This window comes from Anaerocolumna sp. MB42-C2 (assembly GCF_030913705.1).
In the GTDB taxonomy this organism is placed as follows: Bacteria; Bacillota; Clostridia; order Lachnospirales; family Lachnospiraceae; genus Anaerocolumna.
Window position 1 is genome coordinate 3,307,227 of sequence record NZ_CP133190.1, and the last position, 57,671, is coordinate 3,364,897.

Annotated in this window: 47 protein-coding genes, 1 other RNA gene, 1 riboswitch and 1 other annotated feature (2 of these 50 cut by a window edge); of the genes, 19 read left to right on the forward strand and 29 right to left on the reverse strand. The window is 37.2% G+C overall.

The window, feature by feature from the left end; genetic code table 11:
• From RBU59_RS14600 to ffs, 4 genes are all read right to left on the reverse strand, one after another.
• Positions 1 to 584 carry the beginning of a hypothetical protein gene (locus RBU59_RS14600; RefSeq protein ID WP_308143255.1) on the reverse strand. Its footprint begins 1,552 nt before the window's first position, so the window shows 584 of its 2,136 coding nt (coding positions 1–584); its start codon is at positions 582 to 584; its stop codon lies off the left edge, out of view.
• A 59-nt stretch (positions 585 to 643) separates the two neighbouring features.
• Positions 644 to 1,378, reverse strand: a complete 735-nt coding sequence (locus RBU59_RS14605; RefSeq protein WP_308143256.1) for an ABC transporter ATP-binding protein — start codon at positions 1,376 to 1,378, stop codon at positions 644 to 646.
• A 696-nt stretch (positions 1,379 to 2,074) separates the two neighbouring features.
• The gene (locus tag RBU59_RS14610; protein WP_308143257.1) at positions 2,075 to 4,417 is read right to left on the reverse strand and encodes a cyclic nucleotide-binding domain-containing protein; all 2,343 of its coding nucleotides are present in this window, start codon (positions 4,415 to 4,417) and stop codon (positions 2,075 to 2,077) included.
• A gap of 516 nt (positions 4,418 to 4,933) precedes the next feature.
• Positions 4,934 to 5,195: signal recognition particle sRNA large type (gene ffs / locus RBU59_RS14615), an RNA gene on the reverse strand.
• A gap of 302 nt (positions 5,196 to 5,497) precedes the next feature.
• Here ffs and RBU59_RS14620 point away from each other — a divergent pair.
• The gene (locus RBU59_RS14620; protein WP_308143258.1) at positions 5,498 to 6,160 is read left to right on the forward strand and encodes a response regulator transcription factor; all 663 of its coding nucleotides are present in this window, start codon (positions 5,498 to 5,500) and stop codon (positions 6,158 to 6,160) included.
• On the opposite strand, the gene RBU59_RS14625 is transcribed toward RBU59_RS14620, so the two are convergent.
• From RBU59_RS14625 to tadA, 3 genes are all read right to left on the reverse strand, one after another.
• Positions 6,157 to 6,501, reverse strand: a complete 345-nt coding sequence (locus RBU59_RS14625) for an Hpt domain-containing protein (protein ID WP_308143259.1) — start codon at positions 6,499 to 6,501, stop codon at positions 6,157 to 6,159. The two genes, RBU59_RS14620 and RBU59_RS14625, sit on opposite strands and share 4 nt — an antisense overlap.
• 186 nt (positions 6,502 to 6,687) lie before the next feature.
• A complete protein-coding gene (locus RBU59_RS14630) occupies positions 6,688 to 9,582 on the reverse strand; it encodes a PAS domain-containing hybrid sensor histidine kinase/response regulator (protein WP_308143260.1) in 2,895 nt (964 codons plus the stop codon).
• A gap of 15 nt (positions 9,583 to 9,597) precedes the next feature.
• Positions 9,598 to 10,074, reverse strand: a complete 477-nt coding sequence (gene tadA, locus RBU59_RS14635; protein WP_308143261.1) for a tRNA adenosine(34) deaminase TadA — start codon at positions 10,072 to 10,074, stop codon at positions 9,598 to 9,600.
• 188 nt (positions 10,075 to 10,262) lie between these two features.
• Here tadA and RBU59_RS14640 point away from each other — a divergent pair, with 188 nt between their 5' ends.
• On the forward strand, positions 10,263 to 10,958 hold the full coding sequence (locus tag RBU59_RS14640) for an anaerobic ribonucleoside-triphosphate reductase activating protein (protein ID WP_308143262.1): 696 nt from the start codon (positions 10,263 to 10,265) through the stop codon (positions 10,956 to 10,958).
• A 70-nt stretch (positions 10,959 to 11,028) separates the two neighbouring features.
• Positions 11,029 to 11,589, forward strand: coding sequence for a GNAT family N-acetyltransferase (locus RBU59_RS14645; protein WP_308143263.1), 561 nt, complete (start codon positions 11,029 to 11,031; stop codon positions 11,587 to 11,589).
• Between the two features lie 234 nt (positions 11,590 to 11,823).
• On the opposite strand, the gene RBU59_RS14650 is transcribed toward RBU59_RS14645, so the two are convergent.
• The 3 genes from RBU59_RS14650 to RBU59_RS14660 all read right to left on the reverse strand — a co-directional run bounded on the left by RBU59_RS14650 (position 11,824) and on the right by RBU59_RS14660 (position 15,891).
• The gene (locus tag RBU59_RS14650; protein ID WP_308143264.1) at positions 11,824 to 13,311 is read right to left on the reverse strand and encodes a DUF6128 domain-containing protein; all 1,488 of its coding nucleotides are present in this window, start codon (positions 13,309 to 13,311) and stop codon (positions 11,824 to 11,826) included.
• A 283-nt stretch (positions 13,312 to 13,594) separates the two neighbouring features.
• Positions 13,595 to 14,041, reverse strand: a complete 447-nt coding sequence (locus tag RBU59_RS14655) for a GatB/YqeY domain-containing protein (protein WP_308143265.1) — start codon at positions 14,039 to 14,041, stop codon at positions 13,595 to 13,597.
• 29 nt (positions 14,042 to 14,070) lie between these two features.
• Positions 14,071 to 15,891 carry an ABC-F family ATP-binding cassette domain-containing protein gene (locus RBU59_RS14660; protein WP_308143266.1) on the reverse strand — a complete coding sequence of 607 codons (1,821 nt, stop codon included), beginning with the start codon at positions 15,889 to 15,891 and terminating at the stop codon, positions 14,071 to 14,073.
• Between the two features lie 304 nt (positions 15,892 to 16,195).
• Here RBU59_RS14660 and nrdD point away from each other — a divergent pair, with 304 nt between their 5' ends.
• From nrdD to RBU59_RS14675, 3 genes are all read left to right on the forward strand, one after another.
• Complete coding sequence (gene nrdD, locus RBU59_RS14665; protein WP_308143267.1) at positions 16,196 to 18,316, forward strand: anaerobic ribonucleoside-triphosphate reductase; 2,121 nt, start codon at positions 16,196 to 16,198, stop codon at positions 18,314 to 18,316.
• Complete coding sequence (gene nrdG / locus RBU59_RS14670) at positions 18,316 to 18,810, forward strand: anaerobic ribonucleoside-triphosphate reductase activating protein (protein WP_308143268.1); 495 nt, start codon at positions 18,316 to 18,318, stop codon at positions 18,808 to 18,810. Before nrdD ends, nrdG begins: the two co-directional genes overlap by 1 nt.
• A 112-nt stretch (positions 18,811 to 18,922) precedes the next feature.
• Positions 18,923 to 19,444 carry a GNAT family N-acetyltransferase gene (locus tag RBU59_RS14675; RefSeq protein WP_308143269.1) on the forward strand — a complete coding sequence of 174 codons (522 nt, stop codon included), beginning with the start codon at positions 18,923 to 18,925 and terminating at the stop codon, positions 19,442 to 19,444.
• A 235-nt stretch (positions 19,445 to 19,679) separates the two neighbouring features.
• On the opposite strand, the gene RBU59_RS14680 is transcribed toward RBU59_RS14675, so the two are convergent.
• The 3 genes from RBU59_RS14680 to RBU59_RS14690 form a co-directional block, all read right to left on the reverse strand.
• A complete protein-coding gene (locus RBU59_RS14680; protein WP_308143270.1) occupies positions 19,680 to 20,522 on the reverse strand; it encodes a carbohydrate ABC transporter permease in 843 nt (280 codons plus the stop codon).
• A gap of 93 nt (positions 20,523 to 20,615) precedes the next feature.
• The gene (locus RBU59_RS14685) at positions 20,616 to 21,461 is read right to left on the reverse strand and encodes a carbohydrate ABC transporter permease (protein WP_308143271.1); all 846 of its coding nucleotides are present in this window, start codon (positions 21,459 to 21,461) and stop codon (positions 20,616 to 20,618) included.
• 246 nt (positions 21,462 to 21,707) lie between these two features.
• Positions 21,708 to 23,057, reverse strand: a complete 1,350-nt coding sequence (locus tag RBU59_RS14690; RefSeq protein WP_308143272.1) for an ABC transporter substrate-binding protein — start codon at positions 23,055 to 23,057, stop codon at positions 21,708 to 21,710.
• A 272-nt stretch (positions 23,058 to 23,329) separates the two neighbouring features.
• Here RBU59_RS14690 and RBU59_RS14695 point away from each other — a divergent pair, with 272 nt between their 5' ends.
• Together RBU59_RS14695 and RBU59_RS14700 are read left to right on the forward strand one after the other, a co-directional pair.
• Positions 23,330 to 25,108 carry a sensor histidine kinase gene (locus RBU59_RS14695; protein WP_308143273.1) on the forward strand — a complete coding sequence of 593 codons (1,779 nt, stop codon included), beginning with the start codon at positions 23,330 to 23,332 and terminating at the stop codon, positions 25,106 to 25,108.
• Between the two features lie 14 nt (positions 25,109 to 25,122).
• Positions 25,123 to 26,637 carry a response regulator transcription factor gene (locus RBU59_RS14700; protein WP_308143274.1) on the forward strand — a complete coding sequence of 505 codons (1,515 nt, stop codon included), beginning with the start codon at positions 25,123 to 25,125 and terminating at the stop codon, positions 26,635 to 26,637.
• A gap of 69 nt (positions 26,638 to 26,706) precedes the next feature.
• Here RBU59_RS14700 and RBU59_RS14705 read toward each other — a convergent pair whose 3' ends face one another.
• The 4 genes from RBU59_RS14705 to RBU59_RS14720 form a co-directional block, all read right to left on the reverse strand.
• Positions 26,707 to 28,467 carry an ABC transporter ATP-binding protein gene (locus tag RBU59_RS14705; RefSeq protein ID WP_308143275.1) on the reverse strand — a complete coding sequence of 587 codons (1,761 nt, stop codon included), beginning with the start codon at positions 28,465 to 28,467 and terminating at the stop codon, positions 26,707 to 26,709.
• Positions 28,468 to 28,680: 213 nt separating this feature from the next.
• On the reverse strand, positions 28,681 to 29,910 hold the full coding sequence (locus tag RBU59_RS14710) for a 6-phosphofructokinase (protein ID WP_308143276.1): 1,230 nt from the start codon (positions 29,908 to 29,910) through the stop codon (positions 28,681 to 28,683).
• Positions 29,911 to 30,390: 480 nt separating this feature from the next.
• Complete coding sequence (gene rsmA / locus RBU59_RS14715) at positions 30,391 to 31,263, reverse strand: 16S rRNA (adenine(1518)-N(6)/adenine(1519)-N(6))-dimethyltransferase RsmA (RefSeq protein ID WP_308143277.1); 873 nt, start codon at positions 31,261 to 31,263, stop codon at positions 30,391 to 30,393.
• Between the two features lie 42 nt (positions 31,264 to 31,305).
• A complete protein-coding gene (locus tag RBU59_RS14720) occupies positions 31,306 to 32,076 on the reverse strand; it encodes a TatD family hydrolase (protein WP_308143278.1) in 771 nt (256 codons plus the stop codon).
• 504 nt (positions 32,077 to 32,580) lie between these two features.
• Between RBU59_RS14720 and RBU59_RS14725 the strand changes: the two genes are divergently transcribed.
• From RBU59_RS14725 to RBU59_RS14750, 6 genes are all read left to right on the forward strand, one after another.
• Positions 32,581 to 32,826, forward strand: a complete 246-nt coding sequence (locus tag RBU59_RS14725; RefSeq protein WP_308143279.1) for a spore coat associated protein CotJA — start codon at positions 32,581 to 32,583, stop codon at positions 32,824 to 32,826.
• Positions 32,823 to 33,077 carry a spore coat protein CotJB gene (locus tag RBU59_RS14730; protein WP_308143280.1) on the forward strand — a complete coding sequence of 85 codons (255 nt, stop codon included), beginning with the start codon at positions 32,823 to 32,825 and terminating at the stop codon, positions 33,075 to 33,077. Before RBU59_RS14725 ends, RBU59_RS14730 begins: the two co-directional genes overlap by 4 nt.
• 3 nt (positions 33,078 to 33,080) lie before the next feature.
• A complete protein-coding gene (locus RBU59_RS14735) occupies positions 33,081 to 33,689 on the forward strand; it encodes a manganese catalase family protein (protein ID WP_308143281.1) in 609 nt (202 codons plus the stop codon).
• Between the two features lie 138 nt (positions 33,690 to 33,827).
• Positions 33,828 to 34,589, forward strand: a complete 762-nt coding sequence (locus RBU59_RS14740) for a MerR family transcriptional regulator (RefSeq protein WP_308143282.1) — start codon at positions 33,828 to 33,830, stop codon at positions 34,587 to 34,589.
• Positions 34,590 to 34,712: 123 nt separating this feature from the next.
• Entirely contained in the window at positions 34,713 to 35,447 is a 735-nt protein-coding gene (locus RBU59_RS14745; protein ID WP_308143283.1) for an ABC transporter ATP-binding protein, read from the forward strand.
• Entirely contained in the window at positions 35,434 to 36,177 is a 744-nt protein-coding gene (locus RBU59_RS14750) for an ABC transporter permease (protein WP_308143284.1), read from the forward strand. Before RBU59_RS14745 ends, RBU59_RS14750 begins: the two co-directional genes overlap by 14 nt.
• Before the next feature lie 204 nt (positions 36,178 to 36,381).
• On the opposite strand, the gene metG is transcribed toward RBU59_RS14750, so the two are convergent.
• Positions 36,382 to 38,361 (reverse strand): methionine--tRNA ligase, encoded by a 1,980-nt coding sequence (gene metG / locus RBU59_RS14755; RefSeq protein ID WP_308143285.1) that lies wholly within the window; start codon positions 38,359 to 38,361, stop codon positions 36,382 to 36,384.
• Between the two features lie 40 nt (positions 38,362 to 38,401).
• Positions 38,402 to 38,651, reverse strand: a binding site (T-box leader).
• Positions 38,652 to 38,909: 258 nt separating this feature from the next.
• Between metG and RBU59_RS14760 the strand changes: the two genes are divergently transcribed.
• Positions 38,910 to 39,821, forward strand: a complete 912-nt coding sequence (locus tag RBU59_RS14760; protein ID WP_308143286.1) for an AEC family transporter — start codon at positions 38,910 to 38,912, stop codon at positions 39,819 to 39,821.
• A gap of 228 nt (positions 39,822 to 40,049) precedes the next feature.
• Complete coding sequence (locus tag RBU59_RS14765) at positions 40,050 to 41,804, forward strand: DUF885 domain-containing protein (RefSeq protein WP_308143287.1); 1,755 nt, start codon at positions 40,050 to 40,052, stop codon at positions 41,802 to 41,804.
• Between the two features lie 119 nt (positions 41,805 to 41,923).
• Here RBU59_RS14765 and RBU59_RS14770 read toward each other — a convergent pair whose 3' ends face one another.
• The 3 genes from RBU59_RS14770 to RBU59_RS14780 all read right to left on the reverse strand — a co-directional run bounded on the left by RBU59_RS14770 (position 41,924) and on the right by RBU59_RS14780 (position 44,744).
• Positions 41,924 to 42,700 carry an ABC transporter permease gene (locus RBU59_RS14770; protein ID WP_308143288.1) on the reverse strand — a complete coding sequence of 259 codons (777 nt, stop codon included), beginning with the start codon at positions 42,698 to 42,700 and terminating at the stop codon, positions 41,924 to 41,926.
• A 222-nt stretch (positions 42,701 to 42,922) separates the two neighbouring features.
• Positions 42,923 to 43,726, reverse strand: coding sequence for an ABC transporter permease (locus tag RBU59_RS14775; RefSeq protein ID WP_308143289.1), 804 nt, complete (start codon positions 43,724 to 43,726; stop codon positions 42,923 to 42,925).
• Positions 43,727 to 43,739: 13 nt separating this feature from the next.
• Positions 43,740 to 44,744, reverse strand: a complete 1,005-nt coding sequence (locus tag RBU59_RS14780; RefSeq protein ID WP_308143290.1) for an ABC transporter ATP-binding protein — start codon at positions 44,742 to 44,744, stop codon at positions 43,740 to 43,742.
• Between the two features lie 618 nt (positions 44,745 to 45,362).
• On the opposite strand from RBU59_RS14780, the gene RBU59_RS14785 reads away from it, so the two are divergent.
• From RBU59_RS14785 to RBU59_RS14795, 3 genes are all read left to right on the forward strand, one after another.
• Entirely contained in the window at positions 45,363 to 45,851 is a 489-nt protein-coding gene (locus RBU59_RS14785; RefSeq protein ID WP_308143291.1) for a sigma-70 family RNA polymerase sigma factor, read from the forward strand.
• Positions 45,844 to 47,232: an immunoglobulin-like domain-containing protein gene (locus tag RBU59_RS14790; RefSeq protein ID WP_308143292.1), complete on the forward strand. Its 1,389-nt coding sequence runs from the start codon at positions 45,844 to 45,846 to the stop codon at positions 47,230 to 47,232. Before RBU59_RS14785 ends, RBU59_RS14790 begins: the two co-directional genes overlap by 8 nt.
• 71 nt (positions 47,233 to 47,303) lie before the next feature.
• Positions 47,304 to 48,020: an NAD-dependent protein deacylase gene (locus RBU59_RS14795; RefSeq protein ID WP_334307760.1), complete on the forward strand. Its 717-nt coding sequence runs from the start codon at positions 47,304 to 47,306 to the stop codon at positions 48,018 to 48,020.
• Positions 48,021 to 48,121: 101 nt separating this feature from the next.
• On the opposite strand, the gene RBU59_RS14800 is transcribed toward RBU59_RS14795, so the two are convergent.
• The 8 genes from RBU59_RS14800 to RBU59_RS14835 all read right to left on the reverse strand — a co-directional run.
• A complete protein-coding gene (locus RBU59_RS14800) occupies positions 48,122 to 48,919 on the reverse strand; it encodes an ABC transporter permease (RefSeq protein WP_308143294.1) in 798 nt (265 codons plus the stop codon).
• A gap of 177 nt (positions 48,920 to 49,096) precedes the next feature.
• Positions 49,097 to 49,915: an ABC transporter permease gene (locus tag RBU59_RS14805; protein ID WP_308143295.1), complete on the reverse strand. Its 819-nt coding sequence runs from the start codon at positions 49,913 to 49,915 to the stop codon at positions 49,097 to 49,099.
• Positions 49,902 to 50,873: an ABC transporter ATP-binding protein gene (locus tag RBU59_RS14810; protein WP_308143296.1), complete on the reverse strand. Its 972-nt coding sequence runs from the start codon at positions 50,871 to 50,873 to the stop codon at positions 49,902 to 49,904. Before RBU59_RS14810 ends, RBU59_RS14805 begins: the two co-directional genes overlap by 14 nt.
• A gap of 246 nt (positions 50,874 to 51,119) precedes the next feature.
• A complete protein-coding gene (locus RBU59_RS14815; protein ID WP_308143297.1) occupies positions 51,120 to 51,455 on the reverse strand; it encodes a hypothetical protein in 336 nt (111 codons plus the stop codon).
• Between the two features lie 260 nt (positions 51,456 to 51,715).
• A riboswitch (cyclic di-GMP riboswitch) is annotated at positions 51,716 to 51,799 on the reverse strand.
• Between the two features lie 150 nt (positions 51,800 to 51,949).
• A complete protein-coding gene (locus tag RBU59_RS14820) occupies positions 51,950 to 53,827 on the reverse strand; it encodes a beta-N-acetylhexosaminidase (RefSeq protein WP_308143298.1) in 1,878 nt (625 codons plus the stop codon).
• A 48-nt stretch (positions 53,828 to 53,875) separates the two neighbouring features.
• Complete coding sequence (locus RBU59_RS14825; RefSeq protein ID WP_308143299.1) at positions 53,876 to 54,727, reverse strand: Gfo/Idh/MocA family protein; 852 nt, start codon at positions 54,725 to 54,727, stop codon at positions 53,876 to 53,878.
• 221 nt (positions 54,728 to 54,948) lie between these two features.
• Entirely contained in the window at positions 54,949 to 57,441 is a 2,493-nt protein-coding gene (locus tag RBU59_RS14830; RefSeq protein WP_308143300.1) for a glycoside hydrolase family 9 protein, read from the reverse strand.
• A gap of 11 nt (positions 57,442 to 57,452) precedes the next feature.
• On the reverse strand, positions 57,453 to 57,671 hold the final stretch of the coding sequence (locus RBU59_RS14835) for a ThuA domain-containing protein (RefSeq protein ID WP_308143301.1). Its footprint extends 561 nt past the window's final position; the window shows 219 of its 780 coding nt (coding positions 562–780); its start codon lies off the right edge, out of view; the stop codon is at positions 57,453 to 57,455.

Sequence of the window (57,671 nt, forward strand, 5' to 3'; positions counted from 1 at the left end):
TGTACCGGGTTGATTTCTCCAACATAATAACCCTTTAACAGTCTGGCTTTTTCTACATAAATACCATCACCAAACCATAATATAATATCACTGCATTCCCTGACGCATTTATCCTTCATTCCGGCTTTATGATAGAGTTTGGCAAGTTCATAAGCCCACATTTCATAATATTCATATTCTTTTAATTTTTCCAGGGATTCTATCAGCACCTCGTAAGGTTCTTGATTCAGCTTATCTATCCAATACCGTAAAATATAACGGTTGGGATCCATCGGTGCTGCCTTAATGTATTTCTCCAGGTATTCCTCTGCATCCGAAACGTTGCCCCTTCTAATGGACAAATCTACAAGCTGGTACAGAACTCTTCTTGTTTTGGTTTTACCATAAATTTTGGTTAATACTTCCATGGCTTCTTCATATCGTTCACTTTGCGTATAAACATCCGCGATGATACTCAAATCGGTAAGAGCTTTAATTTTAACAATATCCATGGTGTCCAAAATCTTCATTGCTTTTTCATATTGGCTGTTTTCAACCAATCTTCTGATTTCTTCTATTTTTACAATATTATCATAACGTTCCATATTAACTCCCATCCGTCTGCCATAAGCATACACTATTTATCTAAATGGTACTCCCTCGGTTATTTTACTTCTATAAGTTCATAATATAACTCTTCCAAGGTTTTATCTGTATCTGTTAATAAAGTTTTCTTCTTTCCATACACAATTTCTTTACCCTTATCCAATATACAAATGGAATCACATAGCTGTTCCACTTCATCCATGTAATGTCCGCAGTACAAAATGGTTGTGCCGCCACGATTTAACTTTCTTATAGATTCCAGAATTTGATTTCTGGCAATGATATCAATACCAACCGTAGGCTCGTCCAACACCAAAAAATCCGGATGATGCAATAGAGCCGCCCCTATATTAAGACGCCGTTTCATACCCCCTGAATATTCAGCTGTCTTCTGATTTAAATTGTCTTTTGTAAAACCGATAATATCACAGACTTCCTTAATTCTTTCCTCTAATATTTTTTTAGGTACATGGTAGGCATTCCCCCAAAATACCAGATTATCTCTTCCTGAAAGGGATGAATAAAGTGTAATATCCTGCGGAACGTAACCCAAATGCTCCCTGATAAGCTGTGGATTTTTCACTATGCTTTTACCTTGATATATAATATCCCCGCTGTCCGGCTTAGTTTTTGTCGTCAGCATGGAAATAGTAGTTGATTTTCCAGCCCCGTTTGCTCCGACCAATCCGAATATTTCACCTCTTTGTATCTCAAATGATATTCCATCCACCGCTTTATTCTTTTTATAAGACTTTTTTACATCAAGTAAACTAAGCATAATCATACCTCTCATTTATAAACTCATCCTACTTTATCTTACCATTCGGGGCCTATTAAGACAAGTGCAACCTCGTAATTTGTTGCAGTTCAGCCTTCCAGCCAAACTGTAACAAATGTAACTCAGCATGTTGGTCTCGGTTATTTATGACTTTAGCTTTAGCTGCACTCACAAAAAACACCTGCCATAAATATGTTTATGGCAGGTGTTATCCTGTTACTTCTTATTTCAATCTCCTTTTATGTAGTTAATCGGAGTCTCTTATATAACTTTATGCCCTGCTAAAGCTGATTTAATAACAGGTTTTACAGTTCCATATTACATGCATTCAGAATTTTAATCATTATATAACTCCAAATTCTATATCACGCAACTTGCATATCCTTAGATACATTCATCTATGTTGAAGGCCTTTCCAGCAGGACAATCTTTCTGCATGTAACGGATAGGTATATACTCTGAATCTTCCTCTAAAGAACCCATTGGAATCTCCTCCTTTCCCTTAAGCACAAAATGTCTTGTTGAATTATCTGTTAATTAAATCAATCGATTGATTTATAATGTCATTATAAATAATAATTTGATATTTGTCAATATCCTTTTACATTTTTAAACTGTAGTTAATATATCGAACAGCAACATGTTAATTGACAGATAATTTCATCCCGGATTTAATAGTAACTAAATATGGTATTTCCAAATATAAATTCCTTATAAGTCACGATAGAAAATATATGTCTCCATTAATTCTTCCGTAATCTCTCCGCCTTCTTTTTCAATTGCACGGAATCTTAAATCTAATTCTTTTTTCTTTTTTAAGGTATTTCGTGTAAATCGTTCCATTGCATCTGCAAATAAAGGCTGCATTTTTACCCTGTCTCTAATGGGTTTACTAAACGGACAGTAAGTTGCCAGCATTTCCCTTGCTACCCTGTTAAGCCTTATTGCACCGGTGGCTTCCCCTTTCACCCATGCTTCATAATCAATAACAAAAATCTCACGGTAATTGCCCTTACCTTTTTGTATCTGCGATTTTACTTTTTCTTTTACTTCTTCCGAAAGTTCCCTGTTCTTTTTAAAGAATTGGATATAATCTGCATATTCGGAAGTTAATGACCTATACTTAATATTGTTCCAGGCACTTCCCTGAATGCTTCTGCATAATTCCCAACGGAACCTGCCAAGTATCTTTATTAATATGTCCTTAATATTCACATCCGAAAAGTTAGGCAGAACAAACCTTCCCTCGTTGCTTTTCCTCTTCCCGGTGATTTCCTGCCACATAACACCGTTATACCCTAAAGTAGGCATTAGTATAATATCCGGAAATACCTGCTTTAAAATATATTCTTTGGAGATACCTTTCTCTACGTTCACATACATTACCTCTCTGTGGAAAACCGAATAATCAACTTCAAGGAGTTCATTTATGGCACGGTTAACCGTTTCTGCCGTTACCAGTAATTTCTTAATGTCCTTAAACATATTATCGCCCCATAAGAATGGCACAAATGTGCTGATTTGTCCGCTGACTACCCTGTGATTATAGCGGAACATATTATTTATTTCGTAGATGACTTTCTCTCTCTGGTTCGATAATAATTCTTTTTCCTGAGTTTCTGTTATTTCTGCTTTCCTTTTTCTGTCACGGAGCATATCTGTATAATCCAAATCAAATTCATTTTTGGAGGGTTCCTTAGCTCCCTTGTAAATATTAATAAGCCAGTCTTTAATATTATAAACCTTACAGGGTTCCTGGTTATTTGTTGATTCCTCATCCAGATTATATAATTCTTTTAACTGTTCTCTGGATAAAAGTCTTTCGTCCAGAAATCCGTATTTCAAGAACAAATCAATGATCTTTGGTACTTCTTTATCATTCAGCGCTTTAAAGAATACCCTTTCATATAATTCGTAATAATGCTGCATAATCTTCCTGCGCAATACCCTGGTTTTGTCATCTGAAGAAAACTTATCTTTAAGGTTAATAAAATTAAGCACAAGCTGATTAAGCTCCTCTGCTTTTTCTGCATCTCTTTCGCAATAAAGCTGAATCTGTTTTAAGGAATCCTTAAAGTCCTCTGACATTTGCTGTAATTCACTCTGAGTATACTGGAAGTTATTTTCAACCTGTTCCTTCCGACTGCTGTTTTTAGATAACAACAGATAATATATTTCTTCCATACGGGTCCTATCCACTTGTATGGATCTTCCAACCTTTTCTTCATAAAGCTTTTCAGTCTTATTTATCTGGTCGATTATTTCATCTACTATATGTAATATGTCGTTGTTATAACCGCCGCTTTCTTCTATGGAAATGGACAAAGCTGCAAATTCTTTAAAAAGACAACTATCCGTATTGTTCATTAACAGACTGAATATATCATAAATATAAGTGGATAATTCCATACATTCCGTAGTTAATTGATCTATTAATTCCGATATTTCTTCCACCAAATAGAGAGTTACCCCATCTCCCGAAGTGCAAAAAGACTTCCATACATCCAAAGAAATTTTAGCGCATTCCTTATAATAAGCTAACTTTCTCTCATCTATAATGGATTCGCTGTTATATCTTTCCATATCCTGTATGGAATCAATAACGGTCGTCGGATAACCATACCTTTTTCCGGTTTCCAAATAAACCTCATAATTACGGTATATAAAATTATAAAGCTGGTCGGCCATTAATTGCAACGCACTGTATACCTTATCCAATTCATTGATCTGCCTGGTCAAAGATGCAACCATTAAACCTTTATAATCCTTATTGGAAGCAAATATTTCTCCTAATTCATCTTTTTGTTGTATGGGGAAACAATAGAAAGTTAAATCGTCATAAGCAATATACGTATTCAGATATCGCCCTTTATATAACAGATCGCTGACACCTAAGAAATTTCCAGATCCTAATATAATTTTAGAACCATGATTAACAGCCTGTACCCGCCCTTTTAAAATAATACATACACTATTAATCTGTTCATCTAACTCATAAATAACTGACCCCTTTTCAGCCTGATTTACTGCATAGTTGTTTATCTTTATTGCCATAGCTCACCTCAAAATTTTGACATTTTATTCATAATACTATTATAATCTAAAAATCGACATTTCGAAAGGCTTATTTATAAAAATACATGATTGTTTTATAGTAAAAAAGCACCAACAGCTAAGCTATTGATGCAATCTTTTGATTAGGTATTAGAGGGGGCCGGGCCACCGTTCCCGATGGCTATGAGCAAAGGCCTATCCCCATTGATAGTATTCCGGCCCCTATATATTGTATATAGAAAACTACCCCCTTTGGCAGCTCCTACCATAGGAAATGAGCGGGTAACCGTAATGTACCCCTTTAAAATAACTTGTAATCCGGAAGAACAAGGCATCGGCGAGCTGATACTCTCGCGCCAAAGCGAGCCCTCTGCAATCAATTCCTTTCCGCCGAGATGCGCATCCTGCACGGTAGAGCTTTTTATGCAATAGGACGCATTTTTCTATTGCATAAAAAAATGCCGTTCACAAAAGTGACGACATCTTTGCCTCTATTAAATTTATTGTTATTAAATTCCGTGCGTCTTGCTTCGAATGCTCTTCATAGGCGTTACCCCTACAGTTAACTCGGCCCAGGCAGCCTTACGGCACACAAGAGCTTTCGCTTAGTGCTGCTCCATTCCTGACCTGACACGGTTCACGAATTCCTGTTGCGTAAGACCCAGACGTCAACATCACTTATAGGGGGCAGCCCTACAAAAAAGCACCCTAGGCAAGGCATCACCCCTGCTGTAGCGGATTGCAGGTACAGGGCACCGCTATCTCCCCGGCTGCACGGAAACTTTTTGGCTATTATGAATTCGGCTTTCTATAGCCGATTAACAAATTATAAAAACAGATTCAATCAGTTTAATAAACCTGTGTGAAATAGTATACTTCATTTCATAAAAAAAGTCAAGTATATTGAAACAGGCAGGTAGTGGTAAACATTTGTTATTATATGCTAAATATCTGCATTTTATAACATCTGTGTCCATAATAAATCAATTTCAAATAAGTTCAAAAGTGTTCACTTCTTGCATTGTTTTAATTTTAACAAAATGTTATAATATACTTGTATAAGGGAGAATGGAGTTTCTAATGATAAGATTATTAATAGCAGATGATCAAAAACTTTTACGGGAAAGTTTTAAATATATAATTGAAAATAATAGTGATATTAAAGTAATTGGTTGTGTAGGGGATGGCAAAGAGGCATATGAGTTTTGTTCAAAAACCAATCCGGATATTGTTTTAATGGATATTGCAATGCCTTTATGTAATGGAACCGAAGCCACCAAGTTAATTAAAACAAATTATCCCCATGTTAAAGTACTTATCCTCACCGCTTCCAGTAATGGGGATGATGTTGCTGAAGCAATTTGTAATGGTGCCGACGGATATATTGTAAAAGATATCGGCACGGAAGAATTGATTCTTTCAATCAAAAGTACTGCAGCTGGTTTAGGAATTATACATAAAAAAGTGCTTAATTCCGTACCTTTAGCAAAAAATGAGCCTGATACTTTAAAGAAAAAAGATAAATCCATTGAGATTGGAGGAATTCCTGTAGCATTAACTGAGAAAGATCTGCAAATAATTTCGTTTATCGTTGCAGGGTATGATAATAAACAAATTGGGTCCGTCTTGTTTATGGCCGAGGGTACAATAAAGAATAAAGTAACTGAAATTATATCCAAACTCCAGTTAAGAGACAGAACCCAACTAGCTGTATTTGCAATCAAAAATAATCTGGTAAATTAATTTTGAAAATATAAAGCAATAGCATCGGCCACCTGAGCAATTGCTTTATTTAGTTGATTTATTACAGGTTCCAACGTATCAAAATCTTTGTTTTTTAGTTTACTTTCCAATCCGACAGCAATTTCAAGAATTACAGGTGTACGATAGCTGCTTGCTATTCCTTTCATTTTATGTACAACCGGCAGCAGCTCTTCCGCCTTATTCTGTTCTAAGTAAGTGTTAATCTCATTTTTTTCCTGAATTATTTCTTCTGCAAAGATGAAATACAACTCCTTTAAAGTATCATAATCCAAACCTGCATCCTTTCGGAAGGAATATATGTCCACAATGATTTCATCCATTTTTATAACCCCCTTCCGCTCTATTATAAATGATTTTAGTACTTTTCTCCAGTACTAAAAGTCATATTATTACATGCAATTAGCATAATTTTGTTATTGTTCACGGAACTGCTGCTTTTTGCAGGGGAGTGAACAGTAATATAATTATCCAAATCACAGCGAAAGTACCTTCCATTTATAGCTGATCTATGATAACTCTTTTTTCATCCACTGAGTAATTGTTTTATTCAGTTTTTCCATCGTAATTGGTTTACTGATGTAGTCGTCCATACCAGCCGCAAGACATTTATCCCTATCCTCTTCCATAGCATTTGCGGTCATTGCAATGATAACCGTATCCCTATTGATACCCTTACTGTTTTTAATAATGGAAGCTGCCTCATAACCATCCATTTCCGGCATTTGGCAATCCATTAAAATAATATCAAACTTTTCATCCGAACAAGAAGCCACCGCTTTTAATCCGTTTTCTACAATACTGACACGGTATCCAAGTTTTTCTAATATTACTGTTGCCAATTTCTGATTTGGCAGTACATCCTCAACAAGCAGAACATTTACCCGGTTTTTTTGAGGAGGCTTTTCTGTAATTTTTAAATCCTGATCATATAACTCATCCGCCCCAATTATATTGTAATTAATTACCTCCGAATAATTTTTTTCATTATAATCTTTCTCTATGTCACTTTGATTACTCCTATCAAAATTTATATCAAACTTAAATTCACTCCCTTTGCCAGGTGTACTGAACGCTATTATTTCACTATCCATCAAACGGATAATCTTATTGGAAATCGCAAGGCCAAGACCGGTCCCACCGTATTTTCTTGTGGTTGATAAATCAGCCTGGGTAAATGCAGAAAAGAGGTTTGGTAATATTTCCTTACTGATGCCGATACCTGTATCCTTTATAAGGAACCGTAACGTAACAGTAGTTTCTTCTATCCTCAGAGGATATATAATAAGAGATATTTCTCCTTTATGTGTAAACTTTATAGCATTATCTATAAGATTATACAAAACCTGTCTTAATCTACCCGGATCACCATAGATAAGCTGCGAAAAATTTTTTCCAAACACTACTTTAAGCTCCAGATTTTTTCTTTTCGCTGTAGGGGTAAAAAGCGCAATGGTCTCTTTCGCCAACAGTTGAATGTCAAATGGAATATGCTCCAAAACCAATTTCTCTGCTTCCATCTTAGAGTAATCTAAAATATCATTAAGCAATAACATTAGTTCACTGGAGGCCGACTTCACATACTTTAGATACACGGTCTGTTCTGCATTTAATTCCGTATGCAATAATAAATCAACAAATCCGATAATACCATTCATAGGTGTTCTGATTTCATGTGACATATTGGCCAGAAACTGACTTTTAAGTACGTTTGCTGCCTCCGCTTCTTTTTTGGAACGGTGCAGTTCTTCATTTAATATGCTTCGTACAATGGCCCTCTCCGCAGAATTTGCAAATGCTCTTAATGCAGAAAATTCTGCTTCAGACCAATTTCTTTCTCTTATGCAATCGGCAAAACTGACAAAACCCCAGAAAATATTATTTACATAAATTGGTATGGCTGTAATAGATAGGATACCTGCAGCTTCCAACAGCTCCCTGGTTCTGTTATGCTCTAAATCATTTACAATTCCGGAGTAAGTTTCACCCCTTAGTAACGGTCTAATAAAACTTATAATATCATCAAAAGGAATCTCCTGTAACAGTGGGTCAATAATTTGCTCACTATTATCACCGAACTTCCATTCTACTTTTGGGCTCGTATGACATTTTCCCAAAGCATCACAATAATTCTGAAATAAATAAATCCGGTCTACCTCCGTAGCCGGACCAAGAAGCTCAAATGATTTACGAACAGCATCCAAATAACTCGTATTATCCAAGAATTCCTTGATAGACAAAGCAACCGCAGAAAGTATTTTTTCCTTCCGCCTCAATTCTTTTTCGGTGTCTATCCGTTCCGTTATATCATCAAAGCATTCAATTCCACCTATCACTTCGCCTTTATCATCCAGGATTAAATCCAAATTTTTAGAAATATACCGCAGTTCGCCTTTTTTATTACGTATAGTACCTATCTTACCAAGTACCGGTTTTTTCAAATCCATCCGGTATAAGCTGCAGGACCTGCAACACTCCTTGTCCGATAACAAGCTGCAGTCCTTGCCGATTGCTTCTTGATCAGAATACCCGGTTAACTGCTCCGCCCATTTATTCCAACTGGTAATCTTCCTGTTTTTATCAATAGTAAATACCGCACTGGGAACCGTTTTTAACAGCATATTGGCGTAATCCGTTTGTATTTTTAACTGTTTTTCGTTTTTTTTTCTTGCCGTTATATCTCTGGCAACACCGATTATACCAATGATATTATTATTTTCATTCATAATGGGAGTCTGGGAAATTTCCACAACAGATTCTTTTAAGTCAGCCATGGTAATAGTATGTTCCACCATACTGGTTTTTCGATTTTTTATGATGTCAGCTTCAACCATATTTAACTTATCCACCAGCGCTGTATCTTTCATTACCTCCATATCGGTTTTACCGATTATATTCTCCTCTTTGGCTCCTATAAACTTAATTGCAAAGGCTTTATTACACCATAAATATTTACCATCAGTATCTTTTATAAAAATAAGGTCGGGTGTAGCATCTATCATGGTTCTTAATAAATTTTTATATTTCTTTATAAGAGCAATGTCCTTAATCATCCCGATTCCGACATTCCTCCCTTTCCAGTTCCCTTTAAAAACCCGGGTCTCGGCAGGTATATATTCACCATCTTTTGTAATAACCGGAATATTACATACGTTTATTTTTCCTTCCATCATTAACATAGAAGCTTCAAAAGCTTCCTTCTGTCTCTCTGCAGGATAAAAAAATAAGATGTTTTTACCATATACCTCTTCTTCCTTATAACCAAATCTCTGCAGAGCGGGCTGATTCATATCAATGATAGAACCATATTCATCTACGATGATGACATACTCTTCTATAATGTGAAATAAAGTATTTAACGTATCCAAAGTGTCTTCAATAATTTTATATTCATCCTGTGCCATCTAATCATCCTTATATTATTCCTGTTTCCCTTTTTCCAATTTATTTCGTACTCTTAGATCCTTAAAAAACTCTTTAAGTACAGCTTCACATTCTTCTTTCATTACCCCGGTAATAAGTTCAACCTGATGGTTAAACTCTTCCATCTGAAGTATATTTAAGATTGAGCCGGCGCATCCTGCTTTCGGATTCATAGCCCCTAAAACAACTTCTTTCATTCGGGCTTGTACAATAGCTCCGGAACACATCTGGCAAGGTTCAAGCGTCACATACATAGTACAGTCCTCTAACCTCCAGTCCCCTATCACCTTACTTGCTTTCTGTATGGCGATAAGTTCCGCATGAGCTAAGGTTGTTTTCCTGGTATTCCTTTTGTTATAACCTCTGCCTATAATCCTGTCCTCATAGACTATCACGCATCCGATAGGTACTTCTCCGAGTTTTGCCGCTTTTTTCGCTTCTTTTAAAGCTTCTTTCATATATTTTAAATTCATTTCATTTTCCTTTATAGTCTCTCATAAATTAAGATGAAAGGAATATACTATGGACGAATTTCCTCTTATCTGCTATATTTATCTTAGCATGAAGTAAATCAATAGGCAATGTATAAATAGTTATAATAAATGTTAATCCGGTTATTTCTCCAATGAAATGAATCGGAGCTGGAAGGAAATAATTGCAAATGGAAATACACGGTTTTCAAAAAACAACCCTGTTGGATTATCCGGAACATATAGCTTCAACCATTTTCTTAGGAGGCTGTAATTTTCGCTGCCCTTTCTGCCATAATGCATCTTTGGTGCTTTCACCGGCAAATCAGCCAACTATTCCGGAAGAGGAAATATTTAAAACTTTAAGAAAAAGAGTCGGAATAATCGAGGGCATCTGCATTACCGGAGGAGAACCCACTCTCTATCCTGGTTTAGTTTCATTTATACATAAAATAAAAGAACTGGGATATCTGGTAAAATTAGATACAAACGGAAACAATCCGCATATAATAAAAGAATTGACTAAGAACGGATATCTTGATTATATTGCTATGGATATTAAAAATTCCAGAGAAAAGTACAGTTTAAGCTGCGGTATCGATTCTTTCGATATATCAAGGGTGAATGAGAGTGTATTTTATCTCTTATCAAACCCTGTTGATTATGAGTTTCGTACCACTGTAGTGAGAGAGCATCATACAAAAAGAGATATACAACATATAGGCGAATGGATTCAAGGTGCAAAAGCATACTATTTACAGTCCTATAAAGATTCTGATGATATGATTCAAACGGGGCTTGGCAGTCCGACAAAACAAGAATTACTGGAATACAAAGATGTTCTATCCTCTTATGTTCAAAATGTTTCAATACGGGGTATTGATTGACATTCCCTGAAATATAAAAGTACGGTAGAGCCTTACTTTATTTCATGAAAGTAACCAGGAGAATAAAATTATGCAGATGACTTTTAATACGGATCGTCTTATCTTAAATATTTTACATCCAAATGATGCGGATAAAGTATTAACCTTTTATGAGAACAATAAAGAACATTTCGAACCCTGGGAACCGGAACGTGATCCGAATTTTTATACACTTTCCTATCAGAGGCTTTCTCTGTCCATAGAATACAACTTAATGCTGCAGTCCAAGCTGCTGCGGTATTGGGTTTTTCTAAAAGAAGCCCCCCATACTATAATCGGTTCTATCAATTTTTATAATATAATCCGGGGATCTTATTTCACCTGTCAGCTGGGTTATAAATTCGACCAATACCACTTAAATTGCGGTTACGCATTAGAAAGTGTTCAGGCAGGGATGGAGGTTTTATTGTCGGATTATAAAATACACCGAATCGAAGCAAATATCATGCCGTTAAATACCCGGTCCACCCACCTTATTGAGAAACTGGGATTTTCTTATGAAGGCCTGTCTAAATCCAGCATCCATATTAATCATAAGTGGGAAGATCATGCCCGATATGCTTATATCAATACAGAGTTTGAAGAATACTAATAGTATAACAAAGTGGGCAAGTCCACTTCAACTCTCCGTTCCCCTCATTCATGAGGGACTATTCTACTTTGGACGCTGAGGGAGGTCAGCCTTGCTGGCATAATTCCATACGCACGATTGCGCATTCTGCCCGGTAGGGCTTTTTATTTACCGGGGAAGTTCTGAGAACTTTCCTGGTAAATAGAGAATGATTTGAGTGAAAATTACACCCAAACCATTCTATCTAACTAATCTTTAATTTAAGGTAATAGGAATATACCAATAACCAAATTCTCCTGTTCTTTGAGTTTTTCTCTTTACACATTTAAAATTTTCAAACCCAAACATTTTAGCCATAAATTTTTCTCTGTTGTGGTAGATTCCAGGTACACCAAGAATATAACTGAACCCATTCTTATCATTCATTCTGGCAAAAATCAGATGTCTGTAACTATAATATCCATGCAACAGAAAACTATTATTGCCTAATATCCAGGCTTCCATTGGAAACATTCCAATATCCTGGGGTTCTAATCTTACACACCAGGCAATTTCGTTATCTTCAAAGGGATACATTCTCGGGAAAGAACGGTATATCTTTTTTGCTAAAGGATGGTCCTCAAAGAACGGCTGTCTCTCTCCATCTTTTTGGCACTCTTCTTCCTGTAATTTTGATTGTCTGTCTTCTGCTATAGTCTGGGGTTCCATAACGTTTTGTAAATCATCTTTCTGTGAACCAGTATTCTGCAAATTAAAATCGTCAAAAGCAGTAGTCTTTCCCCCTTCAAATTGCTCTGCTTCTACAGATTTATTATAATTTATGTTATCGCTTAAGGGTTTCTGCCAGGAAGAATCAGATGTAAACCTATTTTTATTATAAAAGTTATAATCAATGGAATTGGATTCCTCCGCTTGCTCTTTCCTATCCCCTTTTAACAACTCTTCTTTCTGAAGAATTTCAACGGGAGCATTTAATTCATCAACAATACGATTCTCTTCTTCTTTTTCACTTTTTCCATCTTCTTTATTTTCTTTTCGGTTATCGTTCTGACTTTCATCCTTACTTACTTCATTGGCTGCTACTTCTGTTGCTTCTTTCTGTCTTATTCCAATATTTGATTCTGTCTCTCCTGCTTCTTTTTTATCCGCAAAATCATTAAACACTTCCCCCTCATTATTCGGGGCTTCTTCTAATAATTCTTTTTGTTCAACCTGCTTTACAGAATTTTCAGAATCTTTTTTAACCTGCTCTTTAACCGTTATTTCTTTTTGATTCTCTGTACTCTTTGTCAGTTGATCAAGTCTGGTTACATAAACAGCTGCTGCCTGTAATTCTTTTTCATACTTTGCGCTCTCTATTCCGGTCACCAGCTCCATAGTTATGGGGACATCATCCCAGGAAGTAGCAAAAAATTTCCTTTCCGTGAGATACAATACGATTCCGCCCATATCATCCAAGCTATAGGAGGAATTCATAATATGTAAGGAGTCTGTTACCGTCTTATAGTCACCGACTCCGTTTTTAACCTGGAATGTTCCAAGTAAGATACCCTCAAGCCCATCATTTCTTCTTTTAAATATATACACCTTTAATTGTTTATCATTTAAACTGGGTGCCGCAATATGGAGGGTGCATTTACACTGTCCGTTTCTAGCTTCTACTCTGGCATAACCTACATTATTTTTCTTCGCCCCGTCTTCATAATTATACATGTATGAAACTAATCTTTTATAGTCAGGCATTTTTTACTCCCTTACTTTCCCGTGTCTGATAGCACAGTTAACAAGTTGTACAATCATCGCACTAATATACTTATATTAATTATATTCTGCTCATTAAAATATATGACAAAGCTTGGATAATCTTAGGAGGTTCATTATTCAAAATGAAAATGGGATGTATCTCCCACAGATTAATCCTTTACCCTTTCAGGTTTTGAATTTTGTATTCTTCCGATCGTAATTATCCGGTGAATATTAGTCTGCGGGGATGATACATCCCATTGTTATTGGTGTAGGTTTAAGTTTAATTAAATAAGGCGGCAACCATATCGTTTACCATCTTACCATCTGCCTTACCTTTTACTTTTGGCATAAGCTCTTTCATGATCTTTCCTTTATCTTTCGCCGTTGGTTCGGTTATAGATAAATCAGCCAAAACTTCGCTAATCACTTTTTTAATCTCTTCTTCAGTCATAAATTGAGGTGCAAATTCAGTTAATACAGAAATTCTCATATTACATTCCTCTGTAATATCCGTTCTGTCTGCCGGTGCGGATTCTAAGGTTTCTTTTAACTGCTTAATTTCTTTTAATACAACTGCATTCTCTTCCTCTTCGGTTAAATCCGATCTCTTATCAATGGCTACGTTTTTGAGTGCGGTCAAAAGAGCCGAAAGTGCATCCTTTCTTCCTTTGTCACCGGCCTTCATAGCCTTAACCATTTCTGCTCTTACAAGTTCAATTTTAGTCATAATAATACCTCCTAAATGTATATATATAATTATTTTTTTGCATTTTCAATTTGTTCTGCCAAATCATTCAGATACATCCAACGATCCATTTTTTCTTCCAGTTTCTTTTCTAAAGAACTTTTCTGCTCTATTAATTCACTTAACTTTGCATAATTACTGGATTCTTTCGCCATTGCGGCTTCTATCTCATTAAGACTGTCTTCCAGCTCTGCTATAACAGTATCAATTTCATCAAACTCTTTTTGTTCGTTGTAAGTGAATTTTAATTTAACTTCCCTGGTTTTTTGTTTACCGTCTTTGGAGGCATCACCGGAGTTATTGTTTTTACTGTCGCTTTCCTTGCCTTTTTCCCGGGACCTTTCCCTATCGCATACGGCATCCTTATAATCGGTAAAACCTCCTTCATATTGCCTAATGATTCCATTTTCTTCAAATGCAAAGATACGGCTTACGATACGGTCTAAAAAATACCTGTCATGGGATACGGTTAACACAATACCATCAAAATTATCCAGATAATCCTCCAATATGGTGAGGGTTTTAATATCAAGGTCATTGGTAGGCTCATCTAAAATCAGGACATTGGGCGCTTCCATTAATACTTTTAACAGATATAACCTTCTCTTCTCCCCGCCGGATAACTTACTGATCAGGGAGTACTGCATGGCCCCGGTAAACAAAAATTTTTCAAGCATCTGGGAGGCACTGGCACTTCCCTCGCTGGTTTCTATATATTCTGCCACATTACGGATATACTCAATCACTTTGAGACTTTCGTCCATGTATTCATTTTCCTGAGAAAAGTAACCGATTTTAACGGTTGTTCCCATCTCTACATAACCCTCGTCCGGCTCTGCATTCCCGGTAATAATTTTTAACAGTGTTGTTTTTCCGCTGCCGTTAGGACCGACAACACCTAACCGGTCGTTTTTTAACATGATATAGTTAAAATCCTTAATTAACTGCCTGTCCCCATATGCTTTACTAATATGGCTGATCTCAACGGTTTTCTTCCCCAATCTGGAAGACAGAGAATTTAATTCAACGTTTTTATCTTTTTCTATAACCTTACGGTCTCTTAATTCTTCGAAGCGCTGTATATGAGCTTTCTGCTTGGTAGATCTCGCTTTGGCACCACGCATCATCCACTCTAAATCCATGCGGTACAGACTTTTATTCTTCCGCTCGGTAGCCATCTCCATGTCTTCCCGTTCTGCTTTTAACTGAAGGAATTTAGTATAATTCGCTATATAAGTATATATATTTCCTTTATCTATTTCAACTATTTTATTTGTTACCGTATCGAGGAAATAACGGTCATGCGTTACCATAATAAACGCACCCTGGTATTTATTCAGATAATCCTCCAGCCACTCTGCCATTTCATTGTCCAAATGATTGGTAGGCTCGTCTAAAACCAGGATTTCGGCCGGAGTTAACAGAGTTCTTACTAATGCCACTCTCTTTTTCTGACCTCCCGATAAGGTATTCACTTGTCCTTCATAGTCTTCTATTCCTAATTTCTGCAGCATGGTTTTTGCTTCACCCTCCAGATTACGGTACTCTTCCGCTGCTTTTTTACCATGTACAACATTTTCCAATATCGTCAGGTTTTCGTTGAATACGGGAGTTTGTGCCAGGTATTCCACCCGCACATTTTTGCCTTTTATAACACCTCCCTCATCCGGTTCTTCTAACCCTGCGATGACTTTTAATAAGGTAGATTTCCCGGTTCCGTTAATACCGATTACGCCTATTTTATCTCCTTCATTAATCCCCAGGGTTACCTGATCAAATAAAATTTTATCGGTAAAGCTTTTGCTCATTTTTTCTATGTTTAACAAATTCATGGTTAGAACTCCTTCCAGTGTGCCGATACGCTTAAATTCGAATTAATGATCAGTACACTAGTTTCTGTGGGGTAATTATTAAAAATCCTGTATTCTAAAGAATACCATATTTGAGGTTATTATACCACATTTTCTTGGCTTTGGATCTTTAACAAAAAAAAATTTTATTTTTTTTCGAAAAGGGCTACTATATCTAGTGCAGATATGATATAATACCACTGCATATAGTAATGATTACAAATAAGGTTTTATCATCGGACAGGTGATAGATTGAAAGCAGTATATTAGAAAGAAGGAATTATCAATGATAAAAGTGGTAAAAAAAGATAATACCAAAGAAGATTTTAATGTTCAGAAAGTTATCCATGCCGTTGATAAATCAGCGCAGCGGGCTCTTATTAAATTCACACCGAAAGAGCATGAGTTCATTTGTCATTTTGTAGAAGACAAAGTAAAAGAAATGAATAAAAACGAGATATATATCAGTGAAATGCATAATGTGGTAGAAAGTGCCTTGGAACAGACGAATCCACTGGTTGCTAAGAGTTACAGGGATTACCGCAATTATAAGCAGGATTTTGTACATATGTTAGATGAAGTATATAAAAAGAGCCAGTCCATTATGTATATCGGGGACAAAGAAAACAGCAATACGGACAGTGCTTTGGTTTCTACCAAACGGAGTCTTATTTTTAATCAGCTGAATAAAGAATTATACCAGAAATTCTTTTTAACTACCGAAGAACTGCAGGCTGCCAGAGACGGTTATATTTACATACATGATATGTCCGCCAGAAGAGATACCATGAACTGCTGTTTATTTGACGTAAAACAGGTTCTAAAAGGCGGATTTGAGATGGGTAACCTTTGGTACAACGAACCGAAAACTTTAAATGTTGCCTTTGACGTAATCGGAGACATCGTACTTAGTGCAGCCAGTCAGCAGTACGGCGGTTTTACCGTACCAAGCGTAGATCTTTTACTGGAGCCCTATGCAGAGAAATCCTATGCTTTATTTTATGATAAATATACAAATCTGGGTATTTCACCGGAACAGGCGGAAGCGGAAGCACTAAAGGATGTGAAAGAGGACTTTGAAAAAGGTTTTCAGGGCTGGGAATATAAGTTTAACACCGTAGCCAGCAGCCGGGGTGATTATCCGTTTATTACGGTTACAACCGGTACGGGAACGGGCAGATTTGCTAAAATGGCCTCTATTGCTCTGCTTGATGTAAGGCGTATGGGACAGGGTAAAAAAGAATGTAAAAAACCTGTGCTATTTCCCAAAATTGTATTCCTGTACGACCAAAACTTGCACGGGAAAGGCTGTGAACTGGAGGATGTTTTTGAGGCCGGTATCCACTGCTCCAGTAAAACTATGTATCCGGACTGGCTGAGTTTAACCGGTGATGGTTATGTTGCAAGTATGTATAAGAAATATGGAGAAATTATCAGTCCTATGGGGTGCCGCGCCTTTTTATCCCCCTGGTACAGAGAAGGCGGCTTAAAACCTGCTAATGATCTGGATACACCCGTTTTTATCGGCCGTTTTAACATCGGTGCCGTAAGTTTACACCTTCCAATGATTTTAGCAAAAGCAAGGCAGGAAAGCCGGGATTTTTATGAGGTATTAGATTATTATCTTAACCTGATCCGTAATCTGCATATCAGAACTTATGAATATCTGGGAGAAATGAGAGCCTCCACCAACCCTCTGGCATATTGCGAAGGCGGTTTTTACGGCGGACATCTTGGAATTCATGAGAAAATAAAACCCATATTAAGCTCAGCCACTGCCTCCTTTGGAATTACTGCTTTAAATGAACTTCAGCAATTGTATAATAAGAGATCCCTGGCAGAAGACGGGGAATTTGCATTAGAGGTTTTAGGGTATATCAACAAAAAAATATCAGAATTTAAAGACGAAGACGGTCATCTTTATGCTATCTACGGAACTCCTGCGGAGAGTCTGTGCGGTCTTCAGGTACAGCAATTCAGAAAAAAATACGGAATTATTGAAAATGTGTCCGACCGTGAGTATGTAAGTAACAGTTTCCACTGCCATGTAACGGAAGATATTACCCCGATACAGAAACAGGATCTGGAATACCGTTTCTGGGATCTATCCAACGGCGGAAAGATTCAATACGTTAAATATCCGATTAATTATAATTTAAGTGCAATAAAAGCGCTGGTAAGACGAGCAATGGACATGGGCTTTTATGAGGGTGTCAACTTATCTTTGGCTTACTGCGATGACTGCGGTCATCAGGAACTGGAGATGGATATATGTCCGAAATGCGGCAGCAGCAATCTGACTAAAATAGACCGTATGAATGGCTACCTGTCCTATTCCAGAGTAAAAGGCGATACCCGTTTGAATGATGCAAAAATGGCAGAGATCAAGGAAAGGAAAAGTATGTAATGAGATATCACAATATAACCAAGGATGATATGCTTAATGGGACCGGACTACGTGTGGTATTATGGGTATCCGGCTGTACTCATGGCTGCCCGGGCTGTCAGAATCCAATAACCTGGGACATTAATGATGGATTAATTTTTGATGCTTCTGCAAAAGAAGAACTTTTTGCAGAACTTAGAAAAGATTATATCGAAGGAATTACCTTAAGCGGAGGAGACCCTCTTCATCCTGCCAACCGTTCGGAAATCGGCGCCCTGGTAGAAGAAATCCATGCAACCTTTCCAGGTAAAAATATCTGGATCTATACCGGATTTAACTGGGATGACATACATACGCTTTCCTTTCTGCCTTTTGTGGATGTTATTGTAGACGGCAGATTTCAAATTGAGCTTTTAGACAGCCAGCTTCATTGGCGGGGCAGCAGCAACCAGAATGTTATTGACGTAAAAGAATCCTTGTCACACAATAAACTTACGATATTACAAAGTACATAATCATTCCTGATAAATAATTGAATCATACGATCTTTGCGAGATACCTATATACATTATAGCAGTCTCGCAATTACTTGATTTTACTTTCATCTATAAGGAGGTACCATGTGTTATGGAATATTTAATCAGAGAATGTACCCAGAATGATCTTCCTATACTTCGCGAAATATCTTACCAGACCTATGATGATGCATTCCGGGATAAAAATACGGACTCCAGTATGAAGGCCTATTTGGAACAGGCTTTTGATATTAAAAAGCTGCGCAAGGAATTATTAAACAGTAATTCCATATTTTATCTTCTATTTATTATGGAGGAACTGGCCGGTTACCTGAAATTAAATGACTACAAGGTACAGACGGATATAAATGACCAGCAGTCCCTTGAAATTGAACGAATCTATATAAAAAGAGAGTATCAAGGTCTGGGCTTTGGCAAGCTGTTACTGCAGAAGTCGACTTTAGTTGCAAGGAATCGAAACAAATCCTACCTCTGGCTTGGTGTCTGGGAGAAAAATGAGACTGCTCTTTCCTTTTACATAAGAAATGGTTTTTATAAAATGGGTGAACATTCTTTCTTTATGGGACCGGAAGAACAGACTGATTATCTCATGCGCAAAGATTTAACCGATTAATCTCAGATATAAGATAGAGTCAGTCTGCTGGCACTTTCGCGCCCCCGCAGATTGGTTAACAACATACATCCACTCCCCGAGGTATGCATCCTGCCCGGGCGGGCTTTTTCTTTTATAGCTTGAAATAAATAATAAGCCTCCCCTTTCTCATTCAAACAAGAGATATCTGGGAGGCTTTTTGAGTATATAAGCTTGATTGTACAAACTTTATGTCATAGTGAACAGAAGCAGATTATTATCCTTTCAGTCCTTCTGTACTGATTCCTTCCACCAGATATTTCTGGCAAAAGATAAAGATCAGCATAATCGGAAGAATGGAGAGCGTTGCCATGGCAAACATAGCACCCCAGTCAGACTGTGTAGATGGATCCGAGAACATTTTAAGAGCAAGGGATACCGTATAATTACTGGGATTATTAAGGTAAAGAAGGGAAGCGAGAAAATCGTCCCATTTCCACATAAATGCAAAAATTGCGGAAGTAATCAATGCCGGAACGATCAATGGCAGAATCACCCGTCCAAATATTCCGTAAAAAGAGCAGCCATCTATTTTAGCCGCTTCATCCAGATCTTTCGGAATTCCGTATATAAACTGCATAATAAGAAAGATGAAAAACCCGCCGCCGAAATACGCCGGTATAACCAGCGGCAAAATGGTACCAATCCAACCCGCCCGGTTGAAAATGATGTATTGCGGGATCATAATTATTTGGAAAGGCAGCATCATAGTAAGTAACATCATAACAAACCATATTTTTCTTCCTTTAAAACGGAGTCTGGACAACCCATAAGCAATACAAGCGGAAGAAAAAACGGAGCCCACTGTAGAAAGCAAACAAATAACAAAAGAGTTTTTAAAGAAAGTTGAAAAGCTGATACCGCCAAACCCTTTCCATCCGGTTGGATAATTGGATGGATAAAACTCTTTCGGTAATAAGGAACCCGCATTAGCAAAGATTTCATTACTGGGTTTAAAAGAACTCATTATCATCCATAAAAGCGGATAGATCATAATAAATCCCAGCCCGACAGCCAGTGCATGATAAAGTACATGTCTTATTTTTTTTGAATTTCCCATTATAACCTCTTTTCTAAAGAATAACGTCTCGTCTTTTGCTATTCTTCTCACGCCTCGTATCAGAGGCTTTTGGCTCGTATTTCTTATTCGAGACTATTCCTCCTCTGAAGCACGGTATACCCAGCTGTTTGAAGACCGGAAAATCATAATTGTAAGAAATGCCACTACAATAAGCATAAACCATGCCATAGCTGAGCCGTATCCCATTTCCGAATATTGAAAAGAACGCTGATACATATAAACCGTATAGAACAGCGTAGAGTTTAGAGGTTTTCCTCCGGTAATAACATAACTCTGGGTAAATGCCATAAACGCATTTATTGTCTGCTGTATCAAATTAAAAAATATAATCGGTGTAAGCATAGGAAGAGTGATTTTAAAGAATTGCTTCACTCTGGAACACCCGTCAACCTTGGCTGCTTCATACAGGGTTACCGGAATCTGCTTAAGACCTGCCAGAAATACCAGCATAGAGGAACCAAACTGCCATACCGATAGAATAATCAGTGTCCAGATTGCGGTCTTCGTGCCGCTGAGCCACCCGGTATCACAGGCTATGCCAAACTGTTGCAGCACACTGTTTATAACTCCGTCTGAAGCAAACATACGTCTCCATAAAACGGCAACCGCAACGCTTCCTCCCATGATGGACGGAAGATAATAAACTGCCCTGTAAACGGAAGTTGCTTTACTACTTCTTTGAAAAAACATGGCGACCATAAGAGCCATAATCAGTTTTAAAGGTACCGATACTACGGCATAAAAAAAGGTAACACCGAAACTTTTCCAGAATACCGGGTCCTGTGTAAACATTCTGATAAAATTATCCAGACCGGCAAACTTAGGTGTGGAAAGTATATCATAGTTGGTAAAAGAAAGTGCGAAAGAAGCAATAATAGGAATCAGGGTAAAAGCAAACAAACCTATAATAAATGGCATTATAAACACATATCCTGCTACCTGCTCTTTTTGCAGAAACGTAATTATTGACTTATGATTTTTAATCGGAATCCCTCCTCTCAAAATTTTATTTAGGTCAGGTAATTGTAAAACTTAAAATTTGTATTTTATGACATGCAATTCATACAATACAACTTTATAACCAGGTAACAAGAAACAAGGTTATTACATTGGTATACCTTGATTCGTTCCCAATTACCTGGTATTTCTAAGTTCTAATTTATTTTATTGTCCTTTTTTAGCTAAGATGTCATTAGCATCTTTTATAAATTTTGCTGCTGCATCCTCTGGTTTTGATTCATGGTAACGTACCGAATCGGTCAGTTCACCCAAAAGGGTAATAACTTCATTGGAACCGGCAGGATACGGAGGATCTATAGGAGTTGCAACCTCCGAAACCTTGGCAATATAATCAAACTGCTGTTTCTGAACTTCGTCCAGAGATGGTTCCATATATTTTGCTATTTTAGAGGAAATAGGTACTCCGCGTTCCGCTTTTAATTTATCCTGTGCTTTCTCAGAATTTGTAAAGAAATTGATAACATCCACTGCTGTATCCTTATTTTTTGATGATTCGGCTACACTCCAGAACATGGATGGTCTTAAATACATACTCTCCTTAGTGGCATCATCTGTTTTGATGTACATAGTCATATCCAATTTATCCTTATTGGCATTCCTGATTGCTGCAATCTGATTGGAGGCCGGGAATGCGATCCAAGTCTTTCCGGTTGCTATAGGGCTTCCTTCCACTCCGGCTGTGGTGGCTTCCTGTAATACATCGATGGTAAGTCCCCAGTCACTGTTAATTTCTTCATCTATATCCTTAAAATATTGAAGCATTGTTGCTTCACTGACACCAAGCTTGGCGTTTTTACTGTCAAAAAGTACTTCACCCTTATCTCTTGCCATCATCTGTACTGCCCATTCACCAGCAGGCATATCTGTTGACACTCCTAATTTTTCTTTCATCTCGGCTGCCAATTTTTTTACTTCGCTATAAGTCGGATGATCTGATATTGTCAGCCCGGCTTTTCCTAACATATCTGTATTATAAACGCTGCAAACCGCATTTACTCCGGCAACCAGAGCATACAGAGATCCGTCCATTTTACCCGCTGAAAGAACACTTTCATTAACATCTGATACATTCAGCGCACCGGAACTTACATAGGAATCCAGATTGGCAAGCTGATTTTTTTGCTGATATTGAGCTACATAGGCATAGTCTTGCTGAATGATATCCGGTAGGTTATCGGATGCTGCCTGGGTAGCCATCTTATCCCAGTAACCGCTCCAATCCGAAAATTCAGTTTCAAAGGTTACATTCGGATGTTCTGCCGTATAAGCATCCAATGCCGCTAATGTAGTATCATTACGCACCTGATTTCCCCACCATGCAATTCTGATCTTTTGGGTTTCTCCCTCAGCTGCAGAACTGTCTGCTGTCGTGTTACCAGTAGTTGCACTGCTATTAGTTTCCTTATTTTTTCCGCATGCAGTAAAGGTCCCAAGTACCAGTACCGAAACAAGAAGCAGGGCTGCTCCCCGTCTAAAAATAGTTCTTTTTACCATAACTAATCCTCCTCCGATAAAGTTTATAAGCACTTCGGCTTACGCTAACAAGAATAACGTAAAATTAACCAAAATAAAATAAAAATAACTTTGCTATATGTTCAAAAAAACGACCCATTTTAAAAATTACTTTACCCGGCACTGAAAAATTTATATACTATTGATAAATACATAATATAAGTAATTACAAAACGAAACAGTTTTCTTACTATACCATACAATCGCCTTGTTTCGCAATTATCTGAATGCTTAAGATATAGAAAGGAAAATATATGAAGATAAATACAGCACTTTTTTCTCTTAAGAATCTGCCTTTAAAATATAAGTTAATCTTTATTACCCTTTTGGTTTCCCTTGTTATGAGTGTGGAATCTATTATGGGCCTACAGCATGTAGTTAATAATTCGAATAAACTGATATATGAGCAAACTGCAAACTCCATGGGATATTTGTCCAAAGAAATTTCAAATGCCATGGATACCATAGAGGGAATCTCTTTATCCATCGCAGTAAACCAGACTCTTCAGAAAAATATTGATACGATTAATAACTCCAATTATCCGAATATCCGGTCTGCAGCACAAAAAGAGATTCTAAAAGTCATATACACCAATTTTAATGCCGATGTTATCAGTACCACAATTTTGCCCGAATCCGGAGCCCGGATTGTCTGGGGTCAGAATTCTTCCCGGGAAAGTAAAGAAACAATTGCTGCCGCTAAAGTACTTGCACGAGAGAAAAACGGCTCCCCGGGATGGATGTCAAGCGGAAGAAAAGACGGAAGTATCTTATGTGTACGTCGGATAAAGCAAATCAAAGCTCTCTCTTTAGAGCCTATGGGTATTGTAATAATTCGGGTAAATCTAAACCGTATTGTCCGTGAAACAGCCCGCAGAGTTATGGGGACACCTTCCTATACTATTAATATCCATGACGGTGATGTACTTCTCTATCCCTCTGAACTTGCGGAATCCATAGCAGTTTTCCCTCCAACCTCAGAAAATGAAATTAATACTTACAACATTCAGAAATTTGCCGATAATATGTATTTTGTAATTCGGACACAAATAGCAACCTCTCATTTAAAATGGTATCTCACCTTAGGTGTCCCTTATGATGATCTGTTTTATTCCATAAAGGAAGCTAAAACGACCTATATAATACGTATCTTTATGGCCCTGATCCTTACCGTATCTCTGTCAGGATTTTTATTCCGGGAAATCACGGTGCAATTTAACTATTTATTGGAAAAAATGCGGCGGGTACGCTCCGGGAATCTGGAACCGTATCCGTTTCCGAAAAAAAATGGACAGGATGAACTTGGCCGGCTGAACCAATATTTCGACCAGATGACTGCTGATTTTAAAAAAGTAATTGAGGACAATTATATAAAAGAACTTCTCCTGACCCAGACCCAGCTAAAATCCCTGGAACAGCAAATAAATCCGCATTTTCTTTACAATTCTCTGGATACAATTCACTGGTTTGCAAACCGCAGCGGTGAAAAAGACATCTCCACCATCGTCCAGGCCTTAGGGAAGCTTTTACGAAGCAGTCTTACGGAAAAACAGGATTTAATTCCTCTGGAGGAAGAAAGAAAAATTTTAGAAAATTATCTTCTAATCCAGGAGATCCGGTTTCCGGATACTTTGGCTGTTTCAGTGGAAATCTCAGAAGAAGTGCTGCCGTTTTTAGTACCGAAAATGTCCATACAACCATTAGTGGAGAACGCTATTATCTATGGTCTGGATGAGAATATTGACGGCTGCCGGATTATCATTCGTGCAAAATTAATACATGATTTTTTACACATAGAAGTTGAGAATAACGGTTCGGAGATTAATGAGGACATATTGCAGTTATTAAAAGAACACAAGGTAACCGCCAAAAGAAACGGAGTCGGTCTTATTAATATTGACAGCAGGATAAAACTGCTCTTCGGCGATACTTACGGCCTGCATTTTAAGAACGGAATAAACTCTGTAACCGTATTTTTTGATATTCCCGCTAAAACGGAGTATGTTAGGGAAACAGACCAAAATACAATGTGAAAGGATAGAAGCCTATGTTTACCATGATTGTTGCAGATGATGAAAAAGTCATCAGAGAATCCATAGTAGAATGTATTGACTGGGAATCCATTGATATTAAAATAGTTGCCGTCTGTAGTAACGGTGTGGAGGTTTTGGATGCTATTATTGATGAATCTCCTGATATTGTATTAACCGATATTAAAATGCCGGGATTCACCGGATTGGAACTAATTGAGAAGATGAGCAAAATGGACCCGGATGTTGAATTTATTATTCTGTCCGGTTATAAAGAATTTGACTTTGCCAAGCAGGCGATGCAGTTAGGTGTCAGAAGTTATTTGTTAAAACCCGCAGGGGAAGATCAATTGATTTCGGCGGTAGAAACTGCGAAAAGTAATTTTCTGCGCAAAAAAAGTCAAAGTTCCCTGGAGCGGGAGCAGAGACGTCTTTGCGAACAGGCTGAAGAATATCACCGGCAGCTTCTTCTGTATGATATCTTTGTTTCCGGCGTAAATCCTTTGGGAACTTCTCATTACATAGATGCTGATAGTAAATCCGGTTATCTTATCGCTTATTTTACTTTTGTGGAAGAAAACTTTTTAATCCCATTTGCAAAAGAAGTATATGGATATTTAAATAAAACGGATGCCGTACCTGTTATAGACTTTTTATATGTATATCATTCCATGGCGGTAATTTTAAAGGACAGCAACGGACTTTCCGATAAACTGCGCTGTTTTAGCGAAACTGTTTGGTATAACGGACAGACAATACGGATTGCCTATACGGGCAAATATTTTGAGTCCTTATCGGACGGTTTAGGGCATCTCACTGCCAACCTCAAAAGGTATCCTAAAATTTACAGCATTAGCCGCAGTTTACAAGCAAGGGAAATATACAATGCGTGTTTATCCTTTGAGAAGATACAATATCTGACAAAGCAGTTACTGAATTTAAAAGACAAGGTTATGGAAGAAGAGAAAATCAAAAAACTCTTAAGTAACTTTTTTATGCCAATTGAAGACATTGATCTTTTAAATAATTATGGAATTCATCTAGTCTCCCAGTTAATCCGCAAATTACCGGAAACTTCCTTTCATAAATCGGTATACCATGATTTACTGGAAAAATTATCTTTATGTGAGGATATCGAGACTTATCGTGAAATTCTTACTGAGCAGATTTTGCTTTTACTTTCAGACAGCAGCGAAAAAAACTCCATTGTATCCCAGGTAAAAAGTTATGTGGAAGAAAACCTCTCCGACCCGGATATTTCCTTAAAAAAAATAGCCCGAGAGCAAATCCATATGAATGTGGATTATTTAAGCAGAATATTTGCTAAGGAAAACGGGGAGAAATTCTCACATTATTTAAATCGAAGGAGAATTGAGACTGCAAAGGTCCTTCTGCTGAAACAGGATGCTACCATCGCTTTTGTTGCAGATCAGGTCGGTTGCGGAAATAACCCAAGATATTTCAGCCAGATATTCAAAAAATACACCGGTTATACTCCTTCGGCGTACACGGAACAACTTATGGGAAAATAAAGAATCCCTCTGTAATTTGGGCTAAGTAATACAAGGCAGCTTCCTGTCCTAAATGGTTTCTGCCTGATGCTACTTAGCCCGATTCTCTTGATAGGTATACATAGTGAAGTAGAGTCCTTTACTCTCCATAAGAGAATCAAAAGTTCCGGCTTCCACTATCCTGCCTTCATTAAGAACATAAATAATATCCGCATTTTTTATACTGCTCAGTTTATGTGTTATCGTTATAACAGTACGATTCTTAGAAATACTTTCGATTGCTTTCAATACAACCGCATCAGCTAAAGGATCCAGGGATGAGGTCGCCTCATCCATTAGAATAATAGGTGCATTTTTTGCAAATTCCCGGGCTATGCATATTCGTTGTCTTTCGCCCCCTGACATCGATTTACCTTTTTCACTGATAGGCGTATTTATACCAAGCTGCCATTCTGCAATAAAAGAATCCGCATAAGCTTCTTTCAGAACCCTCTTTACTTCCTCTGATGATAAATTCTTACCCTGTGCTATATTTTCATAAACCGTTCTGCTGAATAAATAGTTTTCTTGCTGTATGTAACCGAATAAAGACCTCACGGTATGAACCTCATAGTCTGTAATCGGTTTTCCATATAGATAAATAATTCCCAAGGAGGGCTCTTCAAGTCTAAGGAGGAGATTGGCAATTGTACTTTTGCCGGATCCACTCGGTCCTACAATTGCAATATGCTTATTAGGGTATACCGTAAATGAGACATCTTTGACCGAATACTGACTATCGTTAGCATAAGAGAATGAGACATGGTCAAAGGAAATTATAGGTGAAGTTTCCTCCTTACCAATCCTGTTTTTATCCCCCTCACTGTTGGAAACAGGATCAAAAACAGTATCTTTCTCCCCATCCCTATTAAGAAATTCCTGTATTCGTTCCGCTGCACCTACCGATGTATTGTATTGCGGGAAAAAAGTTCCTATTGTCATACAACTTGAAGCAAAAAGGTTATACAACATAATAAATGCAACGATTACACCAACCGTACATTGACCTTTAAGTATTAAAATTCCTCCTGTAAAATAAATCAGCGGAGTTCCTAGTGTGTATAAATAAGAGCTCGCAGTACGGCGGAATATATCGGCGAACTCGCGTTTATTCTTGAAGCTTATTAATTCAGAAATATTACTTTCAAATCTGCCCTGTTCAAAAGTTTCGCTGTTATGTGTTTTAATCACTCTTAATCCTTGAAGAGTATTATAAAGATCATTATTAAAAACTGAGCGTGCTTCTGCGAAATTCTTATATAGTTTTTTCAGAGGATAAAAAAACTGTACACTTACATAACCGATAGCTATCACTATGGAACAAAGTGCCAGAATAAAGTTCATTTTAACCATTAATAGTAAGACCCAGGTTCCTTGAATAATGGCAAAAAACAAACCGATTAAATTATCACACATCAGGCCGTCCAATGAATCGGCATCATCATTGATCCTGGATACTATATATCCGGTTCCTAACTCTTCCGCTTTTCTTGATGGTATAAGAATACTTTTTTTAAAGATTTCTTTCTGAATGCATTTAATTGTCTGTCCTCTAAAGATTGTATATGTCCTTTTTTTAACATATTCAATTACCGTTCTTAAAGAAAAAACTAAAATCCAAAGCAGCCCTAATAAAATGGTATATTTATTTCTGACCGTAATTATTATATTATTAATAAACCGCCTGGCTAACAGGGGCTCCATTAAATTTAATACTAATATTATGAAAGAAGTACAAAAAAAACTTATTATGTATCCTTTTTTTTCATAAAGCATTTTTAATATTTCATTGATTGCAGAATTTTTCCTCACAAATTATCACCTTTTACAAATGATTTTCAATAATGGTAATGTATATCTTTAAATTCCTTTAATTTATTATATCAGCTATATTAGCCAAGTACTATGTACTATTTTATTGAGTTATATACATTATTTAAATAATAAAAAAAAGGGTAAAATGTAAATCTGCAGTAATATCTTTGTTATCTGCTTTTTACATCTTACCCAAGTGAATTTGCTCTGTTAATATTTATTATAGTTAATATGCTTTGGAAGTCCCCCGATCATAATAGGGGTTAGCTCTTCCTGAATTAAAGGTTTTACATAATCCATAAATTCTTCCGACATACCGGTATTGTCTTCCTTAATCCAGTTTAAGGGGACTTTTTTCTCCATATTGGCTATTTTATGAATATCATATGTACCGTTGGTACATTGATAAGGTTGATTGGATATACGGTTGATCACAATCATTTCTCCTGTTTTTCCGTCCAATGCAGCATTCACAGCTGCTGCTCCCACCTGATAAGCTTCTGTTATATCTATTAAGGATGCCATGTGGGAAGCACATCTTTGCAGTGTATTTAATTCAATACCCCGTGATTTACATCCCAATTCCGTGGATATTTTATTGGATAAGTATTTACCGGAACCGCTTAATAAGGTATGTCCAAATTGATCCGTATATTTAACATCGCCAACCAGCTCACAGACATATTTTCCGTCTGACAGGCGAATTCCCTCCGATACGGCTACTACCAAAGCTTTTTTAGTTTTTTGAAGTTCTTCCACCTTTTTGATAAATTCCTCTAAATTAAAATCCATTTCAGGAAGATATACTAAATCCGGTCCATCACAATCCATACCGCCTGCCAAAGCAGCCGCACCCGTAAGCCATCCCACATTACGGCCCATGATTTCTATTATAGTCACATTTTTTTGGTCATATACCAAACTATCCCTGATAATTTCTTTGGTTGTAGCCGCTATAAACTTTGCAGCACTTCCATAACCCGGTGTATGATCGGTAATCTCCAAATCATTATCAATCGTTTTGGGCACACCTATAAATCGGATATTACTTTGAATAGTATATGCGTAATCAGATAATTTTTTGATGGTATCCATGGAATCATTTCCACCGATATAGAAAAAATATTGAATATCTAGTTTATAAAGTATATCAAATATTTTCTCATATGTTTCAGAGGCCTCTTTAAAATCAGGAAGTTTATAGCGGCAGGAGCCTAAATAGGACGAAGGTGTCCTTTTTAATAATTCTATCTCTAAATCACTATGAATATGTTCATCTAAATCCAAATATTTTTCTTCTAATAGTCCCTGTATCCCATAGAGCATCCCATAAACTTTTTTGGCTCCTTGGTCTTTCGCTGTTTTATACACTCCAGCCAGGCTGGAATTTATTACTGCCGTAGGTCCTCCAGATTGACCAACCAGGACATTACCTATCATTTTTTACCCTCCGTACAATTCTGACATTCCAGGAATGTAATTATAAGTCTCTTTATTATTTTAGATTAATCTAAAGTAACTTTTTTCTGCGCTAGTACACAATATCATTACAATTATCTTATGTCAATACGTTAGGCGCCACTTGAAATTATTCTAGTTACTAAACTAATCTTAATAAGAAAGAGTCTGGTTTACCAGACTCTAGCGCTGACGCGCTGTCACGACAGTGACATCTTCCCTAAAGGATATTATCCTTTTGCGTGTTCATGTGCATCCTGCCGGTCGGGCTTTTTATTACATAGGGAAGTTCGGAGAACTTTCCTATGTAATAAGAAAGAGTCTGTCCTCTGTCACTTATTATTTTATAGGAGGTCCGTAGAATTTTTCTCATGTGAAATAAAATAAGCTGCTGCAACTTTTAGTGTTTGCATCTGATACTGCAATTTTTCACAAAAATTATGCAACAGCTTTATTACTGTTTTAAGAATGAATTTTATCGTAAATAATATCACTGAGTCTTGCAAACTGATCCAAAGTTAATGCTTCACCCCGGATAGTCGGAGATACTTTCAGTTCACCGATAGCCTCCGCGATTGTTTCTTTTGGCAAATTGATCTCTGTTCCATTATTTAATCCATTAACCAGAGTTTTTCTTCTCTGATTAAAAGAAGCGCGGATAATCTTAAACATTAACTTTTCATCCTTTACTTTTACAGGTTTGTCACCATGTAAGGTCAGACAGATTACGGCAGATCCTACATTAGGCCTTGGCATAAAACAATTAGGCGGTACATTGGCAGCAATATAAGGATCTGCATAATATTGTACTGCCAGTGACAGCGCTCCGTAATCCTTGCTCCCCGGGCCCGACTGCATACGATCTGCCACTTCTTTTTGAACCATGACAGTTATATTGTCCACCGGTACATGTGCTTCAAACAATCCCATAATTATGGGAGTTGTAATGTAATAAGGAAGATTTGCAACAATTTTAACCGGTTTACCGTTGTTTTTCTCTTGCACCAGCCTGTTTATATCTAATTTTAGTATATCCTCGTTAATTACAGTTATATTATTATAAGCGGATAATGTATCTTCCAGTATAGGAATTAAGGTTTTATCAATCTCTACAGCAATAACTTCTCTTGCTGTTTCACATAAATATTGTGTTAAAGTCCCGATACCGGGACCTATTTCCAAAACCATATCATCCTTTGTTACACCGGCTGCCTTAATAATTTTAGCTAAAACATGGGTATCAATTAAAAAGTTCTGTCCAAACTTTTTCTGGAAAATAAAATGATATTTATTTAATATTTCTATCGTTTCTTTCGGATTACCTAGGTTGGCCATGAATAACCTCTTTTCTTCTATTTTTCACTTCCGGTTTTGACACTAACGGGATAAACCATACATCTTTTTTGCATTCATTTCTGTAATTGCTATAACTTCTTCATGGGATATTCCCTTTAATTTTGCTATTTCTTTTGCGACGTAAATTAAGTTCAGGGAAGAGTTCCTTTTACCTCTGTTCGGCTCCGGTGCAAGATAAGGACAGTCAGTTTCTAAGACTAACTGTTCCATTGGTGCATACTCCACTACTTCTTTTAGTTTTTTGGCATTTTTAAATGTTACTACTCCGCCGATTCCTAAATAAAAGCCCATATCCAGATAACTTTTCGCCATCTCTTTTCCGTAGGAAAAACAGTGTATTACTCCACCGGTTTGTTTTAAGTCAGTACTTTGTATCATAGTAAGGGTATCCGCTGCCGCATCTCTGCTGTGTATGATTGCCGGAAGTTTTAATTCCTTGGCTAATTCCATCTGACGGTAAAACCATTCTTTCTGGATGGTCCGCTCTGGAGTATCCCAGTAATAATCCAGACCAATCTCACCGATTGCAACCACTTTAGGCAGTAAGGCAGACTCACTTAACCACTTAAAGTTTTCTTCATTTAATTCAGCTGTTTCACTTGGGTGAACACCCACCGCACCATATACAAAAGGGTATTGTTTCATTAATTCCAGGGTTTTTACCGTAGTTGTGATACTTGCTCCTACATTAACCACATATTCGATTCCTTCTGAATACAGGCTTTTTAATAAACTGTCTCTATCATCATCAAAAGCTTCATCATCATAATGAGCATGTGTTTCAAAAATCATTTTAACACCTATTGTATAACACATCTGCTGCAGACGTATTACAGTAAGACCTTTCTTATTTCATTTTCTTTATACCAGGTACTTATTGTATTATAGTGATTTTCTTATATTTTGTCTACGATTTCTTCTTTTATGACTATAATACGCTTGTATGTGTTGAAATTTTAACCCTACTAATCCCCATCATCAATTTGCTCAATTTATAACTCTCCCTTAGCGTGATGATTAGTATGGTCCCAAAAGTAACTGTATGGAGTTATCAGTACTAAGGCACTGTACTAACATTTGCTTTGATAGTCGAAAATATTGATAAAAATGAAAAATTTATATTTTTATTATTACAATTCATTTTTCATTCAAAAAAATCTCATTTTTATTATAATTTATGGATTTCATACTTATAATTCCTAGTATTTTCTCATTCGTTTAAAGCCAAACTAAATTTTGAGAAGTTATATAATTTTATTAATTTCTTTAGTTATAAAACGGAAAGGAGTTTTAAGTATGAATATGGATTTAAAACAGACTGATCTTAAAATAGCTCCAAAAGATTGTTCCATCTCAGGTATTCCAAAGCTTCCTTGTGACAGCGATGACAACCTTTCTCCTGCCTCACCGTCTTTGGCAATGGCGTATGTTCCGATTCAGAAATTTCGTGACTTATATGACATTAATTATGCCTTACAGGTTGGTACCCTGTTTAAAGAACTGGATTTACCATTCTACGGAATAGGAGGAACACTTCTATGAATCAAGATAAATGTGATGCTATGAAAAATGTCCAGGCCGTCTGCTTTGCATTAGACGACCTTAGATTATTTTTAGATACCCATCCTTATGAAAAAGAAGCAATGTCAAATTATGATCAATATAAAAATCAACGTAAGCAGATATTACAGGAATATGAACAGAACTTCGGTCCCATCCTTGCATATAACGTAAATCAAGATAATCAATGGACTTGGGTGGAAAGCCCCTGGCCTTGGGAAGGAGAGGTGTAAAATATGTGGACCTATGAAAGAAGACTGCAATTTCCGGTCAAAATTACCAATCCTAATCCTAAGATGGCACAACTGATAATCAGTCAGTTCGGCGGACCGGATGGAGAATTGGCTGCATCCATGAGGTATCTCTCCCAGCGATATTCCATGCCTTATAAAGAGGTCGCAGGGTTATTAACAGATATCGGTACAGAAGAATTGGCTCATATGGAAATTATCAGTGCAATTATATTTCAATTAACTAAAAATCTAAGTCTGGAAGAAATCAAAACCGGCGGGTTTGATGCCTATTATATTGATCACACCACCGCTCTTTGGCCCCAGGCAGCGGGCGGTATCCCTTTTAACTCCTGCTTTTTCCAGTCAAAAGGAGATGCATTAACAGATTTGCATGAAGATCTGGCTGCGGAACAGAAAGCTCGTACCACTTATGATAATATTCTCCGTTTAGTGACTGACCCGGAGATTGTTGATCCCATCCGTTTTTTACGAGAACGCGAAGTAGTTCATTATCAACGTTTCGGCGAAGCTTTAATAAGAGTACAGGAACGATTAGATTCCAAGAACTTTTATGCGGTTAATACCGAACTGGATAAACCTCTTTTGAAATAATCATAAAACCTGTCATAATAATTTAACCCTCTTAGAAAAAGGAAAATTGTATGGCAGGTTTTATTATGCATAAAAAACCCTCCACTATATCACCAGACTTAAAACATATGGTAAAATAGTAATATTGGAGGTGATACCATGTATACTTATAAGACATCCGAAATTGCCCGGATTATTGGAATACATCCGAATACGGTAAGGCTCTATGAAGAACTTAAGCTTATACCCAAGCCTGAACGGCAGCGGAATGGTTACCGGGTATTTACCAGTTTTCATATAGAACAGTTTAAGCTTGCAAGAATTGCTTTACAAGTAGAAGTTCTGCAAAACGGCTTACGAAAAAAAGCAATTGAAATAATTAAACTATCTGCTGCAGGAGATTTTGACAAAGCCATAACCCTTACCGATAATTATCTGGAACAAATCCGGACTGAGCAACAAAATGCCGAAGAAGCCATTGGAATTGTCAATGAGCTTTTACTAAGTCGTAATAATAAGGCAGATGAAATATTAATGTCCCGAAAAGAAACTGCTGATTACCTGCATATCTCAATGGATACGCTTAGGAATTGGGAAATGAACGGTTTAGTGACAATTAAACGCAAACAAAACGGGTATCGGGTATATTCTGAAGATGAAATTAATCAATTGAAAATTATCCGTTCTCTCCGCTGTGCAAATTATTCGCTTGCAGCAATATTACGTCTTCTGAATAACCTGTCCGATAATCCCAACGCCGATATAAGAGCAATCATTGATACCCCACCAGATAATGAAGATATTATATCCGTTTGTGATAAGCTGCTTACATCACTAGCAAAAGCACAGTCTAATGCATCGGCTATGAGGGAACAACTGGTGTATATGAAAAAATCCATAAAGATTAACCCTCCACTTTAACACCAGACTTTTTTCTGGTGTTATTCTTTTTATGTAAAATCCGGATGGTCTTCTAACTTGGTCAGACAAACAGTGTGCGGATTTGTACAAAAAAATCTACCAGAAACAGGAGGAAAAGTAACTTTGGAACCAATAATTAAAGTAGAAAAATTATGTAAATCCTACGCAGGTATCCCGGCTATCGACAATCTGGAATTTAAAGTCGAAAAGGGTGAAGTATTCGGTCTGCTTGGTGCAAACGGAGCGGGTAAAAGTACTACGATAGAATGCATACTAGGTACGAAAAAACCGGACAGCGGAATCGTATCCATTTTAAATCTCGACCCTCAAACGGACCGAAAAAAATTGTTCGAAAAGGCAGGGGTTCAATTTCAGGAAGCAAATTACCAGGATAAAATAACAGTGAAAGAATTATGCAATGTTACCCAATCGTTATACAAAAATCCCGCTGACTACAACAAATTATTAAGCCAATATGGTCTGTTGGAGAAATTAAAAAGTCCCATTAGTGAGCTCTCCGGAGGACAAAAGCAGCGGCTTTTCATTATACTTGCATTAATTCCGGATCCCGACGTTGTATTTTTAGACGAATTAACTACCGGGCTTGATGTAAAAGCAAGAAAAACTGTCTGGAGAGGGCTTTCCGGTCTGAAAGAGAATGGATTGACAATTCTTTTAACTTCTCATTTTATGGACGAAGTAGAAGTTTTATGTGATAAGATCTGTATTCTAAAAAAAGGTAAGATGATTTTTAGCGGAACCGTTAAGGAGGCAATTGAAGCCAGTCCATATAAAAAGTTCGAGGATGCCTATCTTTGGTACACCGATGAGGAGGAAGATAAAAATGAAACGATTTAATACAATGTTTAAAACAGAATTAAAACTATCCCTTAGAGGTTTGGATATGGTGATATTTGCACTTATCATGCCCCTTGTTATAACCATTATACTTGGAATCCTATTTGGAAATCAACCTGCTTTCGAGGGTGCGAATTACACCTTTATGGAACAATCCTTTGGTGCGGTGTCATCGATTGCAATATGTGCCGCAGGTATTATGGGACTTCCATTGGTCGTTTCCGACTATAGGGATAAAAAGATTCTAAAAAGATTTAAAGTAACGCCAATAAACCCTTCCTTAATTTTATTGGTACAAGTTGCAGTAAATATGTTCTATGCAATATTATCTTTACTGCTTGTTTATTCGGCTGCCGCTATCTTTTTTGGGTATCGGATGAGGGGCTCCTGGCTTCATTTTATCGGAGCATATTTTTTAGTTATATTGTCTATGTACAGCCTTGGTATGATGGTGGGCGGTATTGCACCTAATATAAAAACCGTTAATCTGGTATGCAGTATGCTTTATTTCCCTATGCTTATATTCTCAGGAACTACCCTGCCCTATGAGATTATGCCGAAAGCTCTGCAAAAAGCATCCGATATGTTACCTCTGACTCAAGGGATAAAGTTATTAAAAGCAGCTTCCCTGGGATTACCGGTAAACAGTATTGTGATTCCAATTATTATCATGATTGCAATTGCCGCAATTTGTATAAGCATCTCCATTCGTTTTTTCCGTTGGGAATAAAACAAATCGTTATATAAACATATAATTAAACCTGCCATACTGATTAATATTTTTCTTCTTGATTAAAACCTAAGAAAAAGATATTAATTTATGGCAGGTCAATTATAGTTACCTCAAATACTTTTTAGTTTGATTAAATAATTATAAATTATAGTTTAATTTTATAATAACAATATATTGTTTTAACTATTGTTGGTTGATAAATTAGCAGATTTCCGCACCGGCAGGCATTATTTTCTCAGGAATCATAAGTGCCAGTTCACCGTTTTCATCCTCAGCACACAATAACATACCCTCGGATAAAACCCCTGCTAATTTAGCCGGTTTAAGATTAACCAGTACCATGACTTTTTTGCCAACCATCTCTTCCGGTGAATAGTGGGCTTTAATACCGGATACGATTTGTTTTACCTGGCTTCCGATTTTAACCTGGGAGCAAAGTAATTTTTTGGACTTGGGTACTGCTTCGCAGGCAATAATTTCACCAACCTGGAATTGCAGCTTCATAAAATCATCATAAGTGATTTCCTCTTTTGCCGGAATATCAATAACAGCTTGTGCTTCCGTCTGTTTAATCTCTTCACTTGTATTATTAACTTCTTTTGATTCAGCGGCTTTCTTTGCTTCCACCTTTTCCATTACTTCTTTTAGATCCAGACGGGCAAATAAAATCTCCGGAGTTTCCGTTACTTTAGTACCGGAAACATAAACACCGTATTGGTTTAATTCATCAATGGATCTTACTTTGGCATTTAACTGGCTTAATATCTTACCAGCGGTATCCGGCATAAAGGATTCTAACAGGCTTGCGCCGATACAGATGCTTTCCACCAGATTATATAATACGGTCTCCAGTCTTTTGTGTTTTTCTTCCTCTTTTGCCAATACCCAAGGCATAGTTTCATCAATATACTTATTACATCTCTTAAATAAAGTGAATATTTCCGTAATCCCATCTGCAACTCTTAACTGTTCCATTTTTGCTACTACTTTTTTCGGTGTCTCCAGGGCAAGACGAATCAGCTCTTCATCTACTTCCTCTTTTACCCCTGCATTGTTTACAATACCCCCGAAATACTTATTGGACATGGAGATGGTTCTGTTAACCAGGTTACCCAATGTATTGGCAAGATCTGAATTCATCCTCTCAACCATAAGCTCCCAGGTAATAACACCGTCATTATCAAATGGCATTTCATGAAGTACAAAATAACGGACTGCATCCACACCGAAGAAATCAATAAGTTCATCCGCATACAACACATTACCTTTGGATTTACTCATCTTGCCCTCGCCTTGTAATAACCAGGGATGACCAAATACCTGCTTAGGCAGGGGAATATTAAGTGCCATAAGCATAATCGGCCAATAAATGGTATGGAACCTTAAAATGTCCTTACCGATTAAGTGAAGATTGGCAGGCCAGAACTTTTTAAATAATTCTCCATGGTTACCATCGACATCATAACCAAGGCCGGTTATATAGTTGCTTAAAGCATCCAACCATACATATACTACATGCTTATTATCAAAGTCTACCGGAATGCCCCATTTAAAGGAAGTCCGGGAGACACACAGGTCTTGAAGCCCCGGTAACAGAAAGTTGTTCATCATTTCATTTTTTCTGGACTCCGGCTGGATAAATTCCGGATGTGTTTTAATATGCTCGATCAGTCTGTCTGTGTAATTGCTTAATTTAAGAAAATAAGCTTCTTCTTTCGCCGGTTGAACTTCCCTGCCGCAGTCCGGACACTTTCCATCTACTAACTGGGAAGAGGTAAAGAACGATTCACAGGGGGTACAATACATTCCTTCATAGTAACCCTTATAAATATCCCCTTTTTCATATAATTTTTTAAATATTTTCTGAATCTGTTTTTCATGATACGTATCCGTAGTACGTACAAATTTATCATAGGAAGTGTTCATCATATCCCAGATGTCCTTAATTTCTCCGGCTACTTTATCTACAAACTCTTTTGGTGTTATACCCGCCTCAGAAGCCTTGTTCTCAATCTTTTGCCCGTGCTCATCCGTACCGGTCTGAAAGAATACCTCATATCCCTGCTGTCTTTTGAACCTGGCTATACTGTCGGCCAATACAATTTCATAACTGTTGCCAATATGCGGTTTTCCTGATGTGTATGCAATTGCCGTTGTAATATAATACTTATTTTTATTCATTTTAGCCCTCCTAAATTAAAAAAGCTCACGCCTTTAATTATCTAAAGACGAGAGCTTATATCCCGTGGTTCCACTTTAATTCGACCTGATTTCACAATCAGTTCCTTATCTGCTGCCTTACAACAGCATATCAAAATAACGGTTGCACCCGTCGCAGCCTAAAGAAATACTATTCCTCTCGGTGCGCAGCTCCAAGACCATCTTCAGCAATTCACCTATGCCCCTTTTTCAGCTCTACAGGGTTCTCTGTACATGGCATCCTTGTTTACTCTTCTTTTCACAGCTTTTCCTTATTCAATTATAGTTTATTTATGAATTAGTTTACCCATATTTTCTAAAATTTAGAATAGCACGTGATATTTAATTTGTCAACCGATACATGTGAATTGATTACGGCCAACGTTTAAAAGAATATTTTGCGAAAGCTTTGGCGATTACGATAAGTGGGTATAATAAATTTAACTTTTATAAGATGTTATTTTATTGCAGATTCCGGTTATTATGATATAATGAATTTTATTCTTATCTAAACTACGGAGGACAAATCTTTGACTAGTATAAATACACAATTTCTTCTGTCCTTAACCATTATTATTATTGGTTATTTAAGCAAAAAGTATCATTTGGTAAAAGAAGAAGACGGTGACGGAATTTCCAGAATTATTTTTAGCATTACCTTACCCGCATTAATTATTACAACTTTTAGTACCATTAAGGTAACTCGTTCTCTGATTATTCTGCCGTTCATCGTAATCGTTTTTAGTTGTCTGGTAGCATTTTTGGGGAATTCTGTGTTTCGAAAGGAAGCTCCCCGCAATAAAGCTGCTCTATCCATGACCTCTGTTGGTTTTAATATAGGTTTATTTGCTTATCCCCTGGTAGAAGCACTCTGGGGTAAGGAGGGCTTAAAGTACTTTGGAATGCTGGATATGGGAAATGCTCTGATTATATATGGATTATGCTATTTTCTGGGTAGTTTCTATACCTCAAACGACGGAAAAATCAATCCGAAAGAACTCCTAAAGAAAATGTGCCGGTCCGTTCCCATGTTGACTTATATTTTGACCCTGCTGTTAAACTTTTTTCATCTCAAATATCCAAGCTTCGTCCTGAATCTTGCAGGTGCACTATCTAAGGCTAATATGCCTTTATCCCTTTTAGTTCTGGGAATTTTTCTGAGTTTTAACCTAGAGAAAAGCCACTGGATGAGCATACTTAAATCCTTGCTTCTGCGTTATGGAGCCGGACTTTTTGTGGGTATCCTTCTATATTTTATACTTCCCTTTGAACCCTTATTCCGTAATACGGTTTTAATTGGTTTAATATTGCCGGTCAGCATGTCTACCACTACGTATTCTGTTGAATTTGACCTTGATAAGAAACTGGTCGGAACATTAACTAACCTGACAATTATCATAAGCTTTATATTAATGTGGGTTTTAGGAATATTCTTAAGTTAATGTAAGAATATATACCTGCCTTTTCTCATAATATTACGAATGGAAATGTATAAGTCAAAATTGTCAGATGGCTGTACTGTACGCTTTTGGTTGTTCCGGCTGGGTTGGGTTACTCGTTTCTTTGACTCCTTCTACTTAAAAAATGATATAAAGAATGGAATTACATTTTACATCATAAGTTAATATAGGCAGTAAGTGTTCTGCTATAAAGAAAGGTCTGGTTTAATTATGAATAAGAAAAAGAAATATCTTATATTCGCCTTAATGCTGTTTTTAATGTTATTTAACATTTTGGGCTGCTCTGCAAAAGATAATACTCCTACCGAAGATTTTGATACCTTCTTAAACCGTGTATTTGCAACTGAAGTGCAAAAGGATACTCTTACTCTGAATTATTCTCTGGCTAACCCTGAAACTTATGGTATTAAAAATCCGAAAGTTACCATCGGACACTATACTGCCGATAGCATAAAGGAATCTCTGGCAAATTCAGAAAATTACCTGGCAACCCTTAAAAAATATAATTATAAGTCCTTAACTGAGGATGAGAAACTTTCTTATGATATACTAAAAGAAGACCTGGAATTAGAAGCATCTTTGGGTGATTTTATAGAGTACAGCGAAGGACTGGGACCGACTACCGGTATACAGGCCCAGCTTCCGGTGCTTCTTGCGGAATATAATTTTTATAAAAAAGAAGATATTGATACCTATTTAAAGCTGCTGCCTCAGGTATATGATTATTTTAAAGAAATCTGCGCTTTTGAAAAAGATAAATCCGCAGCCGGATTATTTATGAATGATGAAGTGGCCGACAGTATTATCGATCAATGTAAAGAATTTGTGAAAGACAAGAAAAATAATTATTTAATTGGTATCTTTAATGACAAATTAACCGATATGAAAGGCTTAACCCCTAAAGAAATGAAAGCCTACGAAGCTTCCAATAAAGATGCGGTTATTAATTCCGTAATACCTGCCTATGAATTACTAATGGAGACTCTAATGGATCTTAAAGGAACAGGTACGAATAAAGAAGGTTTATGCCATTATGAAAAGGGTAAAGAATACTATGAATATTTAATTAAAGTAAATACAGGCTCATCCCGGCCTATTCCGGAATTAAAGAAGATGCTTGATACTTCTTTAAGTACTAATATGCTTAAGCTCAATACCATAATGACAAAAAATCCGGAGGTTTATGATACGGTTAAGTCTTTGTCCTACTCCCTGACAGACCCCTCAGAAATAATTAATTATTTAAAAGGTGCCATAAAGAAAGACTTTCCTCCTATCCCCAATGTAAAATGCTCCATAAAATATGTGGATAAATCCCTGCAGGACCATTTAAGCCCCGCGATGTACTTAATACCGCCTTTGGACAGTTATGATAATAATATTATTTATATAAATAAAAATCCGGATTACGACTTATCCCAGATCTTTACTACCATTGCACACGAGGGTTACCCCGGACACTTATATCAATCCGTATATTTTAGAAGCAAGAAACCGGCTGCCATAAGAAATCTGCTGAGTTTCGGCGGTTATGCGGAGGGTTGGGCAACCTATGTGGAATATTATTCCTATCATCTTGCCGGTTTTAGTGAAGATGTGGCGGATTTTCTGGAAGCAAATATGGCTGCCAATATGGCTTTATACTGCCGCCTGGATATGGGAATTCATTATGACGGCTGGAGCCTGGCTGATACAGCTGCTTACCTGAAAAATTATATCACAGACTCCTCTACGATTAAGCTCTTATATAATACCATGATTGAGGAACCTGCTCTTTATCCGGAATACGGCATTGGCTATCTGGAATTTATGGATTTAAGGAATAATGCCGAGAAAGCGCTTGGAGATAAATTTGTATTAAAAGATTTCCATAAGTTTTTACTGGATATAGGCCCCGCACAGTTTGACATTATTGCGGGACGAATGGATAATTGGATTAAAACCGTTAAGACAGCTCAAAAATAAACCTATTTCTTCCCTTTATCTTTAATACCTTGCGGATATTAAGATAAAGGGAATTTTTATTATTTATCCGCACACTTAGAGGCCTTCCTGCGGCTCTCGTTTTTTCCTGCCCGTATCAATCATGACCCGGTCGATTTATAATGTCTGATACCGAATTTCCAGAATAGATAACAGGGGATTAAAAAGACGCCTGCCAGCAATGGTAAAAAGATGTACCCCTGATTCCTGCTTTTCCCCAGGAGATAAAGAAGAGGATAATATTGAATCAGGGCATAAGGTATCAAAACGGTACATATCTGCAATACTCTTTTCCCGTAGATGCTAATCGGATATTTACCATATTCTCTGGCCCCATCAATAAATATATTCATAAATTCCAAGCCCTCAATGGTAAAAAAGCAAAAAGCTGCATAGATAATGAAAATACCTGTAAACACTGCTGTTCCGCCAATAAACATAAAAATCACTGTTAATACCTTATCTATACTCCAGGTTACATTACTGTTATGTACTCCGTAAACAAACATAATAATAGCCTGAAACATACGCCCGATTCTGGTAAATTCAATCTTACTTCCCAGAACCTGAAACATTTCATTCCTTGGTCTTACCATAATGCGGTCAAATTCTCCTTGGCTTATGGTGGCAGAAAAGGTATCAAATCCTCTTGCAAAACACTCCGCCAGAGAAAATTCAATTAGTACAACAGAAAAACATAATAAAACATCACTATAGGTAAACCCCTCTACTTTATGAAATCTTTGAAACATAAAATAAACTCCTAAAAATACATTAAAGGATACCAGAAATTGTCCTATGGTAGTTAGAAGAAAGGATATTTTATATTGGGCTACGCTTTTTAAATGAATGGAAAAATATTTTAAATATAATTGCATATAACCTCCTCCCCGCATATCGCAAACTGGCTTGCGATACTGCCTAAATCAAAAATGCGAATCGGCTCGTCTGTTTTTGCGAGACTATCCATATTGCCTCCTTATCATGGCAACTAAGATCATAGATGCCTTATCAAAAATTATCTGTTTTAAAACGAAGTGGGCAAGCCCACTTTTACTCCCAGAACCCCTCATTTATGAGGAGTTTTCACACCAGCTGGTTCAACCACCTTGTATCACTACTTTCTTTAAAGCTTTTGCCATAATTATTTTACCGGTTGCGATTAACAAAAAGGCCCAGATAATCTGAAACAGTACTGCTTTATAAAGGGCTGGTCCGGTTATATCTCCGGTATAAACTCTAAGAGGTACATTTTGCATGGAGGCAAAGGGAAGTAGCTCAAAAATTCTCTGTATCTTCCCGGGAAGAAAAGGCAAAGGGATAACTGCACCCGAGAAAAACTCCACCATAGCTACCGCGACCATACGCACACCCATAGGAGATATGGTATAAAAGGTAATAATATAAACCAGCATACAAAAAGCAATTACAACAAGAAAAGCCAATACCATGGTAAGAAGAAACCACATAAATGCCCTTATGTCCCGGGGTAACGATAATCCGTAAGGCGCCTGTATAAAAGCAGCAAACAGTAAGATTGGCATACATCTGAGGACCGCTCTTGAAATTCTTGTAGCCATACTTCTTGTAAACCACATATTATAAATATCAACAGGCCTGCACAATTCGTATGCAATATTGCCGTTTCTTATAGTTTCAAATATATCATTTTCCATAAACCAGGTCATATATAAGGCTAAAAAAGCCTGCTGCATCCATATATAACTGGTAAGTGCTGAAAAAGTCATGGGAAATCCGCCCGGATCCGCAGCATAGAAAGACCGGAACATTAATATTTCCAAGGCACCCCAGGTAAACTGGGTCGCGATACCTGCAAGGGCTGCAGCCCGGTATTGAAGTCCGTAGAGAAACCTGAGGCGGAAAAAAGATAAATACTTATTCATCAATCTGCCCTCCCTATATCTTATACTGCTTATAAAGTTCCACTACTACTTCGTCAATAGAAGAACCAGAAACAGAAATATCCTTTAAATCTATCTGGGATGATAATATAGATATAACTTCGGAAACAGGAATTAAATCCGTGTTAATTTCAATAACGGCATGTCCGGTAATAACAGAATCTTTATCATCTGCGGAAAAATCATGGGATATCAGTTTCATACCCTCACATAACTTTAGCCTCTTACCGGAATACTCAATACTTAGTTTCTTGTATCCGCCAAATTGCTTTTTCATGTCCCCCAGTTCTCCGTCCATTAAGATCTTGCCTTTGCCGATTAGAATGATACGCTTTGTTAAAGCTTCTATATCCTGCATATCATGAGTAGTTAGAATTACGGTTGTCTTATGTCTTTTATTTATATCCAATATAAAATTACGGACTGCGATTTTAGAGACTGCATCCAGACCAATCGTCGGTTCGTCTAAAAATAAAATGCTGGGACTATGTAAAAGAGAAGCTGCAATTTCACACCGCATCCTTTGTCCCAGAGAGAGCTGCCTCGTTGGTGTCTTAATTATTGTCTGTAAACTTAAAAGTGTAACCAATTCCTCTAAATTCTGCTTATACTTGCCGTCCGGTATTTTATATATATCCCGCAGTAATTCAAAAGAGTCAATGACAGGTACATCCCACCATAGCTGGGACCGCTGCCCGAAAACTACACCAATATCACGGACATGTTCTATCCTGTTTTTCCAGGGTGTACGTCCGTTAATCAAACATCCTCCGCTGTCCGGTGTTAAAATTCCGCTTAATACTTTTATGGTACTGCTTTTTCCTGCACCATTGGGCCCGATATAACCGACCATTTCACCATCCTCGATGGTAAAAGAGATGTCATTAAGAGCCCTGACGTATTCATATTCCTTGTGAAAGAGTGCTTTCACTGCTTCCGAAATACCTGAATTACGTCTTGCAACCTTAAAGGTCTTGTTCATGTGATCCACTACAATCATTTTTTGCCTCCTGGTAGTAATATTTTTTTGAAATCCTTAATCCATCAGCGGGCAGTTAAATTGGCATGCATTAATTTCTTTAAGTCAATTAGACTGTGTTAACTTGCCTTAAATGGATTCTTTGTTTCGAAATATCTTGCCAAGTGTAATGTTCTCTTGGATTTTGCCAAGAAAACCGTGGTAAAATTAATTTCCAGTTTTGAGAAGGATTTATTAAGTTATTAAAATGAAATCAAAACTGCTTAATGATTGTACTGTTAATTTGTGGTAAATTTATGGTAATTAATAATTTTTTCTTTATTTTTATTTTGAATTCTTCTTTTTATGTCTATTTAAAAGCCTTTATATAATGACACAAAATAATAAGATTTTAAGACAACTACGACTAATCAAATTTAACCAGTTATAATTGAACCTTGGATAAAATTGAGAAACTAATATAATTATACTATGGATAAAGCTGACAACTTATAAGTCATATATTGGTTTAAAACTATGATGATAACGATGATACTTAACAATATGAAAATATTTACTTAAAAATAAAAATTTTTTTTATCTAATAATGAAAAATATTCGCTTTCCGGATTGTATTATAAGTGAAAGGAGTTGAAACGGATGGATTATTCATTTGGTACCGATGAATATATACAGTATGTGTTAGAGAAATATTCTAAAATGTTGATTAAACTAGCTTTTAGCTATGTAAAAAATATGGCGGATGCAGAAGATATAACACAGGATGTCTTTGTCAGTTTAATGAAAAGGGGAATCAGCTTTGATAACGAGGAACACGAAAAAGCCTGGCTTATAAGAGTTACAATAAATAACTGCAAAAATCACTTAAAATCTTCCTGGAACAAGTTAAAGGTTCCTTTAGAAGAGGATATCAGCTATATACCAAAAGAAGACAGTGATGTCTTGGTAATGGTTTTAGATTTGCCGTCCAAATACCGTACGGTAATTCATTTACATTATTATGAGAATTACTCAATAAACGAAATAGCCGGAATTTTAAGAAAAAAGCCGGCAACCATTGGAACCTGGCTGGCAAGAGGCCGTAACTTATTAAAATCAAAATTAGTCGGAGGTTTTGAATATGAATGAAAATAGATATAACAAATCCATGGATACTCTAAAAATATCTGAAGATTTTAACGATAGAACCGCATTAAAAATGAAAGCAGCCTTAAGAGAACAAACAGGAAAAAAATACTCAAACCTTAAAAAATATGTATTGTCTGCTGCCAGTGTAGCAGTTATTATTGCTGTCGGTACTGCTGCCATGAACTTAACAAATAACTTCAATAATCTTTCTGGAAAAGGTCGACCCGGAGCTTATACCACAGAAAATACTGTAACTACGGAAAGTGCCAAGACCCAGGGTATCACCGTTCCTGTTGTAGAGATACCGGCTCAGAATGCCCAGGTTAAAGCAAGAATGCTTCCTCTTTTTGTATACAAAGGTCATATCTATATACAAAGTGCTACAACTTTTGAAACACCTGACGGTATGACCTTAAATAAAGAGGATGTTTTAAATTTAAGGGGTGATTATTTAGGAAAAACAAAAGGAAGTATTGATGAATGGAGCAGCCAGGCAGATTATGCAAAAGAATTCGCCTCAACCATCGGTGAGGGAGATGTATACACCGTAAAAGGTTATAATCCCGATCATAGATTAATGGTTTATTATGAATATCAGGACGGCGGATTTGGCTGTGAGCTATATGACAGTTACGGTGGTATGACTCTAAACAGCGGTGCTGATTATTTTAACCTGTTAAACTTAAAAGAAAATGTACTTTCTTATCAGTGGGAGAGTTATAACAGCTGGAATAACGGAAAGAATGAAGTAAATGAGGAAGATACAAGTGATTTTTTCAATACTTTCTTAGACAGCCTTTATACTTCCGTTCCAATCGGTGAAAATATTGATATGCTAACAGAAAATACGGATTATGACAGTCAGAAATTTATTGATATTAAAACAAAAGATCATTTAATTACTTCCTTAAGGCTCTTTAAGGGTGGTTATGTATATGATTCCCAGGTTGGTTTCTTTAAAGTAGAAGATGCCGCCTTTAACGCTTTCTGGGATACCATGCCGGTTACCGATCCCGCAGCAGAAACTTCAACTGACGATGATACTGCTGCTGACACAAGTATAAATCTTACCCTGAAAGAATCTTCCCTGCCGGTTGGTGCTAAAGAGCTCAAGATAAACATTGAAAATACCGGTTCGAAAGATATCTTTTATGGCGCAGACTTTAGTATAGAAAAACAAAACGGCACCGGCTGGGAAACAGTACCTGGGGTAAAAGATTTAGCTTTTATAGAGATCGCGTATTCCGTAGCACCTGCTACCAGTCAGGAATTTACCGTAGATTTAAGTCAGTTAAAACCAAGCCTGGATGCAGGAAATTACAGACTGGTAAAAACTATAAACGGTCAACCCTTTTATGCAGAATTCAAATTAACTAAATAAAATAATACCTCCTATTGCACCTTTCCTTATAAACTCTTATAATGAAAGAAAACTGTGATAGGAGGTTTTTAATTATGGATGAAGTTTCCCAATTTAAAGATTGGATAGAGAAAAGCAACAGAATCGTGTTTTTTGGCGGTGCAGGAGTCTCTACGGAGAGCGGCATTCCTGATTTTAGAAGTGTGGATGGATTATATCATCAAAAATATGATTATCCGCCGGAACAAATCCTAAGCCATAGCTTTTTTCTAAAAAAACCTGAATATTTCTATCAATTTTACCGGGATAAAATGCTGTATACCAATGCGAAACCCAATATTACCCATACAAAACTGGCCGAACTTGAAACCTCAGGGAAATTATACGCTGTAATTACACAGAATATTGACGGTCTCCACCAGAAAGCAGGCAGTAAAAATGTACTGGAACTTCACGGGAGTGTTTTAAGAAATCATTGTATGAAATGCGGTAAGTTTTATGATATGGATTCTATTATCAAAAGCAGCGGAATCCCCCGCTGTAAATGTACAGGGGTGATAAAACCGGATGTGGTTCTCTATGAAGAATCTTTAGACGAAGAAGTAATGACTCGCACGATACGTGTTATATCTTCTGCCGATATGTTAATCGTTGGGGGAACGTCTCTTTCCGTATATCCTGCAGCCGGGTTCATAGAGTATTACAACGGCAACCACCTGGTATTGATTAATAAGTCGTCTACATCCTACGATTCTCAGGCAGACCTTTTGATACAACGGAGTTTGGGGGACGTTTTTGAACGTATTTGATTCCCTATAAAAAGAGAAATAGCTGGGTTTGACATATCTCTATTATTCTTGCTGTGCCAATTTTAACATAAACCTGGCTATCCAGGCCTTTTCTATGTACCTTAATTACCCGATCCGGAATATTTATGTACTCCCCTAACCCATATAAAAGCGGCGATAAAAAGTAAAATAACCGAAACAAAAGGCGAAGAATATTTCCATAGCTGATTTTCTATTGAAGCCTTGCCAAGTAAAATCACACTGGGATAATAATTAATAAATGCCACCGGTAAAAAGCAGGTAACAAAAACCTGAAACCACTTTCCAAATATGTCTACCGGGTATTGTTGCATTAATACCGTAAAACGCTCTGTAATAGAGGATACCGTTCTGGAACGGGTAGTCCAAAAGCATATGCTGGCGCAAATCCAGTTAATAGCCACCTGTATTAAGGTACCGGAAATAATACAGATAATAAAATAAATCCATAATTCCCAGCTCCAATTTAAGATTAGGTGAGGCCGTACAATCATAAAACCGAATACCCCCACCAGTGCATCTCCGATACCCATATAATTAACATCCTTGCCAAGCAATTGCACAAATGGACTTATGGGACGAATAAGATAAGCGTCAAATTCACCGTTTACAATCATCTCCTCCAAATCACTTATATGCCAGAAGAAAATACTGTAGATTCCCCTGCTCATCATCCATAAGCTGTAAAGAAACATAAGCTCCCAGATATCCCATCCATTCATTGATTTAAAGTTATATACCATAATACCTAATAAAGAAATATTAACGGCATTGAGAATCAGAATACTGATAACACCTACCAGAAAATCAGCCTTATATTGGAGTTTGCTTAATACTGCAGCATGTAAAAGTTGACGATAAATTTTTATGTTCTTTATCATATTACACCCCTTGCATTTCGCAAGTTCACTTGCGAAACTGCCCAAATAGAAAGCGAAAGAATCTATCTACGGCATTCCTTTCTTTAAATAAATTTACTTTCACTAACCTCCATGCATTTCGCAAAATTCATTTGTGAAACTGCCCAAATAAGAAATGTGAAATGATTTTATTTCACATTATCCCCCTTGAATTAACAATCTTTTGAAGATCGAATTCATTAACAACCTTGTACCGATAAACAAAATACCAATCCAGAAAAGCTGTAAACTCATTACCCCTAACAAAGATAAACCGCTATAGTTTCCAATGTATATGGACATTGGGATTGCATAGATACACCTGAAGGGAAGAATATTGCTAAGAATACTCAAGAACCCGGGGAAAAGCCACAAAGGAACCATTTGCCCGGCAAAAAAACGCAGGGTAGCATTGTATCCCCAATTGATATTACGGATATTCATGGTAATCATACTTAAAAGTCCCAGTATAAAATTTAAAAGAAAACTCACCAGAATTCCCAGCGATAAGCTTAGCAGGAACACTAACAACTGTCCCGGTCCTGGAATTGTAAACCCAAAGAAAAAATACGCAACAACCAGAGAGGGGATTACAAGAAATAAAAGCTTTATAATAATTTGACCCATGTTTTTACAAAACATATAAAACTGAAAATCAAGTGGTTTCATAATATCCATTTCAATTGATCCCCGGCGTACCTGCTGCATCATGTACATCTGTGGACCATTGGACGGATGCATAATTGATTCCAGTGCTACACCTAACACAGCATATGTAATCGTATCCGACAACCCTACACTCATGTTCCCGGAACTTGATGCATATAACGCTTTCCAGACATATCCGACACTGTACATCATTAAAAATGTGTAAAGCTGTCTCAGCCAAAATGAAGCACGGTAAATGCTGAAATCAAAAAACTCCGTACGGATAAAAGCCTTACCGGTTCGAATCCTGTTTCCATTAATTTTGTTCATATAATTTTCTCACTATACTTTCAATATCGGTTTCAATAATCTGTAGATCAGCAACCGAATGTTTCTGGTCAATATATGTAATAAGTTCAGAGGGAGAAATTTCAAGCCTATTAAAAGAATACAATTTGGTATTTACTTCGCTTTTTATAAGCTCGGCACCCGGTACATAAAAATCCTCGGCTTCGGAAGCAAATTTAACTAACAAATACCGGGTTGTACCGAATTTTTGCATCATTTCCTCTAATGTGCCATGATACATTACTTTTCCCTCATCAATTATAATCAGATGTGAGCAAAGCTTCTCAATATCAGCCATATCATGAGTGGTCAGAATAATGGTTGTCTGTTTTTCCTTATTAATCTGTAAGATAAAATCGTAAAGAAATTTTTTTGATATAATATCTACGCCTATTGTAGGTTCATCCAGAAAAAGGACAGAAGGATCATGCAGCAGGGCTGCGGCAATATCCGACTTGACCCGTTGTCCCAAACTCATTTGCCGAACCGGTTTCTCAAGAATTTCTTCTAATCCCAGTAAAGAAACATATGTATCGAGGTTTTTTTTGAATTTGTTTTCATCGATTTGATAAATTTCTTTCAGGAGCCGATAACTTTCTATAAGAGGAATGTCCCACCAGAGCTGAGTTTTTTGACCGAAGACTACTCCGATTTGTTTTGCATTTTCAATTCGGTTCTTGGATGGTTCTATCCCATTAACCATAACTTTCCCCTGGGTGGGTTGTAAAATACCGGACAGCATTTTTATTGTGGTTGATTTTCCGGCACCGTTTTTTCCGATATATCCTACAATATCCCCTTTTTCCATGGTAAAGCTGACATCATCCACTGCCCGTTTTATGTTGTATTCACCGGGGAGTAAATTTTTGAATAAAGCAAATCGCCCTTTCTTTTGTATGGGAACCTTAAATTCTTTTACTAAATGCTCTACTGTTATCAATGTAAACCTTCTTTCAAACCTCACCTGGTTTAACTGTTAATTTGGCTTATATTAAAGATAAAACTTTACATAATTTAAGTTATTATGGTAATTATTATAAATTATTGGAAATTTTTATGTTTTATTATAAGCCATATACTATTTAATGTCAATGAATACATGTAATAATATTACAAGCTTTCCTCATATCTTTGGATGTCAAATTCCCATGCACCTCTGTGTATATAAGGCGCATGGGAATTCTATTTATCTGTTATAAAAATCCTTAGGTTCCTTGGTTACTTTAATACCGCTTACTTCTGCCTGAATCTGGTTTTCTTCTGCAAAAGTATTAATAAATTCTTTCATTTTATCTTTATATTTTTCCAGAAAGTACACAGCGGCTTCTTCTTTTACACTTTCGGGCAGGGTATTCAGCGCCGTTTTAGCAATGGAGCCAGGAAGTTTATCTAAACCGTCTAAAATCTGTATGAGTTTACCCGAGTCCTCTCTTTCTGATAATCGATCTATTATTACCGGAATAATCGTATCTGCGATTTCACCATAGTTAATCTTATCAAATAAAACTTCTATCTTAATCATAAAAATCTCCTTTCCAGCAATCAAAACAAATATTTACAATCAGCTAAATAAAATCCCCTGCTATATTGTATTAGTCTACCTTAATTAATGTTATTAACATTTGTCAGTCTGAAAAGAGTTTTAAAAAATAAATGAGCCCCTATATTAATTATACCTTTGATTATACTGCCGAATTCGAAAATAATTTTCCACATTGTTACTTTGAATTTTTGTCAATCCAACTTGATATTGCTCCTTAATGGGGTTCTTACATGAAAAATTAATAAAATTGCCGGTTGCACTACTTGCTATATATACTCCAAGTGCCCAGATACAGAATATATCATTGCGCATCAATTTTACATTTTTCATAACATCAAATTGGGACTGGCTGTTTTATTCAGTTCAGTCTTTTTGACATATTATCTTTTATATGGTTGGCAAAAGACCAAATTATATTACCATATTATGACATATTATTCAATAGTGTGTTATCTATTTGTGGATAAGAATTTTCAACTGTCAACTTTTGTATTATCCTGTCTTAGATCTCTTAAATAATCAGCATACCAGAATACTACTTCACCAATCCGGTAAAGCTCGGATTCCCTGCTGAGACTTCGCCATAAGTTCTTATATTCATGGTACCAGTATTCCAAACTGGCGGCTAATTCCCTTGCCTCCATTCCGTCATTGTCATCTGTTCTTTTCGCTCCCAGAGCAGCAAAAGCCCCTGCTTTATTCCATAACTTAATCCCCTCCGCCGCAATAATATAAGCCTTATATAAATATCGCTTTTCCTGTTTTGCCTCAGACAGAATCTGATAGAATTTAACTAAATTTTTTTCTATTGATTCATTGGAGCTCATTACCTTTTCCCAGGTAATATCTTCTAACACCGGAGCCCATAAAGTTCCATTCAAACGATTTTGCTTTCGTTCCTTAAAACATACTATTTCATACCAGGATGCAACGGCACCGGTACTGATATCAGATACAATTTTCATGAACTGGTCGTTTAAGTCACCATATTCGATTCTGGAAATTTGGCGGTTTATATCCTCAAAATCCAGAATTTCCTTATTCCAGGAAAATGCTGCCCCATAAATCATACCGGCTGTTGAAAATTCCGGATGATTTATATGACCGTAATCGCCCCAGTCCGTATTTAATATTCCGACCGTTTTATATTTATACGCATAAGTGCACATTCTGCTGATATTATCATAAGCATCCCTCATACGGTTAATGAGTTGATTCCAGCCGGATACTCCCGGACATACATATTGTACTGCTCCTGCCTTTGCCAGGTCTTTTGTCTCTTTTTCCCCCTGATCCGGTGCATATCCCCAATTAAGGCAAATCGTCTCTTTGGGAAGTTTCTTAATATATTCCGGCATTCCGCAGATAATATCACCCCAGAACATAGGTCTTTTCCCTTTTGAGATAATATAATCACATATTTTTTTAACAAAATTAATGTACATATCATTTACACCGATTCTGTCAGCCAATTCCTTGCTTCTTCCTTTACCCAGGTCAAAGGTTTCATCCGCACACAAATTAAAATACCCGGAAGAAAATAAAGGCATGTATTCATCCAGCATTTTAGCCACAAATTCAAAACTTTCCTCCTTTGATATATCCAATGTATGGTGTGCCATCCGTTCATAAAAAGAAAAGGGCATTTTCTCCGCATCGGGGATTTCACAAAGGCCAGTGTAGGATCTGGTACTAAGTACCTTATAAAGATGACCAAAACTTGCTATTGACGGAATCAGGTCGATATGCAGGTTCCTGCAGTAAAGATCAAATTCCAGGATATCCTCTGCAGTCAGCGGCGTATCATCGCGCCAGACTTCACTGAAGTCCTTGAACAAAAAACTATGCTCAACATATAGTTGAAGCTGATTTATTTTATAATACGCCAATTTATCCGCAAGTTCCTTAAGTGCTTCCATGGTTGGGATTCTCCCCCTGGTTGCATCGTGGTAAAACCCCCTGTTTGGCATATCCGGCCGATCTTCTATGGTGAGGCAAGGAAGTACTGCTCCTTTATTTTCAAGAATCTGTCTGATGGTTTGTATTCCATACAGAATTCCTGCATTACTTCCGCCAATAAGATTAATACCATCTATTGTAATCACAAGATGATATTCCTCCTTTTGCAGATAATGATTATTGCTGATGTAAATACAACTGCTTTCTCGTTCCCCTTTCGTGATAGAAAGCTCAAATCCAAGTTTGTTCTGCACGTCACGCTTTAATAACTTAGCATAGTCCATAATCTGCAGGTCACACTCTTGACTAATTATAATTCTGCAATTGTACTTAAGTATGAAACTATCCTCTTTATCTACTATCATTTTATTTGGTGCAGGTATCAGATACATGGCATTCCTCCTTGTATTAATTAATCTCCTGTCAGATATTTGCATATTTTATACTTCTATCCATACTCCGGGGGTTATTACTGCTTCCCTTCCCGCCTGCTGCATTGCCATAATCTCCATGGTATCCTCCCTGGTAACAGGTGCCTTTTTATCCTGGAAGAAATGCAGCAATTTATTCATAAAATTCATATAATACTCTTCTACTGCAATATCTTTACAGCCTTCTGTCCCGGCAGAGGCAAAGATACGGAAAGGCAGCTTCTTTCCCTGAGTAAAGGTACACGTTCTGCCGTTATCATATTGATATAAAATATGTACGGTATCTCCTCCGGCAAATGCCTGGCAGCGTTTTGCTCCGATTCCCATTAATACCTCCAGCATTTCATATTGATGGATAGAGTAATTAACCATATCCCCAGGGCCGGTAGAACCGCAGAAATCAACGGGTTCCGGCTGCTGTCTTTTATAGGTTAATAATTCCATACAAAACCGCTGTGCAGAACAGGTAAATACAGGTGTATAATACTGTTTTGCTAAGTCAAACATTCTGGCTGCCGCTTCCATCGTCGGCGCAAATGTTTTATCGCAGTAAACAGGTTTTCCGCTTTTTAAAGCTTTCTCCGCCAGTTCTTCATGAGGCAGGCAGTCATCGGCACACATTACCATTATGGCATCTACTGATTCAATTAATTCTTCATAAGTGATACAACAAATACACTCATACTGTTCGCACCAGGCTTTGGTTGTCAACCCATACTCATCCGGGGTATCCATTTGGGCATAAACATGTGTAACCCTGGCATCTATGCCATATAACTCAGCTGCCAGCTGTATATATTCCGGATAATGGTTCGTATGCCAATTATCCAGATAACGGTCTACAAATCCAATTCTAATCATTGTATTATTCTCCTTTCAAAATTCAAGCTTTATTAGGATGATGCCGGGGTCAAAAGCCCTTTAAATATAGATATTATGAATACCGTGTATATATATTCCATTTGGCGTCGACCGGCCGAAAACACTGCATATATTTTGTCAAGACTCTGGCCAAAAATCATGCCAGCAGGTTTGATATTCGAGCCGTTTAGAGGCTTGTAAAAAATATAGTGTTTCACGCTTTATAGACAATCTGCCCTATAGATGGCAGAAAGTGTCCAGAGCCATCTGCAGGCGGAAGAAGTCCATACTTCTTTATACGTCGCATTGTTGTTATGAGGCCAATATGGAATATCTTCATCTGCATTGGTCTGGATTCCAACCGGTATTTCTCCGGTCATTTCTCCCGGCATTACCGCATATTGCTGTACATACCTGCCACCCTCCCCATATATTAAAGATTGGTGAAACGGATTTTTACCGCTGATCCAATACAGCTGCTCTTTTGCAATCTGTAATAATTCCTCATCTTTAAAATAACCGCCGACTGCTGCAGATGCCATTCCCATAGCCAGATGGATTGCCGTATTTCCCCTGAAAGAAAACCATACGGGAAAATTCTTAATATAATATCCATCTTCTAAAGGTGTGCCCTGTTTAAGCTGTTTTCTATAATGCTCCTTTTGCTCTTCATAATCCACTAACAGGTGCAGTATCTGAAATGATTCTTTATCGTTAATCTCTCCCTCATGATAAATACCAGCCGGCAGCATTTTATACGGACTTGCATAATTCATTAATTTTTTCAGGTAATCACCATATAAAGCCAGGGCATTTTCCCATTTGGTTTTCTCCTCATGGTCTGGCTGGGTTTTACATAAGCGCTCAAATGCCTGTACAAACATGTATTCTCTGGACTGATGGCTATAATGAACAATAATTTTTTTCTCTTCGTCCCGGTAAAAAAATCCTTTAAAGCCATTCGCCTTGCCCTGGGTCTCCTGGCAATTTAAAAGACAGGCCCCATACTCCGCCGCCGTGTCAGCGTATAAGTGCTCTTTCGTTTGCTCATATAAAACAGAAGCGGTCCAGGTGATTAATGCATAGTATTGGGATTTGGAGGAAGAATATGTATGCTCCCACATAATAGGCAGTTCCATGCCCACTGTTTTAAAACGTTCCATACCAAATGCATAATCCTCTTTGGCAATCTGCAGACATTTCCAAGCCAATTCCTCATCCGAATCCTTTAAAATACCTGCCGCAATCCCGCAGATACCGCTGCAGAGCAGATTTTCAAAGGCATGGTTATGGAAACGGACCTTTTCATCATCTTCATCCCCTAGGATACCGTTGGTCCATCTGACGATCCCGGCACTGGTAGCACGGTATCCGTCACCGAACCTGCTGGCGATTATAAACTCCAACCCCCATAAAGCTTCCTCAATTAATCTCTCATACAAAAGCTTTGATAAATTCATATGGTTTTCATTGTTTTTGTCAGCATCGATTCCCTGGTTCCTTTTAAATTCGGTTTCAGCTTCTCGGTTTCTTTCAGATTTATGAGCGGCATTTCTGTCTTTTTTAAGTTTTACGGCTTCCGCCATTTCCAATAAGGCCTGGGTAACCTCAGCCGTATGTATCAGCTGCTGGGACATATCCCCGGCATCATGCCAGCCTCCGCAAAAAGATATTATTTTATCCCCGTATTTTGCCGTTACGTCCCTGTGGCATAGCCCATGTCTTTCAGGTACCGGAAAACCACATCGTTCGCAAAACAGGAAGTTTAGAATTTTCCATACTGCTTCTTCATAAACTTCTTCCTTAACATCAAAAGGTTTGGTTTTAAAATCTCCAACCTGTATATAATAAGTGCCTTCTGCAGATAACGGGGAAAAATCTAGAATTCCATATTCCTCATTACTAAATATTCTCTTTATCACTTTGCCCTTATAGACTGTTATCCCTGTATTATTACCTATAATCTGAAACTCATCCGCAGATAAACCAGTGACAGCCGTCTTATCACCTCTTGCGAAATACCCTGAAGTGGAATATGCTATTCCATCCAGACAGCTAAGCCATCCTTTATCCGGCTCGTGTTTTTCCGTTTTCTCCAAATTGACATCTTTGACCAGATAGCGTACTTCATCACCGGTTGAAGTGTCTTTTCCGAAAAGGCCGCAGGAGAAATCCAGTTCCGTTATCTTATCTCTGGCCATACTGCCAAATTCCCAGATACAACGGTTCCACTCGTGGTTTATTAAATTTACTACATGGTTTCCTTCCCTGTAGTACTCATCCGGTACTTTAATCCGACCTTCATTTTTTATACCAAGATTCATATTTACTATTCTAGAACCCTGGCATTCCGGTTTAATATAGAATGTAAGGCAGTTAAAGTTCTCCCAATTCTCATCTTGTATGTTTAGTCTGGCATGAACCGTACCATAAAATGCACAGTCTCCGTCAGGGCTCATAGCCTCCGGCCAACAATAGGTCACAGTATTTCCCTGCAGACATAAAACTTTACTTCCAGCCTCATCACGATAACAGCTGATACCGCCTTCCCCCTCATGAACCGGTACACTCTTGGTATCTTTGCCAAATATTTCTTTCCTTAATAATACCTTTCGTTGCTCCCATTCTTTCTCCAAAGACCCCTCTTCATAAAGCGGCAATGGCCTATGTAAAAAGGCAGAATTGATTAAGTCCCTTTGAAACTGTTCTCTCATTCTAAAACCTCCTAGACGTTTTGGGTAACCTCTACCCTGCCGGTAACCGCCCATTCACAGCTTCTTAACAGCAGCGTTTTAAATTGCGGCGGTTCCATGGCAATTGTGGTATCTTCCATTAAGCCATGTCCGGTATAATATTCCCAGACATGTCCTAAAATAAAGTTTACGGTATTTCCTTTTCCGTATTTCCCTATTGTTAAAACCGGTTCATCTCTTCCTGTACCGTG

Bases quoted from the DNA above. Each gene is read 5' to 3' on its own strand.
- RBU59_RS14605 (WP_308143256.1), bottom strand. From the start codon at position 1,378: ATGAGAGGTATGATTATGCTTAGTTTACTTGATGTAAAAAAGTCTTAT.
- RBU59_RS14610 (WP_308143257.1), bottom strand. From the start codon at position 4,417: ATGGCAATAAAGATAAACAACTATGCAGTAAATCAGGCTGAAAAGGGG.
- RBU59_RS14620 (WP_308143258.1), top strand. From the start codon at position 5,498: ATGATAAGATTATTAATAGCAGATGATCAAAAACTTTTACGGGAAAGT.
- RBU59_RS14625 (WP_308143259.1), bottom strand. From the start codon at position 6,501: ATGGATGAAATCATTGTGGACATATATTCCTTCCGAAAGGATGCAGGT.
- RBU59_RS14630 (WP_308143260.1), bottom strand. From the start codon at position 9,582: ATGGCACAGGATGAATATAAAATTATTGAAGACACTTTGGATACGTTA.
- tadA (WP_308143261.1), bottom strand. From the start codon at position 10,074: ATGAATTTAAAATATATGAAAGAAGCTTTAAAAGAAGCGAAAAAAGCG.
- RBU59_RS14640 (WP_308143262.1), top strand. From the start codon at position 10,263: ATGGAAATACACGGTTTTCAAAAAACAACCCTGTTGGATTATCCGGAA.
- RBU59_RS14645 (WP_308143263.1), top strand. From the start codon at position 11,029: ATGCAGATGACTTTTAATACGGATCGTCTTATCTTAAATATTTTACAT.
- RBU59_RS14650 (WP_308143264.1), bottom strand. From the start codon at position 13,311: ATGCCTGACTATAAAAGATTAGTTTCATACATGTATAATTATGAAGAC.
- RBU59_RS14655 (WP_308143265.1), bottom strand. From the start codon at position 14,041: ATGACTAAAATTGAACTTGTAAGAGCAGAAATGGTTAAGGCTATGAAG.
- RBU59_RS14660 (WP_308143266.1), bottom strand. From the start codon at position 15,891: ATGAATTTGTTAAACATAGAAAAAATGAGCAAAAGCTTTACCGATAAA.
- nrdD (WP_308143267.1), top strand. From the start codon at position 16,196: ATGATAAAAGTGGTAAAAAAAGATAATACCAAAGAAGATTTTAATGTT.
- nrdG (WP_308143268.1), top strand. From the start codon at position 18,316: ATGAGATATCACAATATAACCAAGGATGATATGCTTAATGGGACCGGA.
- RBU59_RS14675 (WP_308143269.1), top strand. From the start codon at position 18,923: ATGGAATATTTAATCAGAGAATGTACCCAGAATGATCTTCCTATACTT.
- RBU59_RS14680 (WP_308143270.1), bottom strand. From the start codon at position 20,522: ATGGGAAATTCAAAAAAAATAAGACATGTACTTTATCATGCACTGGCT.
- RBU59_RS14685 (WP_308143271.1), bottom strand. From the start codon at position 21,461: ATGCCATTTATTATAGGTTTGTTTGCTTTTACCCTGATTCCTATTATT.
- RBU59_RS14690 (WP_308143272.1), bottom strand. From the start codon at position 23,057: ATGGTAAAAAGAACTATTTTTAGACGGGGAGCAGCCCTGCTTCTTGTT.
- RBU59_RS14695 (WP_308143273.1), top strand. From the start codon at position 23,330: ATGAAGATAAATACAGCACTTTTTTCTCTTAAGAATCTGCCTTTAAAA.
- RBU59_RS14700 (WP_308143274.1), top strand. From the start codon at position 25,123: ATGTTTACCATGATTGTTGCAGATGATGAAAAAGTCATCAGAGAATCC.
- RBU59_RS14710 (WP_308143276.1), bottom strand. From the start codon at position 29,910: ATGATAGGTAATGTCCTGGTTGGTCAATCTGGAGGACCTACGGCAGTA.
- rsmA (WP_308143277.1), bottom strand. From the start codon at position 31,263: ATGGCCAACCTAGGTAATCCGAAAGAAACGATAGAAATATTAAATAAA.
- RBU59_RS14720 (WP_308143278.1), bottom strand. From the start codon at position 32,076: ATGATTTTTGAAACACATGCTCATTATGATGATGAAGCTTTTGATGAT.
- RBU59_RS14725 (WP_308143279.1), top strand. From the start codon at position 32,581: ATGAATATGGATTTAAAACAGACTGATCTTAAAATAGCTCCAAAAGAT.
- RBU59_RS14730 (WP_308143280.1), top strand. From the start codon at position 32,823: ATGAATCAAGATAAATGTGATGCTATGAAAAATGTCCAGGCCGTCTGC.
- RBU59_RS14735 (WP_308143281.1), top strand. From the start codon at position 33,081: ATGTGGACCTATGAAAGAAGACTGCAATTTCCGGTCAAAATTACCAAT.
- RBU59_RS14740 (WP_308143282.1), top strand. From the start codon at position 33,828: ATGTATACTTATAAGACATCCGAAATTGCCCGGATTATTGGAATACAT.
- RBU59_RS14750 (WP_308143284.1), top strand. From the start codon at position 35,434: ATGAAACGATTTAATACAATGTTTAAAACAGAATTAAAACTATCCCTT.
- metG (WP_308143285.1), bottom strand. From the start codon at position 38,361: ATGAATAAAAATAAGTATTATATTACAACGGCAATTGCATACACATCA.
- RBU59_RS14765 (WP_308143287.1), top strand. From the start codon at position 40,050: ATGAATAAGAAAAAGAAATATCTTATATTCGCCTTAATGCTGTTTTTA.
- RBU59_RS14770 (WP_308143288.1), bottom strand. From the start codon at position 42,700: ATGCAATTATATTTAAAATATTTTTCCATTCATTTAAAAAGCGTAGCC.
- RBU59_RS14775 (WP_308143289.1), bottom strand. From the start codon at position 43,726: ATGAATAAGTATTTATCTTTTTTCCGCCTCAGGTTTCTCTACGGACTT.
- RBU59_RS14780 (WP_308143290.1), bottom strand. From the start codon at position 44,744: ATGATTGTAGTGGATCACATGAACAAGACCTTTAAGGTTGCAAGACGT.
- RBU59_RS14785 (WP_308143291.1), top strand. From the start codon at position 45,363: ATGGATTATTCATTTGGTACCGATGAATATATACAGTATGTGTTAGAG.
- RBU59_RS14790 (WP_308143292.1), top strand. From the start codon at position 45,844: ATGAATGAAAATAGATATAACAAATCCATGGATACTCTAAAAATATCT.
- RBU59_RS14800 (WP_308143294.1), bottom strand. From the start codon at position 48,919: ATGATAAAGAACATAAAAATTTATCGTCAACTTTTACATGCTGCAGTA.
- RBU59_RS14805 (WP_308143295.1), bottom strand. From the start codon at position 49,915: ATGAACAAAATTAATGGAAACAGGATTCGAACCGGTAAGGCTTTTATC.
- RBU59_RS14815 (WP_308143297.1), bottom strand. From the start codon at position 51,455: ATGATTAAGATAGAAGTTTTATTTGATAAGATTAACTATGGTGAAATC.
- RBU59_RS14820 (WP_308143298.1), bottom strand. From the start codon at position 53,827: ATGTATCTGATACCTGCACCAAATAAAATGATAGTAGATAAAGAGGAT.
- RBU59_RS14825 (WP_308143299.1), bottom strand. From the start codon at position 54,727: ATGATTAGAATTGGATTTGTAGACCGTTATCTGGATAATTGGCATACG.
- RBU59_RS14830 (WP_308143300.1), bottom strand. From the start codon at position 57,441: ATGAGAGAACAGTTTCAAAGGGACTTAATCAATTCTGCCTTTTTACAT.